The sequence below is a fragment of the Brevundimonas sp. genome (assembly GCF_046299535.1).
Classification (GTDB): Bacteria; Pseudomonadota; Alphaproteobacteria; order Caulobacterales; family Caulobacteraceae; genus Brevundimonas.
The window spans coordinates 113,385-167,582 of the sequence record NZ_JBKBIB010000004.1 but is presented as its reverse complement, the minus strand read 5'-3'; the positions used below and the strand labels follow the sequence as shown (position 1 = coordinate 167,582).

The window sequence follows — 54,198 nt, the reverse complement described above, 5'->3', positions numbered from 1 at the left end:
TTAGCTCGCGCCACCCGATCAAACCATATATGAAATCACTTTCATTGCGTAGGACTTTAGGATGGCGTAGCTCTTCGTTCAGCGGCCGAATTCAACGGCCCGTCGGGGGAGACATTCATGACGCTGGCGCCGATCGACCTGATTCTTCTGGCCCTCTACGGGGTCGGCATCTTCGCTTTGGCCCAGTGGGTCTCCCGCGACCGCCCGGGCGAACAGAAAAACACCACCGACTATTTTCTGGCCTCGAAAAGCCTGCCCTGGTGGGCCATCGGCGCCTCGCTGATCGCGGCCAATATCTCGGCCGAACAGATCATCGGCATGTCGGGCTCGGGCTATGTGATCGGGCTGGCCATCGCCTCCTACGAATGGATGGCGGCCCTGACCCTGCTGATCGTGGGCAAGTTCTTTCTGCCGATCTTCCTTAAGAACAACATCGTCACCATGCCCCAGTTTCTGGAGCAGCGGTACGGCGCGAAGATCCGCAGCGTCATGGCGGTGTTCTGGCTGGTGCTCTACGTCTTCGTGAACATCACCTCGATCCTGTGGCTTGGCTCGCTGGCCATCACCACGGTGACCGGCGTGGACCAGACCCTGGCCCTGTTCGGCCTGGCGGCGTTCGGTCTGGTCTATCAGCTGTGGGGCGGGCTCAAGGCCGTGGCCATGACCGACGCGGTGCAGGTGGCCCTGCTGGTGGCGGGCGGTCTGGTGATCGCCGTCATCACCCTGAACCAGATCGGCGGCGACGGCGGACTGCTCAACGGCTTCGCCCGCCTGACCACCGAGTTCCCCGAGAAGTTCGACATGATCCTGTCGCCGGACAGCCCGCACTATGCGGCCCTGCCGGGCCTGTCGGTCCTGATCGGCGGCATGTGGATCATGAATCTGAGCTACTGGGGCTTCAACCAGTACATCATCCAGCGGGCTCTGGCGGCGTCCAGCATCGACGAGGCCCAGAAGGGCATCGCCTTCGCCGCCTATCTGAAACTGCTGATGCCGCTGATCGTGGTGCTGCCGGGTCTGGCCGCCCTGGTGCTGGCGCCCGACCTGACCCGCCCCGATCAGGCCTATCCCACCATGATGGCCCTGTTGCCTGTAGGCCTGAAGGGGCTGGTGTTCGCCGCCCTCGTGGCCGCCATCATCGCCACCCTGGGCTCGCTGGTGAACTCCATCTCGACCATCTTCACCCTGGACCTGTACGCCAAGGCGCGCCCCAATCTGTCCCAGCATCATCTGGTCACTGTGGGCCGGCTGTCGGCGGCGGGGGCCATGCTCATCGGCGCCCTCGTCGCCCGGCCCCTGCTGGGCAATTTCGATCAGGCGTTCCAGTTCATCCAGGACTTCACCGGCTTCTTCACCCCGGCCATCGTGGTGATCTTCATCCTCGGCATGTTCTGGCGCCGCGCGTCCGAGGCGGGCGCCCTGGCCGCGGCCATCGGCGGGGTGGTCCTGTCCGGCGTCATGTGGTGGCTGAACAATGAGGGGCTGCTGGTCATGCCGTTCATGAACCGGGTGGGGATCGTGTTCCTGATCGCCCTGGCGCTGGCGGTGGTGGTGTCCCTGATCCGCCCCGCCCCCGCCTCGGCCCTGAAGGTCCAGCTGGACGGCATCAGCTTCCGCACCTCCGCCGCCTTCAATCTGGCGGGCGTGGGCGTCATCGCCTTCCTGATCCTGGTCTATTCGATCTGGTGGTGAGCCGGGTCAGCGCCTGATCCCGCCCCTAGTGGTTATCCCTCGGCGCCGGTGCGATGGTGTCGACGATGCGGTGGTATTTGACGCTGTTCTCGAGGGTTGCGCCGGTCTCCAGCTGGCCGGTGAGGCCGCGCTGGATCTCCTGCCAGGGGGTCTGTGAGGCGGGATAGGCATAGCCGCCTGCGGCCTCCAGCGCCGCCTTGCGGGCGGCGATCTCGTCGTCCGGGACCATCAGGGTCACGGTGGATGTGTTCAGGTCCACCCGGATGCGGTCGCCGGTCTTCAGCACCGCGATGGTCCCGCCCGCCGCGGCTTCCGGCGAGGCGTGCAGGATCGAGGGGCTGCCCGAGGTGCCCGACTGACGGCCGTCGCCGATGCAGGGCAGGGCGGTGACGCCCGCTTTGATCAGGTGGGCGGGGGGGCGCATGTTGACCACCTCCGCCGCGCCGGGATGGCCGATGGGCCCCGACCCGCGCATGACCAGCACCGAGCGCTCGGTGATGCCTTCGGCCGGATCGTCGATGCGGTGGTGATAGTCCTCGGGTCCATCGAACACCACGGCGGTGCCCTCGAAGGCCTCGGGATCCTTGGGGTCGGACAGATAGCGGTCGCGGAACTGCGCCGAGATCACGCTCGTCTTCATCACCGCCGAGTCGAACAGATTGCCCGACAGCACCACGAAGCCCGCATCGCGCATCAGCGGCTCCTCGAACGGCCGGATCACGTCGGGCAGGATGATCTCGGCCCCCCGGCAGTTCTCCCCGATGGAGCGGCCGTTCACCGTGGGCGCGTCCTCGCGGATCAGGCCCTGGCCCATCAGCTGATTGACCACCGCGGGCACCCCGCCGGCCTGGTGGAAGTCCTCGCCCAGATAGGTCCCCGCCGGCTGCAGATTGACCAGCAGGGGGATGTGGTGGCCGTGGTCCTGCCAGGCCTTCAGGGGCAGCTCGACCCCCGCATGCCGGGCCAGGGCGGTCAGGTGCACCGCCGCATTGGTGGAGCCGCCGATGGCCGAGTTGACGGCGATGGCGTTGAGGAACGCATCCTTCGTCAGGATGTCCGAGGGCTTCAGGTCCTCCTTGACCATGTCCACGATGCGCAGCCCGGTGCGGTAGGCCATCTGCCCCCGCTCGCGGTAGGGCGCCGGGATGGCGGCCGAGCCCGGCAGGCTCATGCCCAGCGCCTCGGCCAGGCTGTTCATGGTCGAGGCCGTGCCCATGGTGTTGCAGTAGCCCACCGACGGGGCCGAGGTGGCCACCAGTTCGATGAAGCCCTCATAGTCCAGCTCGCCCCGCGCCATCATCTCGCGGGCGGTCCAGATGATGGAGCCGGACCCCACCCGCTGGCCCTTGTTCCAGCCGTTCAGCATGGGCCCCACCGACAGGGCGATGGCCGGGATGTCCACCGTCGCCGCCGCCATCAGGCAGGCCGGGGTGGTCTTGTCGCAGCCGATGGTCAGCACCACCCCGTCCAGCGGATAGCCGTACAAAAGCTCCACCAGCCCCAGATAGGCCAGGTTGCGGTCCAGCCCGGCGGTGGGGCGCTTGCCGGTCTCCTGGATGGGATGGACCGGGAACTCGATCGCAATGCCGCCGGCCTCCCGGATCCCCTCGCGCACCCGCTTGGCCAGCTCGATGTGGTGGCGGTTGCACGGACTCAGGTCAGACCCCGTCTGGGCGATGCCGATGATCGGCTTGCCCGACCTCAGCTCCTCCAGCGTCAGCCCGTAGTTCAGATAACGCTCCAGATACAGCGCCGTCATGTCCGGGTTTGCAGGGTTGTCGAACCACAGACGGGAGCGAAGGGGCTTGGTCATTCGGGCCTGTCGGTCAGGGCCGCCGGCGAACCGGGGGCGAGGGGAAACGCGCCGGGCCGATGGCGACCGGTGGTCTCCGAACAGCGCCCGCATTAGTCGGACAAATAGACGTGTCTCAAAAGTCGGACAAGTGCCTAATGAACGGCGATCACGCGCGCGGCCGCTGCTGCAGGGCGCGGGCCGTGTCGTGCAGGGCCATCTCCACCAGTTCGGTCATGGCCGCGCGCGCCGCCTCCGGCCCGCCCGAGGCGATGGCGTCGAACACCTTCCAGTGGTCGGGCATGGGATCGCGCGGCAGCTCCTTTTTCCGCTCCTTGTAGACCGTGGTCCAGCGGACGCCCGCGCCGATGGTGCTGGCCAGGCTGAGCAGGGGCGGATTGTCGGTGGCCTCCAGGATGGTGGCGTGGAACTCCCGATCCGCGCCCTTGCCCTCCTCGGTGTTCAGGCCGTGGCGCTCCATGGCCATCAGGGCCTCGCGCATGCGGGTCACCTGTTCGGGGCTGCGTCGCTGGGCGGCCAGGGCGGCGGCGGCGGGCTCGATGATCAGCCGCAGTTCGAACAGTCCCTTCACCAGAGAGGGACTGGGCTCCGTTTCAAACGACCAGGCCAGCACGTCGGGGTCGAGCAGGTTCCAGCGCGCCTCGGGGTTCACCCGGGTGCCGGTCTTGGGCCGGCTTTCCACCAGCCCCTTGGCCGCCAGAATGCGGATGGCCTCGCGGTAGGCGCTGCGCGACACCTCCAGATGCTCCGAGAAGTCGATCTCGTTCTGGAGAATTTCGCCGGGCTTGTACTGCCCCGAGACGATGGCCACGCCCAGGTCGTGGGCGATGACGCCATGGATGCGGGCCGGGCTGCGCACGGGCTTGCCGATGCGCCGGTCCCCGCCGGTTCTGGGTTTCTTTTCGGGCGCCATGGGCGGCTGTTTCGCTCCGTGAGGCATTCGCGCGCCGGCTTTTCCAGGCCGGCATGTTTTGCAATGAATGGCTATGCGACGTTCCGCGGCGGCTTGCAATCGTCAGACCATTGGTTGACCAGCGCGGCCGGATGCCGTCTAAATGATGATAGCGCTACCAAGCCGGTCGCTGACGAACTGGCGGGAGCGAGGGAGGACGCACATGACCAAATGGGACCGGCCGGAGCGATTCCGGCGAGGACGGGCGATCACCGCCTTCGGGGCCGCCCTGGCCATCACGCTGGCGCCGATGCAGCCGGCCTTCGCTTATCAGGACCAGACGCCGGCCTATCGCGACGCCGCGCGTCCGGTGGCCGACCGGGTCGAGGACCTGCTCTCGCGCATGACGCTGGAGGAGAAAATCGGCCAGATGCAGGGCCTGTGGGAGAACAAGGGCGACGTGCAGACGCCGGAGGGCGACTTCTCGCCCGAGCGCGCCTCGGCCGCCTTCCCCCATGGTCTGGGTCAGATTTCGCGACCGTCCGACATGCGCGGGGTCGATCCCTCCACCAACGGGGCGGCCGGCGTCACCGAGGGCGCCGTCAACCGCGACGGCCGCCAGACGGTGGAGTACATCAACGCCGCCCAGCGCTGGGCCACGGAACAGACGCGTCTGGGCATCCCGCTGATCTTCCACGAGGAGTCGCTGCACGGCTACACCGCCCGCGGCGCCACCAGCTTTCCCCAGTCCATCGCCCTGGCCAGCACCTGGGATCCCGAGCTGCTCACCCGGGTGTTCAATGTGGCCTCCCGGGAGATGCGCGCCCGCGGCGTGCACCTGACCCTGGCGCCGGTGGTGGACGTGGCGCGCGACCCCCGCTGGGGCCGCATCGAGGAGACCTATGGCGAGGACCCCCACCTGGTGTCCGAAATGGGTCTGGCGGTCATCCGCGGCTATCAGGGCGACACCCTGCCGCTGGCGCAGGACCGCGTCTTCGTGACCCTCAAGCACATGACCGGCCACGGTGAGCCGGAAAACGGCATCAACGTCGGCCCGGCCCAGATCTCCGAGCGGGTTCTGCGCGAGGTTTTCTTCCCGCCCTTCGAACGGGCGGTGCGCGAGCTGCCGGTGCGCTCGATCATGGCCTCCTACAACGAGATCGACGGCCTGCCGTCCCACGCCAACCGCTGGCTTCTGAATGACGTGCTGCGCGAGGAGTGGGGCTATGACGGCCTGATCGTCTCCGACTATTTCGCCATCCGCGAGATGGTCACCCGTCACCAGATGTTCGCCAACATCCAGGACGCCACCGTGCGCGCCATGGACGCCGGGGTGGACATCGAACTGCCCGACGGCGAGGGCTTCGTGCATCTGCCCGAACTGGTCGCCCAGGGCCGCGTGTCCGAGGCGCAGATCGACGCCGCCGTGCGCCGCATCCTGACCATGAAGTTCGAGGCGGGCCTGTTCGAGAATCCCTATGCGGACCCGGAAACCGCCGACGCCCTGACCGCCACGCCGGACGCCATCGCCCTGGCCCGTCAGGTGGCCGGACGCGCGATCACCCTGCTGAAGAACGACAACCAGACCCTGCCGCTGCGCGCGCAAGGCCTCGGCCGTCTGGCCGTGCTGGGAGCCCACGCGGTGGACACTCCCATCGGCGGCTACAGCGACATCCCGCGCCATGTGGTCAGCGTGCTGGAAGGTCTCGAGGCCGAGGCCGAAAGCGGCGGCTTCGAGGTGGTCTATTCCGAGGGCGTGCGTCTGACCGAAAGCCGCGAATGGGCCGCCGACGAGGTCAATCTGGTCGACCCCGCCGTCAACGCCCGCCTGATCGAGGAAGCCGTCGCGGTCGCCCGCCAGTCGGACGTCATCGTCATGGTGCTGGGCGAGAACGAACAGCTCAGCCGCGAGGCCTGGGCCGAGAACCATCTGGGAGACCGCGCCGACCTGCAACTGGTGGGTCAGCAGATGGATCTGGCCCGCGCCATCTTCGCCCTGAACAAGCCGACCATCGTGCTGCTGCTCAACGGCCGCCCGCTGGCCGTGGGCGAACTGGTGGAGCATGCCGACGCCCTCATCCAGGGCTGGTACCTGGGTCAGGAAACGGGCAATGGCGTCGCCGACGTCCTGTTCGGCCGGGTCAATCCGGGCGGCAAGCTGCCGGTCACCATCCCCCGTTCGGTGGGCCAGTTGCCGGTGTTCTACAACCACAAGCCGACCGCGCGCCGGGGCTATCTGTTCGACGAGACCAGCCCCCTGTTCCCGTTCGGCTACGGCCTCAGCTACACCAGCTTCCAGATGTCGGCGCCGCGCCTGACCAACCCGACCATCCGCGTCGGCGAGGCGGCCCAGGTGCAGGTGGACGTCACCAACACCGGCCCCGTGGCCGGGGACGAGACGGTGCAGATCTATGTCCGCGACGACCACGCCTCGATCACCCGCCCGGTGCTGGAGCTCAAGGCGTTCGAGCGGGTCACCCTGCAACCCGGAGAAACCCGCACGGTGACGCTGGACCTGTCGCCCGAGGCCCTGTCCCTGTGGGATCTGAACATGCAGCGGGTGGTGGAGCCGGGCACCTTCACCATCCACGCGGGACCCAACTCGGTCGATCTGCAGTCCACCACCCTGACCGTACGCTGATCCTCCCCGACCGCCCGTCGTTCCTTCGGGAGCGGCGGGCGGCGCCTTTTTGCGACAGGAGGCGTGCATGCCGCGTTTCGTGACGGGCTTCCTTGCTCTTTGTCTTCTCTGGCTCGGCGCGGCCCTGCCCGCTTCCGCCTGCGAGGCGCCGGGCGCGGTCTGCCCCGGCGCCGCGTCCGGCGACGCCTTCGCCCTCGTCGCCTCGGGCCGCCCCACCGTGGTGCGCACCGATCCCGGCGATCACGCGGGCCTGCTGCGCGCCGCCGCCGACCTGCGCGGCGATCTGGAGCGGGTGTCCGGTTCACCGTCGCCGCTCAATCATGAGGCGGGGCAGGGGCTGGCGGTCATCGTCGGAACCCTGGGCCGCAACGCCGTCATCGACGCCCTCGTCGCCGACGGTCGGCTCGACGTCTCGGACGTCACCGGCCAGTGGGAAGCCTTTGTGCAGCAGGTGATCGACAACCCGGCCCCGGGCGTGGACCGGGCCCTGGTCATCGCCGGATCGGACATGCGCGGCGCCATCTACGGCGTCTATGACCTGTCAGAGCGCATGGGCGTCTCGCCCTGGTTCTGGTGGGCCGATGTCCCCGTGGCGCGTCAGGGCGACCTCCACGTCCTGCCCGGCCGCCGCGCCGACCGGCCCCGCGTGCGCTATCGCGGCATCTTCCTGAATGACGAGAATCCCGCCTTGTACGGCTGGGTCAACGAGACCTTCGGCGGCTTCAACCACCATTTCTACACCCGCGTGTTCGAACTGACCCTGCGGCTCAAGAGCAACTATCTGTGGCCCGCCATGTGGGGCAAGGCCTTCTCCGACGACGATCCGCTCAACGCCGTGATGGCCGACCAATGGGGCGTGGTCATCGGCACCTCCCACCACGAACCCATGATGCGCGCCCATGTGGAGTGGGAGCGCTACGGCGTCGGCGCCTGGGACTACGCCACCAACCCCGACGCCCTGCGCCGCTTCTGGCGCGAGGGCGTGACGCGCATGGGCGATCACGAAAGTCTGGTCACCGTGGGCATGCGCGGCGACGGCGACGAGGCCATGACCGAGGACACCGCCACGGCCCTGCTGGAGACCATCGTCGCCGACCAGCGCGCCATCATCGCCGAGGTCACCGGCCGCGACCCCGCCGAAACGCCCCAGGTCTGGGCTCTCTACAAGGAGGTGCAGGACTATTACGACGACGGCATGCGGGTCCCTGACGACGTCACCCTGCTGTTCGCCGACGATAACTGGGGCAACATCCGCCGCCTGCCCGCGCCGGGGTCCGAACGGCCGGGCGGTTACGGCGTCTATTTCCATTTCGACTATGTGGGCGGGCCCCGGAACTACAAATGGCTCAACACCACCCAGGTTGAGCGCACCTGGGAGCAGATGAACCTGGCCTGGGAATACGGTGCGGACCGGCTGTGGATCGTCAATGTGGGCGACCTCAAGCCCATGGAGCTGCCCATCAGCGCCTTCATGGCCCAGGCCTGGAACCCCGAGACCATGACGCTGGAGGCCATGACCGCCTTCACCCGCGACTGGGCCGCGCAGCAGTTCGGGGACGCCCACGCCGACGAGATCGCCGACCTGCTGCGGCTCTACACCCGCTACAATTCCCGGCGGAAGCCGGAGCTCATCGGGCCGGACACCTTCAGCCTGCTCCACCACAATGAGGCCGAGCGGGTGACGGCGGACTGGGCCGAACTGGCCGCCCGCGCCGATGCCGTGCGCGCGGCCCTGCCGCCCGAATACGACGACGCCTTCGTGCAGCTGGTCTGGTTCCCGATCCACGCCAGCGGCAATCTGACGGCCCTGCATGTGGAGACGGGGCGCAACCGCCTCTATGCCGCACAGGGCCGCGCGGCGGCTGCCGACGCAGCGGCCGGGCGGGTGCGCGCGCTGTTCGCGCGGGATGCGGAACTGACCCGCATCTATCATGAGGACGTGGCCGACGGACGCTGGAACCACATGATGTCCCAGACCCACATCAGCTACACGTACTGGCAGCAGCCGGACGAGGACGTCCTGCCCGATCTGGCCGAGGCGGCGCCGGTCGCCGGCGCGGCTCTGGGCCTGGCGGTGGAGGGCGATGCGCGGGCGTGGCCCGACACCAGCGGCGGCCCCGCTCTGCCGCCGCTGCATCGTCACGGGGTCGAGAGCCGCTGGATCGACCTGTTCGATCGGGGCGACCAGCCCGTCGCCTGGACGCTTGAGGCCGGCCAGCCGTGGATCCGGCTGTCAGCCGCAGAGGGCCGGGGGGACGCGCGCGTGCGGGTCTCGGTCGACTGGGCTGCGGCCCCCGAAGGTCAGGCCGAGGGCGCGGTGCGGGTGCGCGGCGCCGACGGGACCGAAATCACCGTTCTCGCGCCCATCGCCAACCCGGCCGCGCCGGTCGAGCCCGGCCGCTTCATCGAGGCGGACGGCCATGTGACCATGGAGGCCGAACACTACGCGCGGGCCGTCGCGGCCCACGGCGTGGACTGGCGCGTCATCCCCGGCCTGGGCCGCACCCTGTCGGGCGTGACCACCACGCCGTCCACAGCAGCGGCGTCGGAACCGGGCGAGGGGCCTTGGCTGGAGTACGACGTCCACCTGTTCGAACCGGGCGAGGTCCAGTTGCGGCTGGTGCTGTCGCCGACGCTGGACTTCACCGGCGGCGAGGGTCTGCGCTACGCCGTATCCATAGGCGACGGGCCGGTTCAGGTTGTGACCCTCAACGCCACCGACACCGCGGCGGCGTGGGAGGGCGATGTGGCCAACGCCGTGGCCGTTCACACGACTCGGCACGCGGTGGGGCAGGCGGGGTCGCACACGGTCAGGGTCTGGCGCATCGACCCGGGCGTGGTGATCCAGCGGGCGATGATCGTGCGCGACGGGGCGCCGGACAGCTATCTGGGACCGCTGGAAAGCCGCAGGGCGGAGTGACTAGTCGGCGGGGCGCAGGCGCGTGCTGATCTGGCCCGCCAGACGGCAGGCCTCGCCGCCGTCGGGACGGCCCTCGCGGCCGGACACGCGCACATCGGTGCGGCCGGGGCGGATGCGCAGAACCGCGTCGTGGCTGAAGCCGAACCAGAAGCTCTCGCGCCGGCCCTCGATGCGGAATGGAGAGGTGCCGACCACGGTGAATCCGGTCGCCTCCAGCGCCGCCTCGCCCGCCTGTGGCGCGACCTGGGTGGGGGCGAAGACCGCCTGCTCGCAGGTATCGGCGTGGCTGATGGCCAGAGGCGCGGCCCCGGCGCGGTCGCGCTGCCCCCGGATTACCCCGGAAAAGCTCAGGGGCTCGTCCCAGTCGCTGGCGGCTTCATGCACCGGCGGGTGGGCGGCCAGCGCCTGCCGGTGCGCCACATGCAGGTAAAGGGTGAGGCCCGCGGCCAGCACCGCCACAAGCGCGTACAGCCCGCGCCGCTTCACATCGCCCATGGCCAGCAACACCGTGGCCAGGGCCGCGCCCGCGCTGACCCAGGCCAGCCGCCAGCCCCAGACCAGGGTCAGTTGCTCATAGCCCAGCCGCCAGTCGATCAGCCCCACCCGGGTGCCGAATCCCGCCGCAAAACCCAGCACCGGCGCGGCCAGGGCGATCAGAAACGCCGCCGTCAGCCAGACGCCGCCTTGTCGTGATCCGCCCATGCCGAAGCCTCCCGCCGCTGTGGCCGCGACCCTGCCCCCAAATCCCGCTTTCTGAAAGCCCGGCGCCGCGATTTCAAAGGGGTCAGCGGTCCGGCGCCGGCTTTTTGCGCGCACGCCTTCGGGGGGGCCTTATCATCGGCGGGCCGACGGAGGGGCCGCTCGCGCCCGATTTCAGACAGTCCGAAATCGCCCGGGATCAGGGAGGGAAGAAAATATCGATGTAAAACAAAGACCGCCGCATCGGCCGACGCCCGATTTCGGACATTTCGGACATTTCGGACAGTCTTTTTTCTGAGCGAATCTGAAACCGGAATCCGGCCGCCTCGCGCCCTGGTCATCCCGGAAGCGCCGCAGGCGCTATCCGGGACGGGAAGGCGCGGTCGCTCCAGTCAGGCCGTCGGCAGGGTGTAGTCCTTGAACTGCTCGCGCAGGATCTTCTTGTCGATCTTGCCGGTGGCGCCCAGGGGGATGTCGTCCACGAACACCACGTCGTCGGGCATCCACCATTTGGCGATCTTGCCTTCGAGGAAGTCGAGGAACTCCTGCTTCTCGGCGGTCTGGCCGTCCTTCAGCTTGACCAGCAGCAGGGGCCGTTCGTCCCATTTGGGATGGGCGATTCCGACCACGGCCGCCAGCGACGCCTTGGGGTGCCCGACGGCCACGTTCTCGATGTCGATGGAGCTGATCCACTCGCCGCCGGACTTGATCACGTCCTTGGCCCGGTCGGTGATCTGCATGAAGCCGTTGGGATCGATATTGGCCACGTCGCCGGTGTCGAAATAGCCCTCGTCGTCGAGGATGTTCCCGCCCACGTCCTTGAAGTAGCTGGCCGACACGGTGGGGCCGCGCACCATCAGCCGGCCCACGGCCTTGCCGTCGTGGGGCAGTTTCTCGCCCTCGTCGCTGACCAGCTTCAACTCGATGCCCACGGGCGGACGGCCCTGCTTGAGGCGGAACGGCATCTGCTCGTCATAGGACAGGTGCGCGATCTCCGGCGTCGGGGTCGAGACGGTGCCCACCGGCGAGGTCTCGGTCATGCCCCAGCCCTGGCGTACGTCCACGCCCAGGTCGTTGAAGCCGCGCACCAGCGCCTCGGGCAGCGCCGAGCCGCCGATCAGCACGTTCTTGAGGGTGGAGAATTTCAGGTCGTTGGAGGCCACATGCTGCAACAGCATCTGCCACACGGTGGGCACGGCCGCCGAGAAGGTCACGCCCTCGGCCTCGATCAGCTCATAGATGGCCTCGCCATCCATGCGCGCGCCGGGCATCACCAGCTTGGCCCCGACCGCCGGGGCCGAGAACGCCACGCCCCAGGCGTTGGCGTGGAACATGGGCACGACGGGCAGGATCACGTCCGAGCCGGTCACGCCCATGATGTCCGAGCTCATGGTGATCAGGGTGTGCAGGAAGTTCGAGCGGTGCGAGTACAGCACCCCCTTGGGGTCGCCCGTGGTGCCCGAGGTGTAGCACAGCCCGCAGGCGGTCAGCTCGTCGAAGCCGCCCCAGGTGAAGTCCTCGGACTGCTCGGAGAGCACGTACTCATAGCACTCGGCGTTGGGCAGTCTGGTCTCGGGCATCGAGACCTCGTCGGTCATGATGACCACGCGCTCCACCGTCGGGCAGTGGGCGATGATGGCGTCGAGGATCGGCACGAAGGTCAGGTCGACGAAGATGACCTTGTCCTCGGCGTGATTGATGATGAAGGCGATCTGGCTGGGATGCAGGCGCGGGTTGAGGGTGTGGCACACCGCCCCCATGCCCATGATGCCGTACCAGGCCTCCATGTGGCGCGCCGTGTTCCAGCCCAGGGTGGCGACCCGGTCGCCCGTCTTGACGCCCCAGCCGGCCAGGGCGTTCGACACCCGTTTGGCCCGGCGGTGCACGTCCGCATAGGTGGTGCGCACAATGGGCCCTTCCACCGTGCGGGTGACGATCTCGCGGTGTCCGTGCCAGACGGCGGCGCGGTCGATGATCCGGTCGACCGTCAGCGGCCAGTCCTGCATTCGTCCCAGCATGCGTTCCTCCATATGCGCCTTGTTGAGAGCGGCGCTTTCAAATCGAAGCTACTTTGGTGACCGTTGATAAGCAACGTGACGCTAGGGCAGGCAAGGCTGGACCCGTCAAGCCGCCCGCAGGCGCAGGCTCATTTCGCGGGCCAGATAGTCCACGACCGCCTTCACGGCCGGCAGCTGACCGCGCCTGTGAGGGTACAGAATTGTCGTCGTCGCCCCCCTCGCGCTCCAGTCTGGCAGGACACGGAGCAGGTCGCCGCTTTGAATGCCGCTCGCGCAAACGCTGAGAGGCAGACAGGCGATCCCGAAGCCAGAGGCCGCCATCTGGATCAAGCCGACCGGGTCGTCGGAAAAGAAGCGCATGCGCGGGCGCACCTCTTGCTCGCCGCCGCTCATGTGGATCAGGCGCCATGGCGGGACTTGGGTGAGGGCGCCGTTCAGCAGTCCGTCGTGGCGTTCCAGATCTTCAGGCGTTGCCGGCATTCCCGCATGGGCGAGATAGGCCGGCGCCGCAATCAGGCAATCCGCCTCGGTCCCCACCCGGCGCTGGGTCAAAGCCGAGTCCGGCAACGGCGCGAGGTGATCCCGCACCGCCACGTCGAACCCCTCCGCGATCACATCGACCCAGCGGTCCGTGGCGTGCAGGATAAGCTGGACATCGGGATACGCGGCGGCCAGGCCGGGCAGGATAACGGCCAGATGCTGCTGGGCCGTGATGATCGAGGCCGTGATCCGAACAGGCCCCGCCGCCTTGGCCAGTCGCCCGTCAATCGCGGCCTGGGCCGCCTCCGCTTCGATCAGCATGGCGGCGACGTGCCGGTGAAACTCGACCCCGACGTCGGTCAGCACCATCCGCCGGGCGTCGCGCTGCAGCAACCGGGCCCCCAGGCCAGCTTCAAGCATGGCGACGCGCTTGCTGAGGGTGGACTTCGGACGGCCCAGCCGGCGGGCTGCGGCCGTGAATCCCCCATGTTCGACCACCTTGGCGAAGATGTAGGCGTCATTGAGATCAAGCATGGGATGTCGTCCATGGCTGTGGACATAGTGTTCGCATTCTGGAGAATTTTGTCCACTCGTCCACGCCACTATCCTTCTCCTCGTCAATCAAGGCAGTGTCCGGGAGCTTGCGATGAAGGGATCTGAAGGTGCGAGGGCGGTCGTCATCGGCGGCACCCACGGAATGGGCGCCGCAACGGTGCAGATGCTGATCGCCGACGGCGCCCATGTGATCGCGACCGGCTCCGACGCAGGCAATGTCGCGCGGGCCCAGGCCGAATTCGGCCCCGATGCTGTCGTTCTACGCTCCGACGTTGGCGACATCGGATGCATCCGGGATCTCGCTAAGGCCGTGGAGCGAAACCTGGAGGCCGTCGACGCCGTCTTCGTCTTCGCCGCCATAGCCGAATTCTCGCCCTTCCACGAGGTGACCGAAGCGGGGTTTGATCGCCAGTTCGCGATCAATACGCGCGGGGCCTTCTTCACCCTTCAGGCTTTGGCGCCCATGGTGAGGGACGGAGGATCGATTACGATCACCACCGTGACGCCGGCCACCGCGTCGCCGACCATGGGCGTCTACATGGCGACAAAGGCCGCCCTGCGCGCTTTAGCCCAGGTGATGGCGGCCGAACTGCTGGAGCGCCGGGTGCGGGTCAACACCATCGCTCCGGGTTTTGTGGACACACCGACCTTGGGCGTGGCGGGGCTCACTCCCGAGGCGCGCGCCGAACTTCACGCGATCGGCGACATGGTCACGCCGATGAAGCGGCATGGCCGCATGGAGGAAGTGGCCCGGGCGGCGCTTTTTATGGCCTTTGAAGCGACCTTCACCACGGGCGCCGAGATGGTGGTCGATGGAGGCCTCTCTACGGTGGACAATCCGGGCTAGGGTGCGGATACCGGCGGGCTGGCGCGGCCGCGTTTACACGGGCGAAGCTTCCGCATCCTGCTTTCCGGAGACCATGACTTGAGCCTTCTCATCGCCATCACCGGAGGATCCGGCTCGGGCAAGAGCACTCTCGCCCAGGCCCTGGCTCGCGCCCTGGGGCCGGATCAGGCGGTCGTGGTGCTGGAGGACTGGTACTATGTGGACGCGGCGGCCCTTCCTGATTTCGATCCGGCCGCCTTCGACTTCGACCATGTGGCCGCGCGGGATCACGACCTTCTGGCCGTACACCTGTCAGATTTGAAGGCCGGGCGGGCGGTGCAGGCGCCGATCTATTCCCTGATCCATCACGGCCGCGAGCCGGGCGGGACCCCGGTCCCTGCTGTGCCCGTGGTGATCGTCGAGGGCATTCACCTGCTGGCGACCCCCGCGGTGGCCGACCTGTTTGATTTGAAGGTGTTCGTCGACACGCCGGCCGACATCCGCTTCATCCGCCGCCTGCTGCGCGATCAGGCCGAGCGCGGCCGCACGTCCCGCTCGGTGATCGACCAGTATCTGAAGACCGTCCGCCCGGGCCACGAACGCTTCACCGAGCCGGGACGCGCCCTGGCCGACTTTGTGGTGGCGGACCAGACCGCGGCGGTGGTGCTGGAGGACATCCAGGCGGTGGATCGCCTCGCTGCGCCGGTGCTGGCCCACCCCCTTCTCAAGGCGTTTCGTCCCGCCTGAGGGGAAACCCTCGTTTCTGTCCCTTGCCTTGCCCGCTCTGGTCGCGGACCATCGGTATGGTAAAAACCAGTCAGTCGTGGGCAGGAGAAGACCGCTTTCATGACAGGGACCGTCAACGGGGGCGATGACGCAGGCCTCCGGCACAAGCGCAGGGATATTCTCACTGTCGCCCGGCGCCATTTCATGGCCGAGGGGTACGCCGCCGCCCGCATGGAGGCCATCGCGCGGGACGCCTCGGTCTCCACCGCCACCCTCTACGCCTTCTTTCCCTCCAAGACCGATCTCTTCACCCACGTCATCGACGACGCCTCGGACGATTTCGCTCGCCAGATCAAGGGCATTCGGGTGCGCGGCGACACGGTGCGCGAGCAGCTTGTCGCCTTTGCTGAAACCTACGCCGGCTTCATGGGCGACCCGTTCGTGCGGGCGGTGTTCCGGCTGGTGATGGCCGAGCGCAAGCGCTTCCAGCCCACGGCCAGCGGCTTCTTCGAGCGGGGCCGCGCAGAGATCGGCGGCGTGCTGATGCAGGTGATCCGCGAACACGCGGACAAGGGCGCCCTCAAGGTTGATCGTCCCTCATGGGCGGCCGGTCAGCTGATGGGCATGATTGAACACCCGGTCTTCTTCGTCCCCATGGTCACGGGCGACGACGTCCAGACCCGACGCGGGGCGGACAGCATCGCGACCGAGGCGGTGGACACCTTTCTGGCCCGCTACGGGACCGGTCAGGGATAGAGCCGGGTCCGGCGCCAGCCCTCGCCGGTCCGGTCGAACCGCAGCCGGTCGTGCAGGCGGAACGCGCGATCGCGCCAGAACTCGATCTGCTCAGGGATCACCCGCCACCCGGTCCAGTAGTCGGGACGGGGCGGCTCTGCGCCCTCGAACCGGGCCGCCGTTTCGCGCACGGCGGCCTCCAGGGTCTCCCGGCTGTCCAGCGGCCGGGACTGGGTCGAGGCCCAGGCGCCGATGCGGCTCTCGCGCGCCCGGCTGGCGAAGTAGGCGTCCGCTTCGGCCGCACTGACCGGCTCCACGGGGCCCCGGACCCGCACCTGACGGCGCAGGGATTTCCAGTGAAACAGCAGCGCCGCCTTCGGCTGGGCGGCGAGCTGGCCGCCCTTGGCGCTTTGTTCATTGGAGTAGAAGGTGAAACCCCGCTCATCCACGCCCTTCAACAGCACCATGCGGCAATCCGGCAGGCCGTCGCTGTCCGCCGTGGCCAGGGCCATGGCGTTGGAGTCATTGGGCTCGGAGCGCCGCGCGTCCGCCATCCATTCCAGGAACAGCGGCAGCGGCGTATCACGTTCGAACTGGGCCTCGTCGGCGTTGGCGGCCAACTGGGCGGCGTAGTCTTCGGCGGAGGGTGTCGGGGGAATGGGATGGTCGCTCATGGCCTGTTCCTTACGCCTTCAACGGCGTCTGGGGGAGGGCCAGCGTCACGGTTAACCCGGCCTTGACCATATTATCGGCCAATCAGGGTCATGACCGCCCAGACCCTGACCCTGCGCGACGCCTATGGCCTTCTGGGTCTCCACGGCCCGGTGGAGCCGCGCCGGCTGGCGGAGCTGTTTCGCGCGGCGGTCAAGGCCGCCCGCCCGGACCAGCCCGGCGGCGACGCCGACCGCTTTCGCCGGGTCATCGAGGCCTATCGCCTGATCCAGAAGCGCGGCGGCCTCGGCCCTGCGCTGGATGCGCCGAAGGTCCGTCCCGTGCCGCTGCCGGTGGTGGTGCTCAGCCCGCTTGAGGCCATCCACGGCGCCTGCGCCACTGTGGCCCTGCCGGGACGCGGCGCCCTGCGCATCATGGTCCCGGCGGGTCTGCGTACCGGCGAGCACGTACGCCTGAAGCGCGCGGCGACCGACGGCGGCGACCTCTATCTGCCCGTGCTCATTCGCGCCGCCGAGGGCCTGAAAGTGCTGGGCGACGACCTGTTCATGACCAGCCCGGTTGACCCGCGCCTGCTGGCGGACGGCGGACGGGTGGAGATCGATACCCACGCCGGACCTCGCCATGCATGGATCGTAGGCGGCATGGAGGGGACGGCGCGCCTGTGCCTGAAGGGGCTCGGCCTGCCCGCACGCGGGAGCCGGCCGGCCGGCCGGTTGTTTGTGACGCTGGAGGCTGTGGCCGGCGCCCCCTCGGCTGCGGAACATCTGCTGGCGCGGTTCAGTTCGGTGTGGACGTCCGAGCGCCTCGCGGCCTAAGCGTTTCAGGCCATGTCTCACAACACCTTCGGCCATCTGTTCCGCGTCACCACCTGGGGTGAAAGCCATGGCCCGTCCATCGGCTGCGTCATCGACGGCTGCCCGCCGGGCATCCCCCTGACCGAGGCGGACATCCAGCCGTGGCTGGATCGGCGCAAGCCCGGCGGCTCGCGCTTCGTCACCCAGCGGCGCGAGGCGGACGAATGCCGCATCGTCTCGGGCACCTTCGATGCCGGCGAGGGACCGGTCACCACCGGCGCCCCCATCGCCATCCTGATCGAGAACACCGACCAGCGATCCAAGGACTATGGCGAGATCGCCCGCGCCTTCCGGCCCGGTCACGCCGACTATGCCTATCAGGCCAAATACGGCGTACGGGACCACCGCGGCGGCGGCCGGTCCTCGGCCCGCGAGACCGCCTGCCGCGTCGCCGGCGGAGCGGTGGCGCGCAAGGTTCTGGGCGCGGCCGTCGGCATCCGCGCCGGCGTGATCCAGATCGGCCCGCACCGGATTGAGGACGACCGGATCGACTTCGCCGCCGTCGAGCACAACGCCCTGTTCGCAGCGAACGCCGACGTGGTCCCTGAATGGGAAGTCTATCTGGATGACATCCGCAAGGCCGGGTCCTCCATCGGCGCGGTGGTGGCGGTCGAGGCGACGGGCGTTCCCGCCGGCTGGGGCGCGCCGCTTTACGGCAAGCTGGACGGCGAATTGGCCAGCGCACTGATGTCCATCAACGCGGCCAAGGGTGTGGAGATCGGGGCGGGCTTCGGCTCCGCCGCCCTGACCGGCGAACAGAACGCTGACGAAATGCGGCTGGGCGACGACGGAAAGCCGGTGTTCCTGTCCAACAAGGCCGGCGGGGTTCTGGGCGGCATCTCCACCGGCCAGCCGGTGACGGCGCGCGTGGCGTTCAAGCCAACCTCGTCAATCCTCACGACGCGCCGCACGATCACCCGTGACGGAACCGAGACCGACCTGCGCACCAAAGGGCGGCACGATCCGTGCGTCGGCCTGCGCGGGGTTCCCGTGGTCGAGGCCATGACAGCCTGCGTTCTGGCGGACGCCATGCTGCGTCATCGCGGCCAGACCGGCTGGGCCCTGGCCCCTTCCCGTGAGATCCAGTCATGACCCGCTTTCTTCTCTGCGCAGGACTATTGTCCGCCGCCCTGATGCTCTCCGGTTGCCTGGTCGGCACGGCCGTCGGGGTTACCGGCGCGGTAGTGGGCACAGGCGTCAAGGCCACCGGCGCGGTCATCGGCGCAGGCGTGGACGCCGTCACCACCTCGGACGCCGAGACCATGCGCGCCGAGCGTCGCGCCTGCGAGCGTCGCGTGCGCGAGGGCTCCAACGAGGACTGCCGCCGCTACCGCTCGGACGACTAGAACCGGGCTCTAGAGCAGGGCGGAGATCGCCTCGCGGGCCGCGGCGCCCAGGTCCTCGCGCTTGAGGGCGAGGGCCACATTGGCGCGCAGAAGACCGATCTTGTCGCCGCAGTCGTGGGTCACGCCTTCATATTCGACGGCGGTGAACGCCTGATCCTTCATCAGTCGAGCCATAGCGTCGGTGAGCTGGATCTCGCCGCCCGCGCCCCGCTCCTGGGTCTCCAGCAGGTGGAAGATCTCCGGCTGCAGGATGTAGCGGCCCGAGATGGACAGGTTCGATGGAGCCGTCCCCTTCGCCGGCTTCTCCACCATGCCCTTCATGCCGATGCGGTTGCCGGTGCGCTCCTTCGGATCGACGATGCCGTATTTGTGGGTCATGTCCTCGGGCACCGCCTCGACGCCGATGACATTGCCGCCGACCTCCTCATAAACCTGGATGAGTTGCTTGAGGGCGCCGGGCGCCGCGTCGACGATCACGTCGGGCAGGATTACCGCGAACGGCTCGTCGGCGATGATATCCCGGGCGCACCACACCGCGTGGCCCAGGCCCAGCGGCTTCATCTGGCGCGTGAAGCTCATCTCCCCCGCGCGGGCCAGTTCACCGTTCATCATCTCGAGGATGTCGGTCTTGCCCTTGGCCTCCAGCTGCGCCTCCAGCTCGATCTGGTGGTCGAAATAGTCTTCGATGGCCTGTTTCGCCCGCCCGGTGACGAAGACGATGTGCTCGATGCCGGCCTCGCGCGCTTCCTCCACGATGTAGCTGAGGATCGGCCGGTCCACGACGTTCAGCAGTTCCTTGGGCGTGGTCTTGGTGCCGGGCAGGACGCGCGTCCCCAGGCCCGCCACGGGGAGAACGGCCTTGCGAACACGTCGAGGGGACTTGGCGTCGGTCATGAAGGCTCCAGTCTGGATCAGGTCGGCGAGGCCGTTGATAGGCGCTTCGGGCGCTGCTGCAAACGCCCGCAAGGCGATGCAGAGCGGAACCGCCGGACTGGCGGCCGGTTCCTTGATGTGGTGTCGTGGTCTCCTGACCGTTTCCAATTGAAAGGCCCTTGGCATGATCCGACCGATCGCCGTTCTCACGCTGTCGATGTCCGCCCTGGTTCTCGCCGCTTGCGGCGATCAGCAGCCTGATGCGCCGGTGGCGCCGCCGACCACGGCCGACACCTTCGAGGTCTCCGAGGATCTGGTCATGCCGCCGGAAGAGGCCGAGGCGCCCCCGGCGGTGGGTCAGGACGCCGCCGCCCTGCCGGAGACGCCGCCGGTCCTTCCCGAGACCGCGCCGACGTCCAGCCCGGCCGCCAGCCCTCCGCCTCCGGAAGGCTGAATCCACCTATTCGACGGTGACAGACTTGGCCAGGTTGCGTGGCTGATCCACGTCCGTGCCCTTCTGCACGGCGGTGTAGTAGGCCAGCAGTTGCACAGGGACCGCATAGACCAGAGGCGCGATGAAGGGATCGCAGGGTGGGATCTCGATCCGCCGCACTGTCGCGCCGTGAGGCGAGGGGGCGTCCCTGGCCGTGATCATCACCACCGGTCCGCCCCGCGCCGCCACTTCCTGCAGATTTGAGGCCGTCTTTTCAAAGACCTCGTCCAACGGAGCGAGCGCGATGATGGGCGTCTCCTCGTCCACCAGGGCGATTGGCCCGTGCTTGAGTTCGCCTGCGGCGTAGCCCTCGGCGTGGATGTAGCTGATCTCCTTCAGCTTCAGCGCCCCTTCCATGGCCAGCGGGAACATGGCGCCCCGGCCCAGGAACAGGACGTCCGACGCCTTGGACAGGTCGTGCGCCACGGCCCTGATGTCGTCGTCAGCTTGCAGGGTTTCGGCGATCAGGCGCGGGGCCTCGAACAGGGTCTTGACCAGACGCGCTTCCTCGTCAGGCGCCACCCGCCCCCGGGCCACGCCCGCAGCCAGGGCCAAAGACAGAAGCGCCGCCACCTGGGCGGTGAACGCCTTGGTGGAGGCGACGCCGATCTCGGGGCCCGCCCAGGTGGGCCACATGGCCGCCGCTTCCCGCGCCATGGACGAGGTGTGGACATTGACGACCGCGGCGGTGTCAAATCCCTGCGCCTTGCACCAGGTCAGGCTGGCCAGAGTGTCGGCGGTCTCGCCGGACTGGCTGACGGCCACCACCAGGGTGCCGGGGGTCAGGGCCGGGCTGCGGTAGCGGAACTCCGAGGCGATCTCCACGTCGCAGGGCACGCCCGCCAGGCGCTCGAAGGCGTAGCGGGCGATCTCGCCGGCGTAGAAGGCGGTGCCGCAGGCCACGATCTGGATGCGGCTGATCTTCGTCAGATCAATGGCGTCCTGCGGCTTCACCTTTTGGGCCACCAGATCCAGATAGGCCGAAAGGGTGTGCTGGACGCTGTCGGGCTGCTCGTGAATCTCCTTTTCCATGAAGTGGCGATATTCGCCCTTCTCGACCATGGCGGCCGAGGCGGAGACGACGACCACCGGGCGGTTCGCCTTGCGGCCCTGCTCGTCGCGGATGTCGGCGCCGCCCCGCGTCAGAGCCACGTAATCGCCTTCTTCCAGATAGCTGATTTTCTGGGTGAAGGGGCCCACGGCCAGGGCGTCGGAGCCCAGATACATCTCGCCCTCGCCCCAACCGACCACAAGTGGGCTGCCCTTGCGCGCGCCCAGGATCAGGTCGTCGCGCCCCTCGATCAGCACGCCCAGGGCATAGGCCCCCGTCAGCCGGTCCAGCACGGTCTTGAAAGCGGTCATGGGCTCGTCGCCCGCCTCCAGTCGGGCGTCGATCATGTGCGCGACGACCTCCGTGTCGGTCTGACTCTCGAACACCCGGCCCGCGGCCTCCAGTTCTGCCTTCAGTTCCGCGAAATTCTCGATGATGCCATTATGCACCACCGCGACACGCCCGGCCTTGTGCGGGTGGGCGTTGGGCTCGGTGGGCGGGCCATGGGTGGCCCAGCGGGTATGGCCGATGCCGACGACGGATTTCAGGGGTGCGCCGTTCAGCACGGCCTCCAGCTCCCGGATCTTGCCCTTGGCGCGGCGTCGCTCGATGCGGCCGTCGACCAGAGCCGCGACCCCCGCGGAATCATAGCCCCGGTATTCCAGCCGCTTGAGGCTGTCGATCAGCAGGGGGGCCACCTGGGCCGCGCCGGTCACGCCAATGATTCCGCACATGGTCTGACAGTTCTCCTGGGCCGGAAGATTTCAGGCTGCTTGGCACAGGCCGCGCCCGGCGTTAAGCCCGCACTCAAGCGCGAGCATCATCCGACCGGCTTTAACGGAAGCGTCGTGTTCGCCACACTAAAATGAAGTTTCGCCAGATTTCCCGGCGGACTCGGGAGGGATCGTGAGCAAGCGACGCTACTTCGGCACAGACGGCATCCGCGGCCGCGCCAATAATCACCCCATGACCGCGGAGGTGGCGCTGCGCGTCGGCCTGGCGGCGGGCAAGCTGTTCATGTCCGGCGACGACCGCCGTCACCTGGTGGTGATCGGCAAGGATACGCGCCTGTCCGGCTACATGATCGAACCCGCACTGGTGGCCGGTTTCGCCAGTGTCGGCATGGACGTCCGCACCTTCGGTCCCCTGCCGACCCCAGGCGTGGCCATGATGACCCGCTCCATGCGCGCCGACCTGGGGGTGATGATCTCGGCCTCGCACAACAGCTTCGCCGACAACGGCATCAAGCTGTTCGGCCCTGACGGCTACAAGCTGTCTGACGAGATGGAGCTGAAGATAGAGGCCCTCATGCATGAAGATCTGGGTCAGGGGCTGGCCGACGCGGATGCGCTGGGCAGGGTCAAACGCATCGACGACGCCCAGGCCCGGTACGTGGAGATCGCCAAGGCGACGTTTCCGCGAAAGTTGAACCTGAACGGCCTGCGCGTCGCCGTGGACTGCGCCAACGGCGCCGGCTACCGCGTGGCGCCCACCACGCTGTATGAACTGGGCGCAGATGTCTTCCCGGTTGGCGTGGAGCCGAACGGCCTGAACATCAACGCAGAATGCGGTTCGACCCATCCGCGCACCTTGTCCGAAGCAGTGAGGCGCTACGGCGCCGACATCGGCATCGCCCTGGACGGCGACGCGGACCGACTGGCCCTGTGCGACGAGAAGGGCCGGGTCATCGACGGTGATCAGATCATGGCCCTGATCGCCCGCGACTGGGCAAAGCGGGGCATTCTGACCGGGGGCGGCATCGTCGCCACGGTCATGTCCAATCTGGGCCTGGAGCGCGTCCTCAAGGCCGACGGTCTGACGCTGGACCGCACCCAGGTCGGCGACCGTTATGTCATGGAGCGCATGCGCGAGGGCGGCTTCAATGTGGGTGGCGAGCAATCCGGCCACCTGATCCTCAGCCGTCACGCCACCACCGGCGACGGCCTGATCGCCGCCCTTCAGGTGCTGGCGGTGATGGTGGAGTCCGGCAAGCCCATGAGCGAACTGGCCGCCCAGTTCGAGCCTGTGCCCCAGAAACTCAAGAACGTGCGCCATTCCGGCGGCGCCCCCCTTGCAGACAAGGGTGTGACCGACGCGATCGCCGCCGGGGAGACGCGCCTGAACGGCTCCGGCCGGGTGGTTGTACGCGCTTCAGGCACCGAGCCTCTGATCCGCATTATGGCCGAGGGCGACGACGCCAAACTGGTGGACGCGGTGGTCGATGACATCGCCGAGGCGGTCAAGGCGGCGGGCTGACGGCCCCCGCGCCATGACCTTTCAATCCTCCATGGACCGGATTTCCGCGCTCGCGCCCGGCGTTGCCCTCAGCCTCGCCGTCGCGGCCGTGGCCATGGGGCTGCAGACCTTCGAGACGCGGGTATTCGACCGCATCTGGCTGGAAGGTCTGGTGCTGGCGATCCTGATCGGTGCGAGCGTGCGGACCCTGTGGCCGCCGCCCGAAGCGTTCCGGGCGGGTGTTTCGTTCAGTGCGGGGTTCCTGCTGGAGGTGGCGGTGGTTCTGCTGGGCGCCTCGCTCAGCGCTCCGGCCCTCGCGGCCATGGGGCCGGCGCTGCTGCTGGGCATCGTGGTAGTGGTCGCTGTCGGGGTGACAGGAGGCTACTGGCTGGGCCGCTGGTGCGGCCTGACCCGCAACGCCGCCCTGCTGGTGGCCTGCGGCAACGGCATCTGCGGCAACTCCGCCATCGTCGCCGTGGCGCCCGTGATCGGCGCGAAAGGCGAGGAGGTCTCCGCGGCCATCGGCTTCACCGCCGTTCTGGGCGTCGGCATGGTGCTGTTTCTGCCGGTGCTCGCGGAGCTGATGGGTCTGTCGATCACCGATGCGGGCGTGCTGGCGGGGCTGACGGTCTATGCGGTGCCGCAGGTGCTTGCGGCTGTGGCGCCCATGGGTCTCGCGGCCGCGCAAGTGGGCACGCTGGTCAAGCTGACCCGCGTGCTGATGTTGGGGCCGGTGTGCATCGTGCTGGCCCTGACCTCGCGTGACCGGGCGGGTCCCAAGCCCGCTCTGGCCCGCCTGATCCCGTGGTTCATCCTCGGTTTTATCGCCATGGCGGCCCTGCGGTCCTTCGGCCTGATCCCCGAGGCGCTGATCGGGCCGATCACGGCCGTGGCGGGCGTTCTGACGGTGATCGCCATGGCGGCGCTGGGCCTGACCACGGACCTGCGGGCGGTGCTGAGATCCGGCCCTCGCGTGGCCCTTGCCGCCGTTTTGTCGCTGGCCTTGCTGGTCGTGCTGGCGCTGGGCCTGATCGGTTTGCTGACCCTGCTCTAGATTTCCTGGTTGTAAGCGCCGACAGCGGCATAGGCGGCCAGACGCGGTTTCACTTCCTTGTGGAACAGGTCGCGCATGTCGCTCTCTGACCGCAGACTTTCCACCGCCACCACCAGTTCCGGCTTGTTGGACGAGGCGCGCACCAGCATCCAGGAACCGTCCTCCAGATGCACCCGCGCGCCGTTGACGGTGAGGACGTCCACCACCTTGCGGCCAAGAATTTCGCCGCCCGCAGCAAGCAGGGCCAGATAGTCCTGGATCACGGCCTCCACCACCGCGTACTTGGCCTCGTCGGCGCAGTGCGGGCTCATGGTCAGGGAGGTGAAGGCGTCCGGCAGGGCGGTCTTCAGCTCTGACAACCGCTTGCCGGGATTGCGGTCCAACATCGCCAGCACCGCGCCCGCCGCCGCGATGCCGTCGTCATAGCCACGCCCGATGGGCGCATTGAAAAAGAAGTGCCCCGACTTCTCGAACCCGGCCAGGGCTTTGAGTTCGGAGATCCTGCGCTTGATGTGGCTGTGGCCAGTCCTCCAGTAGACTGTAGTCGCGCCGTTCTCCGCCAGGACGGGGTCGGTCTTGTAGAGCCCCGTGGACTTCACATCGACCACGAAGGTGGCGTTTTCACGAAGGGCTGACAGGTCGCGGGCCAGCATCAGGCCGATCTTGTCGGCGAAGACTTCCTGACCGGTGTCATCCACCACGCCGCAGCGGTCCCCGTCGCCGTCGAAGCCCACCGCCAGATCGGCGCCCGTTTCCTTCACCCGCCGGGACATCTCGGCCAGCATGGCGCGGTCCTCGGGGTTGGGGTTGTACCGGGGGAACGTCCAGTCGAGGTCGCAGTCCATCTCGATGACCTGGGCGCCCATGCGGCGCAGGGCTTCGGGCGCGAAGGCGCCGGCCGTGCCGTTGCCGCAGGCGACCACCACCTTGAGGGGGCGGGTCAGTTTCACTCCGGCGGCGACCTCCTCCAGATACCGCTCGCGGAAGTCCTCGACCCGTTCCAGTCGCCCGCCCGGGCGGGCGACGCCTTCGCCGTTCATCACGAGGGCCTTGAGCCTTCCCATCTCCTCGGGCCCGAAGGTCAGGGGCGGTTCGGCGCCCATTTTCACGCCGGTCCAGCCGTTCTCGTTGTGGCTGGCCGTGACCATGGCGACACAAGGGGCGTCCAGCGCGAACTGGGCGAAATAGGCCATGGGCGACAGGCCCAGACCGATGTCCAGCACCTCCATGCCGCCCTGCATAAGCCCCCGCGTCAGGGCCTGTTTGACCTCCTCCGAATACGAGCGGAAGTCGTGGCCCACCACGATGCGCGGCTGCACCCCGATCTCGTGGGCATAGGTCGCCAACCCCAGACCCAGCGTCCGTAAACCCGGGAGGTTGATCTCGGTCCCCAGAATCCAGCGGGCGTCGTATTCGCGGAACCCCGTAGGCTTCACCAGGGCTTGGGTCTCGTCGTCATTGGTGTCGGGAGCCAGGCCAGGACGGGGTGTCAGCATGCATCCCTCGTGCGTCGTCAGCTCGCAGGCGTCGCCCGCGGGTCGTCGGCGGGGACCGACGTCATACCCCGGCCCGCTTCGCCCTCGGGCCAGTTCAGCGCCAGGGCGACCATGGCGACTGCGATCAGCGCCATCAGGGGAAAGAACAGTCGGTTCCACATGGCTCCGCTATAGCAGGGCCGTTTCGCACGCCACAACCTCGCAGGGAACGGACGGCCCTGCGCCGCGCTTGCGGGTTGACCCCCGCCCGCGCCGGTCCTACCCGGTCAAATCCAACTGGAGACACCGATGCCCCGACTGATCCTGCTGCGACATGGCCAGAGCCAGTGGAACCTGGAGAACCGCTTCACCGGCTGGGTGGACGTGGACCTGACCGACCAGGGTGAGGCCGAGGCCACGCGCGGCGGCGAACTGATCGCCAGGGCCGGCTTCAGGCCGGATGTCATGTTCACCTCGGTGCTGAACCGGGCGAAGCGCACGGGCGCGATGGCGCTGGAGGCGGCGGGCCTGAAGGACGTCCCGGTGATCGAGGACTGGCGGCTGAACGAGCGCCACTACGGCGGCCTGACCGGTCTGAACAAGGCCGAGACCGCCGAAAAGCACGGCGAGGACCAGGTCAAGATCTGGCGTCGCAGCTACGACACGCCGCCGCCGCCGCTGGCGCCCGGCGGCGAGTTCGATTTCACCACAGACCCCCGCTACGCCGGGCAGGACATTCCCGACACCGAAAGCCTGAAGATCACGCTGGAGCGGGTTCTGCCATACTGGAACAGCGCCATCGCCCCGCGCCTGAAGGCGGGCGAGGACGTGCTGGTCGCCGCCCACGGCAACTCGCTGCGGGCCATCGTCAAACACCTGTTCGATGTGCCGGACGACCGCATCGTGGGGGTGGAAATTCCCACCGGCAATCCGCTGGACATCGAACTGGACGCGGAGCTCAAGCCGGTCTCGGCCCGCTATCTGGATGAGGACAGGGCCCAGCCCCTGCCGGCCCTGTCATGAGCGATCCGCGCGATCAGGAATTCATGCGCCGGGCCGTGGGCCTCGCGAAGGATCAGATGGGCAAGACCTGGCCCAATCCGGCCGTGGCCTGCGTCGTGGTCAGGGACGGCCAGGTTGTCGCCGAGGCCGCCACCGCGCCTGGCGGCCGTCCCCACGCGGAAGAGCAGGCCGTGCCCGCCGCCGGCGACAAGGCCAAAGGCGCCACAGCCTATGTGACCATGGAGCCGTGCGGGGCGCGTTCGTCCGGGCGGACGTCTTGCGCGCAATTCCTGATCGAGGCGGGGGTCGAACGAGTGGTCATCGCCTGCCTGGACCCGTCGCCCTTCGCTGCAGGCCGGGGCGTGGAACGGGTCAAGGCCAAAGGGCTCGAGGTTGAGACCGGCGTGCTCAGCGACGAGGCGGCGATCCTGTATGAAGGCTATCTGCACCGCCTGGAATCGGGCCGTCCCATGGTGCGCATCAGCGAGACCGGCGACGGCTTCGACGGCCAGTTCGCCGCCTCGGCGAGGGCCGATCTGGCCACCGAACTGAAGCGGTTGGGAGAGGCCGGTTACACGCGCCTTTGGACTGCCCCCGGACCGTTGGCCGACGCCCTTCGCGAACAGGGCCTGCTGACGGAATAGTCCCGGGTTTCCAACTCTTTCTTAAGCGCCGGTCAGGCATCGTCCCGCCATGTCGGCGCAATCCGCTCCCATCGATCCCGCCAACAGGCGGCGGCTGACCCAGGCCGAACTGGACGCCATCTGCGCCCGGCATGACCGGCTGTGGCAGGCCAAGCCCGGCGGCGCGCGGGCCGTATTCACCTGGATGAACCTGTCGGGCCTCAGTCTCAGGGGCCGAAACCTGACCGACGCTGACTTCTCGGCCGCCGACATGGGCGGCTGCGACCTCACCGGGACCCGCCTCGACAATGCGGTGCTGTTCGGCGCTGACCTTCAGGACGCTCTGTTGGTCGAGGCCAGCCTGCGGCGGGCCGATCTGCGCGGCGCCTGCCTGCGCGGCGCGGACCTCACCGGTGCGGACCTGTTCGAGGCTGACCTGCGCGAGGGCGCCATCGCTGCCGCCGATTCCAAGCTGGGCTTCCGCATGGTGGAGCATCTGGTGCGCGACCGGGCGCGGGCGTCCGGGGCCAATCTGTCCGGCGCCAATCTGGAGCGGTCCAAGCTGACCGGCATCATCGCCATCGCAGCTGATTTTTCCGGCGCGGTGATGAAAGACTGCAAGCTGATCCGGGCCAACCTGAAACAGGCGAACTTCAACGGCGCCGATCTGGCGGGGGCGGACCTGTCCGGGGCCGACCTTACGGGGGCGGATCTGCGAGACGCGGTGCTGGTCGGCACCAAGCGCGCCATGTGGCGGGCCGACGGGGCCGATATGACCGGGGCCCTCACCGATGAGAAATCCTCGGGTTCACCGGTGTCCAAACTGCCCGCCGCCGACATGCTGCGGGAACACGCCCTCTGGTGCGAAACCGGCGGCGCCAAGGGGCAGCCCTCGGTGTTCGATGACGTGGATCTGCGCAGCCTGAAAACCATCCGGGGCCTCACACTGACAGGCCTCTCGGCCAAACGGGCCGTGTTCTATGGTCTTGATATGGAGGGCGTGCAGCTGCAGGGCGCCCAGCTGGAGGGCGCGGACCTGCGGTCGGCCAGGCTGCGCGGCGCGGACATGCGCGGCGCGCGCCTCAAAGGCGCCCGCCTGACCGGGGCGGACCTGCGCGAGGTTCAGCTGGGACCCTTGATGATCGCCCAGGACAGGCTGCTGCCCGCCGACCTGACCGGAGCTTACCTGCGCGGCGCGGACCTGTCAGGCGCAGACCTGCGCCGGGCCGTTCTGGTCCAGGCCGATCTCAGCCGCGCGGTTCTGCACGGCGCCCAGACCCGCCACGCCGAGTTTCTCGCCGCCCAGATGCATGGGGTGCGGGGACTGGTGCTGGATCACGAATAAAAAAGGGCGGCCCGAAGACCGCCCTTTCCAAGGCTTTTTCGATCAGTCCGGCTTACGCCGCCTTCTTGCCCTTGCCCTCGATCAGGGCCGTGCCGGTGTTGATCTCGATCCGCCGGGGCTTGAGCGCCTCGGGCAATTCGCGCTTCAGCTCGATGGTCAGCAGGCCGTTGTTCAGGCCCGCTTCGGTCACCACCACATAGTCGGCCAGCTGGAAGCGGCGCTCGAAGTCGCGCTCGGCCAGGCCGCGATGCAGGAAGGTGCGTTCGCTCTCGTCATTGGCCGTCCGGCGGCCGGTGACGGTGAGCAGGTTCTCCTTGACCTCGATGTTCAGCTCGTCGGGCTTGAAGCCGGCCACGGCGATCTCGATCCGGTAGGCGTTCTCGCCCGTCGTCTCGATGTTGTAGGGCGGCCAGCCGCCCGGCTCGCCGGTGCGCGCGGCGCTTTCCAGCAAATTGGCCATGCGGTCGAAGCCCACGGCGGAACGGTAGAGGGGAGTGAAGTCGATGGTGCGCATTACAATCCTCCTGATGCACAGCAAGGTTGAACCGCCCCGTTTCCGGGGACGGACGGTGCCGGCCTCTGGCGGTCCCTGATGGGCCCCGCCGCGACCGTGAAAGCCCGGCGAACCGGCGCTCTCGGAGACTGAAATAGGAGGGGCGAAATCCGCCGCAAGAGGGTTGAATGCGAATTCATCAGACGCCGCTTGCCCGGGGGCGAGGGGCCTTTAGGGTGCGCGCCACGGAGACGCCGTCCATTCACCGGGAGACCGCCCATGCGCAGCCTGACCCTCGCCGCCGCCCTTCTCGCCCTGACCGCGCCCGTCGCCCTGGCCCAGACGCCGGATGCGCCGGCCCGCGGCTCCGCCGCCGCACCGGTTCACGCTGAAGACGCCGTGCTGGCCGAGATCATCGCCTCCGGCACACGGGCCCCCGCCAACAGCGCGCGGGATCAGCACCGGCGTCCCTACGAGGCCCTGACCTTCTGGGGCCTGCGGCCCGGGCTGACGGTGGTGGAGATAGAACCCGGCGGCGCGGGATGGTGGACGGAGATCCTGGCTCCCTACGCCCAGCGCACCGGCGGCGAATACGTCGCGGCCTGGATCGACCTGGAGGCGCCGACGGTGTCGGATCGCGCCCGCGAGGCCCGGGACGGGCTGGAGCAGGAACTGGCCGCTTTCGGCGGGTCAGCGCGCGCTGTGAATTTCGGCCCCGCCTCTGGGCTTGGCGTTGAGGACGGATCGGCGGATATGATCCTTGTGGCCCGCGCCTTCCACAACTGGGCCCGCGCCGACCTGACTGATCGCTACATGGCGGAGTTCTTCCGTGCGCTGAAGCCGGGCGGCGTGCTGGCCGTAGAGCAGCACCGGGCCGAGGAGGGCCTGAACGTCGCCGACACCGCCTCGACCGGCTATGTCCCGGAAAGCTACGTCATCCGCGCGGCCCAGGCGGCCGGCTTCGAGCTGGACGCTCGCAGCGAACTGAACGCCAACGCCGCCGATGACCGGGATCATCCCTTTGGCGTCTGGACACTGCCGCCCGTGCGGCGCGGCGAGCAGGACGGGCGCACCCTTACCCAGGCGGAACGGGCCGCCTTCGACGCCATCGGCGAGAGCGACCGCATGACCCTGCGTTTCCGCAAGCCGGAATGATCGGCGCGCATGCGTCACGGCGTGCTTTGACGGGTATGGTGAACCGCTTTAAGTCCGGAGCTATGGTCGTGTCGGGGCGGCCGGCGAACGCGAGTCTGGCGGCATATGGATTTTATGGCTGATCGGTCCTGGAATCGGGCGATGTCTCCCTCGCGCCGGCGGCTTCTGACCGGCGGTGCGGCGGTCGCCGGGCTTGTGCTGATTTCCGCTTGCGGGCGGAGAAGCGAGCCTGAACCCACGGCCGAGGAGGCGGAGGGGCCGCCCCCGGCTCCGGAAGGAAGCCTGGAATGGGCCGTGGCAGGGGCCTGGCGGGCTCAGGATCGGGGGCGCGATCAGTGGCGCCATCCCGTCGAGACCCTGACCTTCTTTGGCATCCGGCCCGACATGCACGTGGTCGAGATGTGGCCGGGGGTGGGATGGTACACGGAAATCCTCGCCCCCTATCTCAACCGCGGCGGCGGCAGGTTTTATGCCGCCGGGTTCGAGATCGGACCCGAAGCGGATCCGGCCCTGCGTCAGGTGATGGCCCGGTTCGAGGGCCGCTTTGCCAGCGACCGCCGCCTTTACGGTGATGTGCAGATCACCGCGTTCGGACCCACCAGCGGCCCGCTGGCGCCCGCGGGAACCATCGATATGGTCCTGTTCCTGCGCAGCCTGCACGCCTGGATGGCGGCGGGAATCGCGGAGAAGGCTTTCGCGGACGCCTATGCCGCGCTGAAACCGGGCGGTGTGCTGGGCATCGAACAACATCGTGGCGCCTCGGGCGGCGATCAGGACCCGGCTGCGGCTTCAGGCTATGTGCAGGAAGCTTTCGTCAAGCAACTGGCGGCCGAGGCGGGGTTCGTGTTCGTGGCCTCCAGCGAGGTCAACGCCAATCCCGAGGACACCAAGGACCATCCTTTCGGCGTCGACACCCTGCCGCCGAACAGCCGCACCGCGCCCCCGGGAGAGCCGGACGACCCCGAGTTCGATCGCAGCCGTTATGACGCCATCGGCGAAAGCGACCGCATGACCCTGAAGTTCAGGAAGCCTGAATGAGCGGACCCGCAGTCAATCGCGCAGCGGCCTTCGCCGCAAACGCACCCCTGATGGGGGTGCCGGGCGCGTCCTCGCCGCCCGGCGGCGTGGGAGAATGGTATCGGGGAGCAGGGGGCCTTCGTCTGCGGGCGGCCCTGTGGACCCCTTCCGCGTCCGTGGAAGACGCCCCGCGCGGCACGGTCATCCTCAGCCCCGGCCGGACGGAGCCCATCGAGAAGTATTTCGAACTGATCGGCAACCTGCTGGCCCGGGGCTTCTGCGTCCTGGCCCATGACTGGCGGGGTCAGGGGCTGTCCGCGCGCCTGTTGCCGGATCGTCTGCGGGGCCATGCGCGCGCCGTCGAGGAGTTTCTGGACGACTACGCCCGCCTTCTGGACACGTTCGAGGCGCGTCTGCCCAGGCCCTGGATCGCCATCGGGCACTCCATGGGCGGCGCTCTGAACCTCCTGACCCTTGAGGCCGGGGAGAGCCGCCTGGCGGGCGCGCTTCTGTCCAGCCCCATGCTGCGTATCCGCACCGGCAAGCGCTCCATGTGGTCGGCGAAGATGGCCGTGAAGTGGAACCTGCGTCACGGCAAGGCGGGTGACTATGTGCTGGATAATCCGGACGATCCGTTCGACCACACTTTCGAGACCGACGCCCTGACCTCTGACGAGAGCCGGTATGAACTCTGGCGGCAGCAGTTATACGCCTGCCCGCATCTGGCGTTGGGCGGGCCCACATGGGGCTGGCTGGCGGTCGCCTTCGACGTGGGCGAACGAGCCCTGAAGCCGAAGGCCCTGAAGCGGGTGTCCGTCCCTGTTTCCATCGTTCAGGCGGGCGAGGACGACGTGGTCTGGAAACAGACCAACCGCTGGGCCGCCAAGCGTCTGGGCCGGGGGCGCTATGTGGAGGTCGAGGGCGCCCTGCACGAGGTCATCATGGAGACCGACGACCGCCGCGCCGCCTTCCTGCGCGAGTTCGACGCCATGGCGGACTATCTGGCGCCGCGCGGCGCACAAGCGTCTGCGGGTGAAGCCCTGGCGCAGGCCTAGAGAGCGGCGCGTTTCAGCGTCACCAGCGCCTGATCGATCAGGGCCTCGTCGCCAACGGCCAGAATCTGACCCTTGTCATCCGGCGCATGACCGCGCCAGTTGACCACCTTGCCGCCCGCAGCCTCGATCACCGGAACCAGCGCGGACCAGTCCCACGGTTTCAGGCTGGTCTCGGCCACCAGATCGATCCGGCCCGCGGCGACCATGGCGTAGGCGTACGCGTCGCAGCCCAGCCGGGCGAGCCGCGCCGCGGCCCGCACCTGGGTCCAGGCGCCCAGTTCGGCGCCGCTGAAGATGTCAGGGTCGGTCGTGGCGATGACCGCATCGTTCAGGCTGGGACAGGGACGAACCCTTAGCGGCGCGGGCGCCTCTCCGGTCTTGATCAGCGCCGCGCCCGAGGGGCCGCCCAGGAAAATTTCGTCCATCACCGGCTGGGCGATGACGCCCATGACGGGCCGTCCTTCATGACGCAGGGCGATCAGGGTGGTCCACAGAGGCAGCCCGGCCACGAAGGCGCGGGTGCCGTCCACGGGGTCCAGCAGCCAGACATGATCCGCGTCGGGGCGATCCTCGCCGTACTCCTCCCCGATGACGCCGTGATCGGGAAAACGCTCGGCGATCAATCGCCTCATCGCGGCTTCGGCGTCCCGGTCCGCGCGGGTCACGGGGTCAAAGGCCCCGGGCCCGCCCTTGTCCTCCTCTTCGCAGTCCGTGCGGAACAGCGGCAGGGTCACAGCGGCGGCGGCGCGGGCCAGGTCGACGGCGAAAGCTTCGTACGGGGTCATGACGGGCGGGCATACAGCGCGCCCGCCGACGCGTCACGATCTTATGAGGATCAGGCTGGCTCCGGCGAGCCGTGAAGGGACTTGGCCAGGTCCAGCAGGCGACGTCGCGGACGCTCGCCAAGCTGGTAATAGGCCTGGATCAGGTCGATGGTCTCCTTGCGGGAGAACATCTCGCCGTTGCCTTTGACCGGCCCGCCTGCGTCCTTGCGTTCCAGGGCCTCGGACAGACCGTCGTAGAAATAGCTGACGGGCGTCTCAAGCGCTTCCGCCAGCTGCCACAAGCGGGCGGCGGAAATCCGGTTGGCGCCGCATTCGTATTTCTGGATCTGCTGGAAACGGATGCCGACCTGAACAGCAAGCTGTTGCTGGGTCAGACCCAGAAGACGACGACGACGACGCAGCCGACGCCCCAGATGAAGATCGATTTCGGTGGCCATCTTGAGCCCCTCCTCGTTTGGCGGCCGCTGTTCCACTACGGCACAGCTCGCCTCTTCTGGCGCAAGGGCCATGCCGGGTTCGCGTGGTGCGAGAAGGGATTCAATTTTCAGGGGTGCAATGTGGCGGCAATCAGGCAACCTTGGCCGCGTCGGCGCATTACGAGGCCGACCCTCGTTTTAACAACGGAAGGATACGAACATGGGTGGAATGGGTTGGATCGCCTGGATCATTATCGGCATCATCGCCGGTTGGCTGGCGGAACAGATCATGGGCCGCAATCACGGCCTGCTGACGAATCTGATTGTAGGCATCATCGGCGCCCTGATCGGCGGCTTTGTCGCCAACGCGCTTGGCTTCGCCTGGGGCGGCTGGATCGGCTCGACCATCGTCGCCACGATCGGCGCGATCATCCTGCTGTTCATTCTCGGCCTCGTGAAGCGCCGCTAGAACTGAGCTTCAGACAGCAAAAAGGGCGGCTCGAAAGAGCCGCCCTTCTTCATGACTTGAGCCGATGCTTACCAGTCGGATTCCGGCTCGCCTTCTTCAGGAAGAACCTCGGTCTCGGCGGGTTCGGCCGGGGTGGTCAGGTCCTGTTCCTCGCCCGCAACATTGGACGTGGCGTCCGTCACAGCGGGGGCCGCTTCAAACTCAGCGGCCGTCCAGGCCAGCACCACCGCGCCGCCGTCCAGACCGGCGCCGTCGATCGGCGCTTCACGCAGTTGGCCGTCTGCGGTGCGGATTTGCAGGGTTTGCTGGCCCGAGGCGTCCACGCCGGCGCCTTCAAGGATGCCAAGCGTAGCACCGTCAGCAGCGCGAACCTCGGCGCCGGGCGCCACGGAGCCGCTGGCTTCGGGTTCAGCCATGGGCTGCTCCACCGGAGCCTGGGCCATGGGATCGTCGGTGGGGATTTCCTGCGCCAGAGCAGGGGCGGCGAACATCAGGGCGCCGGCCACGCCGGTCAGAAGAGCGGTCTTGCGGATCATGATGAGATCTCCTGTTTCGCGAGCCGTCAGGCGCTCGCATAAAAGTGAACACAGAAGATTTCGTTTTGTTTCCGGCGCCCGGAAATGACCCCGAGTCCGCCCCATTCGACCGATTCATGATCGATATGGAGCGGCGGGACCGGATCAGTCGTCCTTGACGCGCTTCTTGCGGAAGGAGGGGTTCAGGACCTGCTTGCGCAGGCGGATGGACTTGGGCGTGACCTCGACCAGCTCGTCGCTCTCGATATAGGCGATGGCCTGTTCCAGCGACGGACGGCGCGGCGGGGTCAGGCGAACGGCCTCGTCCTTGCCCGAGGCGCGCACGTTGGTCAGCTGCTTGCCCTTGATGGGGTTCACGTCCAGATCGTCGGACCGGCTGTTCTCGCCGATGATCATGCCCTGATAGGTCTTTTCGCCCGCGCCCACGAACATGACGCCGCGATCCTCCAGGTTCCACAGGGCGAAGGCCGCCGTGTCCCCGTCGGAGTTGGAGACCAGCACGCCCTTCAGACGGCCCTCGATGGCGCCCTTGTAGGGTTCATAGTGGCTGAACACCCGGTTCAGCACGCCAGAGCCGCGGGTGTCAGTCAGGAACTCGCCCTGATAGCCGATCAGCGAGCGCGAGGGGCACATCAACTGGATACGGGTCTTGCCGGCGCCGGACGGACCCATGTCCTTCAGCTCGGCCTTGCGGGCCGACAGCTTCTCGATGACCACGCCGGAATATTCGTCGTCCACGTCGATGACCACGTCCTCGATGGGCTCCAGCCGTTCGCCGTTCTCGCCGGTCTGATAGACCACCCGGGGGCGGGAGATGGACAGCTCGAAGCCTTCACGGCGCATGTTCTCGATCAGAACGCCCAGCTGCAGTTCGCCGCGGCCGGCGACTTCATAGGCGTCGGCGCCCGGGGTCTGGGTGACGCGGATGGCCACATTGGACTCCGCTTCCTTGAGCAGACGGTCGCGGATGACCCGGCTCTGCACCTTGTCGCCTTCGCGGCCGGCCAGGGGACTGTCGTTGACGGCGACGGTCATGGAGATGGTGGGCGGATCGATGGGCTGGGCGGGCAGGGCCTCGGTGACTTCAAGCGCGCACAGGGTGTCAGCCACGGTGGCCTTGGACATGCCGGCGATGGCGACGATGTCGCCGGCCTGGGCGCCCTCTTCAACCGGCTGGCGCTTCAGGCCGCGGAAGGCCAGCACCTTGGTGATGCGGCCCTGTTCGATCTGCTTGCCGTCGCGGTCCAGGGCCTTGATGGCCATGCCGGGTACGGCCTTGCCGCTCTCGATGCGGCCTGTCAGCAGGCGGCCCAGGAACGGATCGGATTCGATCAGCACGTTCAGCATCTGGAAGGGCTTGTCGACGTTCAGGGCGACGGGCGGCTCGGGGATGTGGTCGACGATCAGGTCGAACAGAGGGGCCAGGGTGTCGGACTTCTGGTTCAGGTCCAGGGTCGCCCAGCCGTCGCGGCCCGAGGCGTAGATGTGGGGGAAGTCCAGCTGCTCCTCGCTGGCGCCGATGGCCGAGAACAGGTCGATGGTTTCCAGGTGCACCCGGTCAGGATCGGCGTGGGCGCGGTCGACCTTGTTGATGCAGAGGATCGGCTTCAGGCCCATTTTCAGGGCCTTGGTCAGCACGAATTTGGTCTGGGGCATGACCCCTTCCTCGGCGTCAACCAGCAGGACGCAGCCGTCCACCATGCCCAGGATGCGCTCCACCTCGCCGCCGAAGTCGGCGTGGCCGGGGGTGTCGATGATGTTGATGCGGGTCTCGCCCGCCTTGCCGTTCCACAGCACGCTCGTGGCCTTGGCCAGGATGGTGATGCCGCGCTCTTTCTCCTGATCGTTGGAGTCCATGGCGCGTTCGGTGGTCGCCTCATTGGCTCGGAACACGCCGGACTGGGCCAGCAGCTGATCCACAAGGGTGGTCTTGCCGTGGTCGACGTGGGCGATGATGGCGACGTTGCGAAGGTTCATGGCGGTCATTCAGACGTGTAAGGCGGGCGCGCGGACCGGCTCGGTCCGTTCGGCCCGCTCGATTTGCGGATCAGGGAGGCGGGGGCTCCATATAGGACGCGCGAGCAAAAGGCCAGCGGGCGCCGTCGGGGCCAGCGAAGGCGGGAAGAGAAAAGCCGCCGGTGGATTGCTCCACCGGCGGCTTCCTACACGTCGTCGATTCGACAGGGGGGCTGAAACTTAATCGACGACGCGATAGCGGCCGTTTCCATCGGGGCAGGCGCGGACGTAGCGGTTTTCCACGCGGCCGTCGGGAAGACGGATGTTGCTTTCGACCAGTCGGCACTGATCGGCGTTGTTGTAGTCACGGACCGGCTGGCCATAGCCGTAGCCCGGGTCGCGATCCTGGTAGCCGTAATCGCGGTCGTAGCGATCATCGTAGCGGCTGTTGTCGTAACCGTAGCCGGCCTGGGCGCCGTAGGGCTGCCCATAGGGCTGGGGGCGGCCGGGCTGGCAGGCGGCGGTGGAGCCGCCGACTCCGGCGCCGACGGCTGCGCCGAGCACCGCGCCCATGGCGCCGCCCTCGCTACGGACCCGGCGGCTGGCGACGCCGCGTCCGGCCAGAAGGCCGATGGCCGCGCCCGCCAGACCGCCGGCGACCTGACGCTGGCGCTGATCGCGGACGCACTGGTCGTAGTAGGGCTGGCTGGTCTCGTAACCCTGATTGTAGCCGTAGCCGTGCTGGGCCTGATAGCCGTAGCTCTGGCCGTAAGGCTGGCCGTAGTTCTGGGCCGAGGCGGGCAGGGCGGTCGCACAGGCGGCGACGGCGGCGACCGCGACGGCGGAATTCTTCAGGAAGGCGTTCATCTTTTCGGCTCCGTGCCCTGATCTTGTCTCTGTGGGTTGCGGCGCTGAAAGATCAGCACCCCCTTGTCGAGGTCCGTTATGGCGGAGCGAACCTGAACGGGTTTTGAGCGGGCCGTTCATCTTCGTTCATGTTTCGGTTTGGGCGCGGGACGGGCTATGGGGTCGCCATGTCCGAACAATTGACCATCGCCCGCGTGGGCCACCAGGGCGACGGGATCGCCGAAACCCCCGGCGGGGCTGTCTTCGTGCCGGGGACGCTGCCCGGCGAGGTGGTGCGCGCGGTGGTGAAGGACGGCAGGGCCGAGGCCGTCGAGATCCTCGAGGCCAGCGCCGACCGGGTTCCGATCCAGTCGCAGACCTATGCGGAATGCGGGGTGGCGCCGCTGCAGCACTGGGCCAGCGCGCCCTATCTGGCGTGGAAGCGGGATCTGGTGGTGGAGACGCTGGAGCGCGAGGGCGTCGAGACCGAGGTGGAGGCGACCGTCGCCACCCCGCCGGGGGTGCGCCGCCGCATCGCCCTGCATGCCCGGCGCGACGAGGACGGCAAGGTGGTGCTGGGCTTCAAGGGGCGCCGGTCGTGGCGGGTGGTGCCCCTGACGCACTGTCCCCTGTCGGACCCGCGCATCAATGCCGCCCTGCCGGGTCTTGCGGCGGTGGCGGCGCCGTTCCTGGGCGGAGCCAAGTCGGCGCCGACCCTGCATGTGACCGTGACCGACTCGGGCCTGGACGTGGACATCACCGGGGTGGAGCGCAGCGGCCGGTCCGCCGACGTGGCCCAGCAGGGCGTGCGCGCGGCGCGCACAGCGGACATCGCCCGGCTCAGCATGGACGGTGAGACCCTGGTGATGATGCGCCAGCCCACGGTGCGGTTCGGCCGGGCGACCGTGCCTCTTCCGGCCGCCTCGTTCCTGCAGGCCTCGCCTGTGGCCGAGGCGGCCATGGTGGAGCGGGCCGTGGCGGCGGTGCGCGGCGCCAAACGGATCGCGGACCTGTTCTGCGGCGCGGGCACCTTCACCTTTCCGCTGGCCGAGGTTGCGCCCGTGCTGGCGGCGGACTCCTCGGCCGGGGCCATCGCGGGCCTGAAGGCGGGCGCAGGCACGGCGCAGGGGCTCAAGGGCATCGACGCCCAGGCCCGCGACCTGTTCCGCCGCCCCCTGTCGCCCCATGACCTGAAGGGGATAGAGGCGATCGTCTTCGACCCGCCCCGGGCCGGGGCGCTGGAGCAGGTCCAGCAGTTCGCCGGAACGAAGTCGGCATCCGTGGTGGTCGGCGTGTCCTGCAACCCCACGACCTTCGCCCGGGACGCCCGGGTGCTGATCGACGCCGGCTTTGTACTGGAGCGGGTCACCCCCATCGACCAGTTCCTGTGGTCGACCCATGTGGAGCTGGTGGGCGTCTTCCGGCGCTGAGCGGGTGGATGGTTTCAGACTCAGGTCTGGAAAAAAACAGAGTCCGAATAGTACGAATTGTCCGAAATCTCCTTTGGGACGTAGAGGGGCTGGCGTGGGCAATTCTATTGATTTTATTGAAATAATCCCGTAATCGCCGGGCTTGTCCCGGCGATCCATACGCCCGCCCGACCCCTGGGACGCTCCGTGAATATGGGTTCCCTGCGCAGGGCCGGGAATGACGGTGGAGGGGGCGCGGAGCGGGTGTGAGACGCCCGACGCGAAAAAGAGTGCAAGAGTGCAAGAGTGCAATCGGAGTCCCATACCTCTCACCCGGCGCGCGCCATGCATCGCCGGGGTGAGCGTGGGAGGGGGAGGCGTTGGTCATGACGCCATCATAAGGCGGCGCGGGACAGCGGGATGAAACAGGATCATCGGCGTTCGAAAACGCGGGATCAAAGCGCGCGTCAGCCCTGATAGAGCATGATCAGATTGCCGCAGCCGTCGTCCAGGGTGCAGCCGCGGGTGGGCCCCATGTCGGCGGGCGGGCCGCGGAATTCGACATCCAGTCCCGACAGTCGCTCATACTCCGCGTCGATGTCGTCCACGGCGAAGGCGGTCCAGGGGATGCCCTGCTCGCGCATCCAGTCCTGGAATTTACGGAATTCGGGGCGCTGACCGCCCGGCTCGATGGACAGCTCAACGCCGTCGGGATCGGCGGGCGAGACCACGGTGAGCCAGCTGACCGGGCCCATGGGGATGTCGTGCTTCACCTGAAAGCCGAGCGTGTCCACATAGAAGGCGCGGCCCCTGGCCTGATCGTCCACCGCAATGCTGGTGAGCTTGATGCGGATCATGCGGCGCTTCCCTTGCGGCGATAGAGGGTGCGGCTGAAGTCGCGCCAGGCGCCGTCCGGGTCGCGGACGCGGCCCGCCGAGCGCCGCTCATCCGGCGAGATCATCTCGAAGACGTCGTCATACTCGGTGTCGCCGCCCTTGCCCTCCATGTCGGGCCCCCGGCTTCGCAGGTGCAGCTTGCCGTCATCCTCCACCGCGCCGTCGTAGGTCCACAGCAGCGGATGGGCCCAATGGACGAAGTCCCCGGACGCGCGGCCTGTTTCCGGGTCGAGGGTCAGCTGAAACCGGTAGTCTTCGCCTTCGATGATGAGCCAGGCGCCCCGGCGGGTGACGTGCTCGGTCCCGGTCTGAAGGTTGTCGGGGTGATCGGGGACGGAGCGGCCTTCGAAAGTCCACTCCCCGACCATCTGGTCCAGCCAGTCGCTCATGATGTCTTCTCCACTTCGGCGGCGTAGGCGTCGCGCAGGGCGGTCCAGCGGGGCCAGGACCAGGGGTGGGCCACGCCGCGCACGGCGTCGTCCAGACCCTCCATGTGGTGGTGCCAGCCGGACAGGGTGCGGGACAGGTCGCACTCCCAGCTTTGGGGCACGCGGTGGATCAGGGTCAGGCAAGTGCCGTCGCCATCGGGCTCAAGCCGCCAGCTGACCACGGAGTCCGGGTCGCCGAAAGTGTGCTCGAACCGGGTGTAGGGGCGCCAGACCAGCACCTCGTTGTAGTGGGCGCGGCAGTCCTCGGTGTCGGGGAAGTTTTCAGTAGCGGGCTGGGTGAAACGCAGATCCATGCGGCCGCCGTCCTTGCCCTCGATGGCGGCCTCGGCCAGCCAGCATTTCAGGCCCTCGGGCGTGGTCAGGGCGGCCCAGACGCGCTCGGGACTGTGGCGCAGGCGGCGCTCGAAGCGCAGCTCCCAGCCGCCCTCGATTTCGCGCCAGCGGCCCTGGTCGGCGCCGAGGCGCACAAGGGTGTCGGTCATTGCGGAAACTCCTTGTCCAGATAGGTCTCCAGCGCATCCAGACGGCTGGCCCAGAAGCGGCGATAGGGCTCCAGCCAGGCGTCGATTTCGGCCAGGGGCGCCGGGTTCAGGCTGTAGAGCCGCCGGTTGGCGTCCTTGCGCACGGTGACGAGGCCGGCCTCGCGCAGCACGGACAGGTGTTTCGACACCGTCGGCTGGCTGATGGGCAGGGCGTCCACGAAATCGCCGGCGGGACGTTCGCCGTTCGCCAGCATGGCCATGATGGCCAGTCGATTGGGTTCGCCGAGCGCCTGAAGAGCCTGATGCATGAATATAAGGAAACAGCTATATAGCTATATGTCAATGTGAAGGATGCTTGCCCCTATGCGCCGCTTGTCCCATGTGGCTGGCATGACGTTTCCTCCCCTCAATCCCTGGGTTTCGCTGCTGATCGCGGGCCTGCTCGAGGTCGCATGGGCCTCGGGCTTCAAATTCGTCGGGCCGTCACGGCCGGTGACCTCGCTGGTGGTGGGCGTGACCATGATCGCCAGCTTCTGGTTCCTGTGGCTGGCGACCCAGAAGCTGCCCATCGGCACCGCCTACGCCATCTGGACCGGAATCGGGGCGGTGGGCGCGGCGGGGATCGGCATCCTGGTCTATGGCGAGCCGTCCACGACGCTGCGGATCCTGTGCATCCTGATGATCGTCAGCGGTATCGTGGGGCTGAAGCTGTTCTCGGGGGTGCAGTGATGGGCGCTCAAGCAGCGAGCGACCGCGTCGCAAGCGATAGCGCCCGAAAGATGGGCCGCGTGCTCATCATCGCCGGCTCCGACTCCGGCGGCGGGGCGGGGGTGCAGGGCGACATCAAGGCGGTGACCATGATGGGCGGGTTCGCGGCCACGGCGATCACGGCCCTGACCATCCAGAACACCCTGGGCGTCCACGGGGTGCATCCTGTGCCGCTGGATGTGATCGCGGCCCAGGCGGACGCGGTGCTGGACGATATCGGGACCGATGCGATCAAGACCGGCATGCTGGGCTCGGTGGAGGTGGTGCGCTGCGTGGCGGAGATTCTTGACCGGGCGGGCGCTCCTGTGGTGGTGGACCCGGTGATGATCGCCAAGGGCGGCGCGTCCCTGCTGGACGAGGACGCGGTGGCGGCGGTGCGGGCGCTGATGGTTCCGCGCGCGGCCCTGCTGACCCCCAATGCGCCGGAGGCCGAAGCCCTGACCGGGATCGAGGTCGCCGATCTGGACGGCCAGCGGCGCGCGGGCGAGGCGCTGTTGCGGCTGGGCGCGGGAGGGGTGCTGATGAAGGGCGGCCATGTGCCGGGCCAGACGGTGGTGGACCTGCTGATGACCCCGCGCGGCGAGACCCTGCTGGAGGGCCCGCGCATCGAGACGCGGCACACCCACGGCACCGGCTGCACCCTGGCCAGCGCGTGCGCGGCGGGGATCGCGAAGGGCCTGCCGCTGGAGCAGGCGGTCGCCGAGGCCTGGGCCTATGTGGCCGAGGCCATCCGGCAGGCGCCGGGGCTGGGCGGCGGCCACGGCCCGCTGGACCACGGCTGGCCGCTGCGATGAACGATCTGGAGGACCGGCTGAAGGCCATCGTGCGGGCCGATCCAGGCTTGATGCAGGTCATGACCACGGTGCGGAATCTGGGCCTGAACGACTGGCGGGTCTTTTCCGGCGCGGTCTATCAGTGCGTCTGGAACGCGGTGACGGGACGTGATGCGGGGTATGGAATCCGCGACTACGACGTGGGCTATTTCGACCTCGACACCTCGTGGGGCGCCGAGGATGCGGTGATCCGCAAGGTTGCGGAGGCGTTCGAGCCACCGCTGCGGGACATGGTGGAGGTCCGCAATCAGGCGCGGGTGCATCTGTGGTTCGAGGGCAAGTTCGGCGAGCCCTACGAGGCCCTGACCGGCACGGACGAGGCGCCAGGGCGCTTTGTGGCGCCGGCCTTTGCGGTGGGGGTGCGGTTGGAGGATGATGGTGAGATCAGCGTAGCCGCTCCGTTCGGGCTGGAGGACGTGTTCGACATGGTGCTGCGGCCCAATCCGGACCGGCCGAAGGCCAGGGGATGGGACCGGGCGGTGGAGAACGCCCGCGCCCGCTGGCCGGAAATCCGCGTGATCGACGCCTGAAAGGCCAAAGGGCGCGGCCCTTTCGGACCGCGCCCTGCGACGGCGGGAGAGAGAGTCGGATCAGCGACGATAGCGCGCGCGCTGGACGTAGCGATCGATGGAGCGGTCGAGATCCTGATAGCGGCGCTCCAGGTCGTGACGCTCGCGCAGGGTCATGCGCGGGCCATACTGGCGCTCAAGCTGCACCAGACGAGCGATGCCGCGCCGGAAATCGCGGGCCTTGCCGGTGCTCATGACCCGGGCGCGGTGGGCGAACTCCACGTTGCGCTCCAGATGGCGGACCCGCACGGCCATGGGCGGGCCGGCGTGCTGCTGGCCATAGGCGGGACCGCCGCGGGGCGGGCCATAGTGCTGGGCGGCGGCCGGAACCGCGACGGAAATCGCCGCGACGGCCATGACGGGCAAAAGCAACTTCTTCATCATGATGTCTTCCTCGCTTCGGTTCGGCCGACCCGGTGATCGGGGCGGTGATGATGGAGCCAGAAAAGCATCCGGCGTCTGAGCCTGACCTGAACAGCGCGGTTCAGTCGGCATTCACCTTCCTGAACCGACCGGAAGCCTCTATGCTCATGAGGAAAGCGACCGATGGACGCGCCGGTCATGACCCGTTTCTCACGCCCCTGTTCAGACGCCGTTCAGAGGCGCAGCCGTAAACCGCTCAGCATGACCCGTATCCGCATCCTTCTTCTCGCCGGACTGATCGCCGCCGCTCCCATGGCGGAAACGTCAGCCCATGCGCTCGAGGTCCAGGCGCGCGACCCCATGATGGGTTCGCTTCGTCAGGACCGCGCCCGTGAGGAATCCCGTGAGGGCCGCCGGGTCAGCGCCAGCGAGGTGGCGCGCTCGGTCTCTCGTGGCCGCGACGGCCGCATGCTGGGAATTAATGAGCGCAACATGGGCGGCCGCGCCGTCTATGTGGTGCGCTGGGAATATCCGGGCGGACGCGTCGCCGACATCACGGTGGACGCCCGCACCGGGGCCGTGATCGGAGAACGCTGATGAGAGTGCTGCTTGTCGAGGACGACGCCGACCTGTCGCGTCAATTGAAGACCGCCCTGGGCGACGCCGGCTATGCGGTGGACCACGCCCCGGACGGCGAGGAAGCGCACTTTCTGGGCGATACCGAACCCTATGACGTGGTTGTGCTGGACCTGGGCCTGCCCAAGGTGGACGGGGTCTCGGTGCTGGAACGCTGGCGCCGGGACGGCAAGACCACGCCGGTCCTCATCCTGACCGCGCGCGGGGCCTGGTCCGACAAGGTCTCCGGCTTCGACGCGGGGGCCGACGACTATCTGACCAAGCCGTTCCACACCGAGGAATTGCTGGCCCGGCTGCGCGCCCTTCTGCGGCGGTCGGCGGGGCATGCGACCTCGACCCTGGAGTGCGGCGCCCTGCGTCTTGATCCTCGCGCCGCCCGGGCCACCGTGGACGGCGAGCCGCTGCGCCTGACCTCGCTGGAATACCGGCTGTTGCACTATCTGATGATGCATCAGGGCCGGGTCATCAGCCGCACCGAACTGGTCGAGCACCTGTACGATCAGGACTTCGACCGCGACTCCAACACCATCGAGGTGTTCATCGGGCGGCTGAGAAAGAAGATCGGGTCTGACCGGATCGAGACCGTGCGCGGCCTGGGCTATCGCCTGACGCCGCTGGCCGGGGAATCCGAGGCGGCGTGAAGCAGGATCTGGGGCGCTATCTGGGTCGTCCCGGCCGGTCCCTGACCCGCCGGCTGATCTGGCTGGCCTCCGCATGGATTTTGGCGGCCTTGCTGGTGACCGGGGTCGTGCTGACCTCCCAGTTCCAGGAATCTGGCCTGCGGCGCCTGGGCGGCGTGCTCAACAACACCATAGACCAGCTGGTACGAGCGACGTCCGTTCAGGGCGGCCGGGTGGTTGTCCCCCAGCTCAACAATCAGCAGACGCTGGACCTGCTGTCCGGCAACTACTGGGCCGTGGCCGAACGGGACGCGGACGGCCGGCTGATCGTGGTGGCGCGCTCCACATCCCTCTGGGACAGCGAGATGCCCATTCCCGCCAGTCTGGCCGAACGGGTGGCGACGGCCGCGGGCGCAACCATTTCCTACAACGCGGTGGGGCCCAACAACGAGGAGCCCCTGCGCGTTGCGGCCAGCCAGAAGCAGCTTCCCGGCCGCGCCGAACCGGTGGTGTTCATCGCGGCCATCAACCGGTCGAACATCGACGCGGACACGCGCCAGTTCGCCACCTTCACCTGGATCGCCCTGGCCCTGCTGGGCGCCGGCCTGGTGGGCGCGGTGTTCCTGCAGGTGCGCGTCGGCCTGCGCCCCCTTTACGAACTGGGTCAGGAGATCGGCGACGTGCGCAAGGGCCGCGCCACGCGCATCTCCCAGGACTATCCGGAGGAGATCGCGCCCCTGGCCGAACAACTGAACAAGCTGCTGGACCACAATCAGGAAGTGGTGGAGCGCCAGCGCACCCATGTGGGCAATCTTGCGCATGCCCTGAAGACGCCCCTGTCGGTGATGCTGGCCGAGACAGAGGGTCAGCCCGGGGATCTGCCCGCCATTGTGCGCCGCCAGTCCGAGATCATGCGCGGCCAGGTGGACCACCACCTGCGCCGGGCCCGCGCCGCCGCCAGGGCGCAGGGTTCGGGCGAGCGGACCGCCGTCGCCGAGGTGCTGGACGAGATGGCCGTGATGCTGGAGCGGGTGTTCCAGTCCAGGGGCGTGGTGATCGACTGGCGCGCCCCGGACGAACTGCTGTTTCGCGGGGAACGGCAGGATCTTCAGGAAATGGTGGGCAATCTGCTGGAGAACGCCTGCATCTGGTGCGAGCGGCGCGTGAAGGTGTCCGCAGGCGCCACGGGACTGGGGCGTCTGCTGCTGGTGATCGAAGACGACGGGCCGGGGCTGCCGGAGGATCGGCGGGACGAGGTCATGAAGCGGGGCGCCCGGCTGGACGAGGATGTTCCCGGCACCGGCCTCGGCCTGAGCATCGTCGACGAATTGACCAAGGCCTATGAGGGCCGCCTGACGCTGGGCGACAGCGACATGGGCGGGCTGAAGGCCATGCTGGAGCTGCCCGCGGCCGAATCCTGACGCGTCGAATCCTGACGCCATGTCCGGTTTATGCGTTTCATTAAGCGGGCGAGCGGATGATGGGCGGATGAATCGCCGGGGAGTACGGGGCATATGACGGAGCTCTCCGTCGCCAGCCGCAATGCAATCAGCGCCATGCTTGAGGCGGCGCCGGATTCGGCGCTGGGCAAGCTGTCCGTGGCCCTGCGTTCGACGCCCGGCGCCAAGGCGGACTGGATCCGGAAGCGCACGGTGGCGGAGATCAACGCCCGACGCATGCGCGCGATCGCCTTCGGTCCCCTGATCGCACTGTTCCGCAAGCGCGCCGACGGCGTGCGGGGGATGAACTTTCCCTCACCGATTCTGAACGGACTGTGGAGGGCCGTCAGCGCCCGCCAGCCCCTTCTGCTGGAACAGGCGGAGGACATGACCGTGGGGGGCGGCGAGATCAGCCCGCGTCTGCTGGATCAATTGTGCCTGAGCGCCGCAGCCGTGCTGCGGGACGAGCCCGGCGCGATCTGGCCCGGTCTGGATGCGCGCACGGCGCAAAATCTGGCCGCCTGTTTCGACCTTGCGCCCATGGCCCGCGCGGCCATGCCCATGCTCGACCTGTGGACGGGACGGCCCGATGCGGACAGCGCGGCCTCGCTGCGCCTGATGATGCGTGACACGACCCGTATCAGCGAAGACGCGGCGCCCCGGATGCTGGAGATCCTGTTCGCCAATATCCGCGAAGCGCCCCTGATCCTGCGGGTCATCAGCCGGGTTTCCGGCGTGAGCGGGGAGGAGCGGTTTCTGGCGGAATCCGAACTGGCGGACTTCGGCGAGCGCCTGTTCGAACAGGTGGAGGAGACTGCTGACGACCTGGACCAGTTCCACCCCGCGCGCAACGTGCCCGAGGAGGCGCGGGTGATCGCTGACCGGCTGACCAGGGCGTCCGACTTGATGGCCCAGATGGAGCTGTCCCTGGCCTTCACCCACGAGGGCGCCTGGGGCGCGCGTTTCCATGTGCTCAAACAGCGCATGGGTCGGGCCCTGGAGAACCTGATGGGGCTTTGCCCGCGCATGGTGGACAAGGCCCTGCCCATGGAACGGGTGCGCATCCACGGGGCCATGAGCCGCATGGCGCCGGTGATGGACGCGCGCACCGACGGGCCGCTGGTGCAGCAGGCGCGCGCCGCCATGACGGTTCTGGGCATGTCGAAGGCTGCAGCCAATGTGCTGGGCTGCGCGGGCCAGCGGACCCAGGTGTGCGAGACCCTGGAAAAGCGACTGAGTCAGTACGGCGACGAACTGATCGAGGCCCTGAACGCGGGCGAGGGGCCGGACGAGAGTCAGATGACGGCGCTGGCGGTGCTTTGCGCCGAATTTCTGGTCCAGGCCGATGCGGAGGTTCCGGCCCGGACCCTGCGTCGCCGGCTGGCGGCGGCCACGGGTGCGACAGCGGCGCCCTCGCCACAGATCGCCTGATCGCCTAAACCCCGTCGCATGTGGATGTTCTGGCTTGCTGCGGGCATGACGGCGACCCTTGCGGGGATCGTGGTGCTGTGGCGTGCGCGGGGTGCGGCCCTGGTTGTCGGTCCGGCGTCGCCGGACGCTCGCCAGATCGCCGAACTGGACGCCCTGCACGCGCGCGGGCTGCTGGATGATGACGCCTGGCGCGTGGCGCGGGCGGAGGCGGGGCGCAGGCTTCTGGCCAGCGCGGATGACGCCGGGGCGGCCCCGGCAGACCTGACGCAGGGGCGCTGGGTGCTGGCGGCCCTTCTGGCCACGGCCCTGGTGGCGCTGGGGGCCTACTGGATCACGGGGGCGCCGGGCATGGCGGATCAGCCGTTCGCCCAGAGGGTGGAAGGCTGGGCCGGGGATCTGGACAATCTGGATGCGCCGCGTCTGGCGGCGGTGGCCGAAAGGGTGGCGCGCGCCGACCCGACAGACCGTGACGCACAGGTCTTTCTTGGCCGCGCCCGCTTCGAGGCCGGCGACCCCATCGGGGCGGCGACCGCGTTCCGCCGCGCCCTGACGCTGGACGCCGAGGATCCGGTCAGTTGGGCCCGGCTGGGCGAAGCGCTGACCACGGCCCAGCAGGGCGTCGTGGGCGCCGACGCCGAAGCCGCCTTCCGTCAGGCGCTGGCGCGCAACCCGGACGCCCAGGCGCCGCGTTACTTTCTGGGTCGCGCCGCCCTGGCGCGCGGTGAGACCGACGAAGCGCGCGCGCTCTGGGCCCCGCTGCTGACCGAACTGCCGCCGGGCGATCCGCGCCGAGCCCAGTTGCAGGCGGATCTGGCGGCTGCGGGAGGCGGGCGATGAGCTGGCTGCCCCGATCGCCAAAGGCGCGCCGCCGCCTGTGGATCATCGCTGCGGTGACCCCGGTATTGCTGCTGGCCGTGGGTCTGTCGCTGTGGGCCATGCGCGACAGCGTGACCTTTTTCTACAGCCCGTCGGAGATCACCGAGGAGGCCGCGCCCGCGGGCCGCATGATCCGTCTGGGCGGGCTGGTGCTGCCGGGCAGCGTCGAACACGGGGCGGACGGCTCGGTGGCCTTTTCTGTAACCGACAACGCGGCCGACGCGCGTATCGTGTTCCAGGGCGATCTGCCCGACCTGTTCCGCGAGGGGCAGGGCATCGTGGCGCAAGGCGCGTTCGATGAGGCCCGGGTGTTTCACGCCACCCAGGTTCTGGCCAAGCACGACGAAACCTACATGCCGCGCGAAGTCGCTGACCGCCTCAAGGAGACCGGCGAGTGGCGGCTTGGGGGAGAGGCGCCCTCTGGCGTCGCCTATGTGACCGAATGATCGCGGAGTTCGGCGCTTTCGCCCTGGCCCTGGCCCTGGCCCTCGCTGTGTTGCAGGCCGCGGCGTCCGGCGCAGGCCGCCTGTTGCGCTCGCCGGTTCTGGCGGGCGCGGGGCAGGGGGCGGCGTTCGCCTCGGCGGGCGCGGTGACGGTGGCCTTCGGCGCCCTGATCTGGGCCTTCGTGGTGTCGGACTTCTCGGTCAGCAACGTGGCCCTGAACAGCCATACGGCCAAGCCGCTGTTCTATCGGGTGGCGGGGGCCTGGGGCAGCCACGAGGGATCACTGCTGCTGTGGTGTCTGGTCATGACGGCGTTCGGCGCCGTGCTGGGACTGGGCCGGGGCCTGCCGTTCGGTCTGAAGACCTCGGCGGTGGCGGTGCAGGGCGGGCTGAACGCCATGTTCCTGGCCTTCACGGTGTTCACCTCCAACGCTTTCACCCGGCTGGATCCGGCGCCGGTGCAGGGCGCCTCGCTCAACCCCTTGCTGCAGGACCCGGCCCTGGCGATCCACCCGCCCATGCTCTACCTGGGCTACGTCGGGTTTTCGGTGTGTTTCTCGCTGGCCGTGGCCGCCCTGATCGAGGGACGGGTTGATCCGGCGTGGGGCCGCTGGGTGCGGCCGTGGGCGCTGGCGTCCTGGGTGTTCCTGACCATCGGCATCGCCCTGGGGTCGTTCTGGGCCTATTACGAACTGGGCTGGGGCGGCTGGTGGTTCTGGGACCCGGTGGAGAACGCCTCGTTCCTGCCGTGGCTGGCGGGGGCGGCCCTGCTGCACTCGGCCATCGTGACGGAGAAACGCGGGGCGCTGGCCGGCTGGACCGTGTTCCTGGCCCTGATGGCGTTCAGCTTCTCCATGCTGGGGGCGTTTCTGGTGCGCTCGGGCGTGCTGACCTCGGTGCACGCCTTCGCTGTGGATCCGGACAGGGGGCTGCTGCTGCTGGCCATCCTCGGGGTGGCGGCGGGCGCGGCCTTCGCCCTGTTCGCCTGGCGCGCGCCGGGCCTGCCCCGGGGGGGCGTCTTCGCGCCGGTCAGCCGCGAGAGCAGTCTGGTTCTCAATAACCTGTTCCTGTCGGCGGCGGCGGCCACGGTGCTGCTGGGCACCCTTTATCCGCTGATCCTCGAGGCGGTGACCGGCGAGACCATCTCGGTGGGGCCGCCCTATTTCAACCTGACCTTCACGCCCCTGATGGCCGTGGCCCTGATCATCCTGCCGGCCGGGCCGCTGCTGGCGTGGAAGCGGGCCGACCTGAAGGGCGTGGTGCAGCGCCTGACCCTGGCCTTTGGCGTGGCGGTGGTCGCGGCCCTGACGGCGCTGTTCCTGTTCGATCCCATGAAGGCCATGGCGGCGGCGGGGATCGGGCTGGGCGTCTGGCTGATCGCGGGGGCGGTCGCCGAGCTGGCCGAACGCATCCGCCTGTTCCGGGCGCCCCGGACCGAGGTCTGGCGGCGGCTGACCGGCCTGCCCGTGGGCGCGTTCGGCATGACACTGGCCCACGCGGGGCTGGGCCTGTTCGTCATGGGGGCGGTGGCCGAGACGGCTTTCAAGGTCGAGGCGGTGGCGGTGACGGCGCCGGGCGGACCGGCCGCCGTGGCGGGCCCGTGGCATGTGACGCTGGACGAGGTGCGCATCGTCGAGGGGCCGAACTATCTGGCCGAACAGGGCCGGTTCACCGTGGTGCGCGAGGACGGCGCGGGCGCGCGGACCCTGACCGCCGAGCGGCGCTTCTTCCCGGCGGGCGGCCAGACCACCACAGAGGTGGGGCTGGATTTCCGGGGGCTGGACGACGTCTATGTGGTGCTGGGCGAGCGGCGCGCCACCGAGACCCTGGCCCAGGCCTGGACCGTGCGGGTGCACTGGAACCCGTGGGCGCGGCTGATCTTCCTCGGGCCGGCGCTGATGGCGCTGGGGGGCCTGGTGTCCCTGTCGGACCGGCGGCTCAGGTTCGGGGTGGCGGGGAGGCGCAAGGCATGAAGCGTCTGCTGCTGATCGCCGCGGTGGCCCTGATGGCTTTCGCGGAACCGGCGGCGGCGCCCGACCGGCCCTTGCCCGATCCGGCGCAGGAGGCGCGGGCGCGGGCGTTGTTTCAGGACATCCGCTGCGTGGTCTGCCAGCACGAATCCATCGCCGATTCCCCGGCCGGCATCGCGGCGGACATGCGCCGTCTGGTGCGCGACGAGGTGGCGGCGGGGCGCACTGATTCCGAGATCGAGGCCGGGCTGGTGCGGCGCTATGGCGACTATGTGCTGTTCCGACCGCCGTTCCGGGTCGGAACCCTGCTGCTGTGGCTGGGGCCGTTCCTTGTGGTGCTGGTCGCGGGGGGCGTTCTGCTGACGACCCTTCGGCGCCGCCCGTCGGAGGCCGCGCCCCTGACGCCGGCTGAGGAAGCCGCTCTGGAGAAACGGTTGGCGCATCGCCCGGATTTGGACGCATCCTCGCCCCATGATCATCCCTGATCTGTATGAACCGTAACTGGTTCGCCTTGGCGCGCCGCGTCATAGGGTTATATCAAGGGGCACGGGGCCGCCCTTCGGCCCCGACGAAACGACACAAGGACGACGATGCTGAAGCGTAAGGAATTCATTCTGGGCGCCGCGGTCGGACTGACCTTCGCCGCCGCGGCGACCGCCGGCGGGATCATCGACTGGCCCGCGGCCGGCGCCCAGGAGCAGCGGGCTGAACTGCGCGCGGGTCTGGTCCCCGCCTCCACGGCCGGCGCCGTTCTGTTCCAGCCGCCGCCCGGCGCGCCCAATTCCTTCGCCGACATCATCGAGCAGGTTTCGCCCGCCGTGGTGCAGATCGACGTGCGCACCCGGGTGCCGCGCCCGAGCATGCGCGGCTTCCCCAACATCCCCGGCCTGCCGTTCCCCTTCTCGGTGCCGCAACAGCCGCGGGGCGAGAACGAGGAAGAGCCGATGATGGAGGGCGCCGGCTCCGGCTCGGGCTTCTTCATCTCGGCGGACGGCTACATCGTCACCAACAATCACGTGGTTGAGAACGCCTCGGAGATCACGGTCAAGCTGACCGACGACCGCGAACTGACGGCCCGGATCGTGGGCCGTGACGAGCTGACCGATCTGGCGGTGCTGAAGGTGGACGGCGGGACCTTCCCGTTCGTGCAGTTCGAGACCCAGGCCCAGCCCCGCGTGGGCGACTGGGTCGTGGCGCTGGGCAATCCCTTCGGCCTCGGCGGTTCGGCCACGGCCGGGATCGTCTCGGCGCGCGGGCGGGACATCGGCGATCAGTATGTGGACTTCATCCAGATCGACGCCCCCATCAACCGGGGCAATTCCGGCGGTCCGACCTTCGACATCTATGGCCGCGTCATCGGCGTGAACACGGCGATCTTCTCGCCCACGGGCGTGTCGGTGGGCATCGGCTTCGCCATTCCGGCGGACGTGGCGCAACGCGTGACCCAGCAGTTGATGCAGGGCGGCAGCATCCAGCGCGGTTATCTGGGCGTCGAGATCGGAACGCTGACCAGCGACTATCGGGAAGCGCTGGGTCTGGCTGACGACGTTCAGGGGGCCTACGTCAACAGCACGACGCCGGGCGGCCCGGCGGATCAGGCGGGCGTCCAGGCCGGCGACATCGTGGTCGAATTGAACGGGCAGCCGGTCCGGAACAACACAGACCTGACCCGTCGCGTCGGTCAGGCTGCTCCTGGAGACACCCTGCGCCTCACGGTTCTTCGCGAAGGGCGTCGCGTCCAACTCAGTGTCCGCTCCGGCGTTAGACCTTCCGCAGCTGAACTGAACGCCCAGAGCGGCGACGACGAAGGCGCGCCGCGCCCCGGCCAGCCGGAAACCCCCGCCGGCACCGCCATCGAAGGGCTGACGGTGGCGCCGATGACGGGAGCCTTGCGCGAGCGTCACTCCATTCCTTCCGGCGTGAACGGTCTGGTGATCACGGGAGTCGCCTCCGGCAGCACGGCGGCCACCCGGGGTTTCGCGCCGGGCATGGTCATCGTCCAGGCGGATGGGCGCGCCGTTTCCACGGTCGCGGAGTTCCGTCAGGCGGTGCAACGCGTCCGTGAATCAGGGCGGCCCGGCGTCTTGCTGCTGGTCCGTACGCCTCAGGGCAATCGGCCGGTGGTTCTCGAACTGGGCGGCGACGAGGAGTAGGGTCGCCGGACGCCTGATCGGCGTTGGCGGAATCGCTGATTCCACCTACGCCGTGAATCAGGCTCTGGCGTTATGCTGGCGATACTGGAGACGGGGCTGATGCGCATACTGGTGGTCGAGGACGATGCGGAGGCCGCGGGCGCCATGGTGCGCGGCCTGTCGGAGGCCGGGCACGAGGTGACCCATGCCGTCGATGGCGCCTATGGGCTCGTGGAGGCCCAGAAGGGCGGCTACGACGTCTATGTGGTGGACCGCATGATGCCGCGGCTGGACGGGGTCGGCATGGTCGAGACCCTGCGCAAGGACGGAGACCAGACACCGGTCCTGTTCCTGTCGGCGCTGGGCGAGGTGGAGGATCGGGTTACGGGCCTGAAGGCCGGGGCCGACGACTATCTGGTCAAGCCCTACGCCTTCGCCGAGCTGATCGCCCGGGTCGAGGCCCTGTCGCGCCGCCGGGAGACCGGCGGGGTGCAGACCGTGCTGAAGGTCGGCGATCTGGAGATGAACCTGATCGCTCGAACGGTGCATCGGGGCGAGACCGAGATCGACCTGCAGCCGCGCGAGTTCCAGCTGCTGGAGTTCCTCATGCGCCACGCCGGGCAGTCGGTGACCCGCACCATGCTGCTGGAGAAGGTGTGGGAGTACCATTTCGACCCCCAGACCAACGTCATCGACGTCCACATCAGCCGCCTGCGCGCCAAGATCGACAAGGGCTTCGACAAGGCCATGCTGCAGACGGTGCGAGGCGCGGGTTACAGATTGGAAGCTTAAGTTTCGCAAGGCGTTCTCCCTCCCCGTTCGGGGAGGGCGGTCGTGTAGCGACCGGGTGGGGAGGACTCGGCGACATGGCCGTCATCGCCAAAGCAAGGGCTCTCAGGAAACGATTGACGCCAGCCGAAGCTCGCTTGTGGGTTGCTTTGCGCAGACTGCGGGCCGAAGGCCTGCACTTCCGCCGACAGGCGCCGCTGAGAGGCTACATTCTCGACTTCGTTTGCATGGACAGGCTGTTGATTGTCGAAGTGGACGGTGCATCGCACGATGGCGAAGACCGGCAGCGTAAGGACAGGGTGCGGGACGCGGTGTTGGCGAGAGTGGGATTTCTGACCTTGCGGT

General features: G+C 68.3%; 55 protein-coding genes (1 of these 55 cut by a window edge). 34 read left to right on the top strand and 21 right to left on the bottom strand.

The window, feature by feature from the left end:
* Positions 1-117: 117 nt before the first annotated feature.
* Positions 118-1,692 (top strand): sodium/sugar symporter, encoded by a 1,575-nt coding sequence (locus ACK4FB_RS04945; protein WP_409748520.1) that lies wholly within the window; start codon positions 118-120, stop codon positions 1,690-1,692.
* 25 nt (positions 1,693-1,717) lie between these two features.
* Here the strand turns inward: ACK4FB_RS04945 and ACK4FB_RS04940 are convergent, their stop codons facing one another.
* Positions 1,718-3,505, bottom strand: a complete 1,788-nt coding sequence (locus ACK4FB_RS04940; RefSeq protein ID WP_409748517.1) for an IlvD/Edd family dehydratase — start codon at positions 3,503-3,505, stop codon at positions 1,718-1,720.
* 148 nt (positions 3,506-3,653) lie between these two features.
* Positions 3,654-4,418 (bottom strand): FadR/GntR family transcriptional regulator, encoded by a 765-nt coding sequence (locus ACK4FB_RS04935; RefSeq protein ID WP_409748515.1) that lies wholly within the window; start codon positions 4,416-4,418, stop codon positions 3,654-3,656.
* 202 nt (positions 4,419-4,620) lie between these two features.
* Between ACK4FB_RS04935 and ACK4FB_RS04930 the strand changes: the two genes are divergently transcribed.
* Together ACK4FB_RS04930 and ACK4FB_RS04925 are read left to right on the top strand one after the other, a co-directional pair.
* Positions 4,621-7,038, top strand: a complete 2,418-nt coding sequence (locus tag ACK4FB_RS04930) for a glycoside hydrolase family 3 N-terminal domain-containing protein (protein WP_409748512.1) — start codon at positions 4,621-4,623, stop codon at positions 7,036-7,038.
* 67 nt (positions 7,039-7,105) lie between these two features.
* On the top strand, positions 7,106-9,958 hold the full coding sequence (locus ACK4FB_RS04925; protein ID WP_409748509.1) for a glycosyl hydrolase 115 family protein: 2,853 nt from the start codon (positions 7,106-7,108) through the stop codon (positions 9,956-9,958).
* Here the strand turns inward: ACK4FB_RS04925 and ACK4FB_RS04920 are convergent, their stop codons facing one another.
* The 3 genes from ACK4FB_RS04920 to ACK4FB_RS04910 form a co-directional block, all read right to left on the bottom strand.
* Positions 9,959-10,660 (bottom strand): DUF1499 domain-containing protein, encoded by a 702-nt coding sequence (locus tag ACK4FB_RS04920; RefSeq protein WP_409748506.1) that lies wholly within the window; start codon positions 10,658-10,660, stop codon positions 9,959-9,961. It abuts the gene before it with no gap.
* A gap of 389 nt (positions 10,661-11,049) precedes the next feature.
* Complete coding sequence (locus tag ACK4FB_RS04915; RefSeq protein ID WP_409748503.1) at positions 11,050-12,675, bottom strand: long-chain-fatty-acid--CoA ligase; 1,626 nt, start codon at positions 12,673-12,675, stop codon at positions 11,050-11,052.
* A gap of 105 nt (positions 12,676-12,780) precedes the next feature.
* Complete coding sequence (locus tag ACK4FB_RS04910) at positions 12,781-13,689, bottom strand: LysR substrate-binding domain-containing protein (RefSeq protein ID WP_409748500.1); 909 nt, start codon at positions 13,687-13,689, stop codon at positions 12,781-12,783.
* A gap of 112 nt (positions 13,690-13,801) precedes the next feature.
* Between ACK4FB_RS04910 and ACK4FB_RS04905 the strand changes: the two genes are divergently transcribed.
* The 3 genes from ACK4FB_RS04905 to ACK4FB_RS04895 all read left to right on the top strand — a co-directional run bounded on the left by ACK4FB_RS04905 (position 13,802) and on the right by ACK4FB_RS04895 (position 16,018).
* Entirely contained in the window at positions 13,802-14,557 is a 756-nt protein-coding gene (locus tag ACK4FB_RS04905) for an SDR family oxidoreductase (protein WP_409748497.1), read from the top strand.
* Between the two features lie 78 nt (positions 14,558-14,635).
* Positions 14,636-15,283, top strand: coding sequence for a uridine kinase (gene udk, locus ACK4FB_RS04900; protein ID WP_409748494.1), 648 nt, complete (start codon positions 14,636-14,638; stop codon positions 15,281-15,283).
* A 99-nt stretch (positions 15,284-15,382) separates the two neighbouring features.
* Positions 15,383-16,018 carry a TetR/AcrR family transcriptional regulator C-terminal domain-containing protein gene (locus ACK4FB_RS04895; protein ID WP_409748491.1) on the top strand — a complete coding sequence of 212 codons (636 nt, stop codon included), beginning with the start codon at positions 15,383-15,385 and terminating at the stop codon, positions 16,016-16,018.
* On the opposite strand, the gene pdxH is transcribed toward ACK4FB_RS04895, so the two are convergent.
* The gene (pdxH, locus tag ACK4FB_RS04890) at positions 16,009-16,671 is read right to left on the bottom strand and encodes a pyridoxamine 5'-phosphate oxidase (protein ID WP_409748488.1); all 663 of its coding nucleotides are present in this window, start codon (positions 16,669-16,671) and stop codon (positions 16,009-16,011) included. The genes ACK4FB_RS04895 and pdxH overlap by 10 nt on opposite strands.
* A gap of 90 nt (positions 16,672-16,761) precedes the next feature.
* Here pdxH and ACK4FB_RS04885 point away from each other — a divergent pair, with 90 nt between their 5' ends.
* The 3 genes from ACK4FB_RS04885 to ACK4FB_RS04875 are packed head-to-tail and all read left to right on the top strand — an operon-like array spanning position 16,762 to position 18,869.
* On the top strand, positions 16,762-17,484 hold the full coding sequence (locus ACK4FB_RS04885; protein ID WP_409748485.1) for a DnaJ C-terminal domain-containing protein: 723 nt from the start codon (positions 16,762-16,764) through the stop codon (positions 17,482-17,484).
* A gap of 12 nt (positions 17,485-17,496) precedes the next feature.
* Positions 17,497-18,615: a chorismate synthase gene (aroC, locus tag ACK4FB_RS04880; protein WP_409748482.1), complete on the top strand. Its 1,119-nt coding sequence runs from the start codon at positions 17,497-17,499 to the stop codon at positions 18,613-18,615.
* Positions 18,612-18,869 carry a hypothetical protein gene (locus ACK4FB_RS04875; RefSeq protein WP_409748479.1) on the top strand — a complete coding sequence of 86 codons (258 nt, stop codon included), beginning with the start codon at positions 18,612-18,614 and terminating at the stop codon, positions 18,867-18,869. The genes aroC and ACK4FB_RS04875 overlap by 4 nt, the downstream gene beginning before the upstream one ends.
* Positions 18,870-18,878: 9 nt before the next feature.
* Here ACK4FB_RS04875 and galU read toward each other — a convergent pair whose 3' ends face one another.
* Complete coding sequence (gene galU, locus ACK4FB_RS04870) at positions 18,879-19,763, bottom strand: UTP--glucose-1-phosphate uridylyltransferase GalU (RefSeq protein ID WP_409748476.1); 885 nt, start codon at positions 19,761-19,763, stop codon at positions 18,879-18,881.
* A 163-nt stretch (positions 19,764-19,926) separates the two neighbouring features.
* Between galU and ACK4FB_RS04865 the strand changes: the two genes are divergently transcribed.
* Positions 19,927-20,196 (top strand): hypothetical protein, encoded by a 270-nt coding sequence (locus ACK4FB_RS04865; protein ID WP_409748472.1) that lies wholly within the window; start codon positions 19,927-19,929, stop codon positions 20,194-20,196.
* Positions 20,197-20,202: 6 nt separating this feature from the next.
* On the opposite strand, the gene glmS is transcribed toward ACK4FB_RS04865, so the two are convergent.
* Entirely contained in the window at positions 20,203-22,020 is a 1,818-nt protein-coding gene (gene glmS / locus ACK4FB_RS04860) for a glutamine--fructose-6-phosphate transaminase (isomerizing) (RefSeq protein WP_409748469.1), read from the bottom strand.
* A gap of 172 nt (positions 22,021-22,192) precedes the next feature.
* Here glmS and glmM point away from each other — a divergent pair, with 172 nt between their 5' ends.
* Complete coding sequence (glmM, locus tag ACK4FB_RS04855) at positions 22,193-23,542, top strand: phosphoglucosamine mutase (protein WP_409748466.1); 1,350 nt, start codon at positions 22,193-22,195, stop codon at positions 23,540-23,542.
* 13 nt (positions 23,543-23,555) lie between these two features.
* On the top strand, positions 23,556-24,575 hold the full coding sequence (locus ACK4FB_RS04850; protein WP_409748463.1) for a YeiH family protein: 1,020 nt from the start codon (positions 23,556-23,558) through the stop codon (positions 24,573-24,575).
* Here ACK4FB_RS04850 and ACK4FB_RS04845 read toward each other — a convergent pair.
* Both ACK4FB_RS04845 and ACK4FB_RS04840 read right to left on the bottom strand, forming a co-directional pair.
* Positions 24,572-26,071, bottom strand: coding sequence for a phosphomannomutase/phosphoglucomutase (locus ACK4FB_RS04845; protein WP_409748460.1), 1,500 nt, complete (start codon positions 26,069-26,071; stop codon positions 24,572-24,574). The two genes, ACK4FB_RS04850 and ACK4FB_RS04845, sit on opposite strands and share 4 nt — an antisense overlap.
* Positions 26,072-26,088: 17 nt before the next feature.
* Positions 26,089-26,232 carry a hypothetical protein gene (locus ACK4FB_RS04840; protein ID WP_409748457.1) on the bottom strand — a complete coding sequence of 48 codons (144 nt, stop codon included), beginning with the start codon at positions 26,230-26,232 and terminating at the stop codon, positions 26,089-26,091.
* Positions 26,233-26,359: 127 nt separating this feature from the next.
* On the opposite strand from ACK4FB_RS04840, the gene gpmA reads away from it, so the two are divergent.
* From gpmA to ACK4FB_RS04825, 3 genes are read left to right on the top strand one after another with little or no spacing between them, the layout of a single operon-like run.
* Positions 26,360-27,073, top strand: coding sequence for a 2,3-diphosphoglycerate-dependent phosphoglycerate mutase (gene gpmA, locus ACK4FB_RS04835; RefSeq protein WP_409748455.1), 714 nt, complete (start codon positions 26,360-26,362; stop codon positions 27,071-27,073).
* A complete protein-coding gene (ribD, locus tag ACK4FB_RS04830) occupies positions 27,070-27,696 on the top strand; it encodes a bifunctional diaminohydroxyphosphoribosylaminopyrimidine deaminase/5-amino-6-(5-phosphoribosylamino)uracil reductase RibD (protein ID WP_409748452.1) in 627 nt (208 codons plus the stop codon). The genes gpmA and ribD overlap by 4 nt, the downstream gene beginning before the upstream one ends.
* 49 nt (positions 27,697-27,745) lie before the next feature.
* Complete coding sequence (locus tag ACK4FB_RS04825) at positions 27,746-29,020, top strand: pentapeptide repeat-containing protein (RefSeq protein ID WP_409748449.1); 1,275 nt, start codon at positions 27,746-27,748, stop codon at positions 29,018-29,020.
* A gap of 52 nt (positions 29,021-29,072) precedes the next feature.
* On the opposite strand, the gene ACK4FB_RS04820 is transcribed toward ACK4FB_RS04825, so the two are convergent.
* Positions 29,073-29,534, bottom strand: coding sequence for an Hsp20 family protein (locus ACK4FB_RS04820; protein WP_409748446.1), 462 nt, complete (start codon positions 29,532-29,534; stop codon positions 29,073-29,075).
* 258 nt (positions 29,535-29,792) lie between these two features.
* On the opposite strand from ACK4FB_RS04820, the gene ACK4FB_RS04815 reads away from it, so the two are divergent.
* From ACK4FB_RS04815 to ACK4FB_RS04805, 3 genes are all read left to right on the top strand, one after another.
* Positions 29,793-30,668, top strand: a complete 876-nt coding sequence (locus ACK4FB_RS04815) for a class I SAM-dependent methyltransferase (protein ID WP_409748443.1) — start codon at positions 29,793-29,795, stop codon at positions 30,666-30,668.
* A gap of 141 nt (positions 30,669-30,809) precedes the next feature.
* Positions 30,810-31,706, top strand: a complete 897-nt coding sequence (locus ACK4FB_RS04810) for a class I SAM-dependent methyltransferase (RefSeq protein ID WP_409748441.1) — start codon at positions 30,810-30,812, stop codon at positions 31,704-31,706.
* On the top strand, positions 31,703-32,740 hold the full coding sequence (locus ACK4FB_RS04805) for an alpha/beta fold hydrolase (protein WP_409748438.1): 1,038 nt from the start codon (positions 31,703-31,705) through the stop codon (positions 32,738-32,740). Before ACK4FB_RS04810 ends, ACK4FB_RS04805 begins: the two co-directional genes overlap by 4 nt.
* Here ACK4FB_RS04805 and hisN read toward each other — a convergent pair.
* Positions 32,737-33,525 carry a histidinol-phosphatase gene (gene hisN / locus ACK4FB_RS04800; RefSeq protein WP_409748435.1) on the bottom strand — a complete coding sequence of 263 codons (789 nt, stop codon included), beginning with the start codon at positions 33,523-33,525 and terminating at the stop codon, positions 32,737-32,739. The genes ACK4FB_RS04805 and hisN overlap by 4 nt on opposite strands.
* 50 nt (positions 33,526-33,575) lie before the next feature.
* Positions 33,576-33,962 (bottom strand): helix-turn-helix domain-containing protein, encoded by a 387-nt coding sequence (locus ACK4FB_RS04795; RefSeq protein WP_409748432.1) that lies wholly within the window; start codon positions 33,960-33,962, stop codon positions 33,576-33,578.
* Positions 33,963-34,161: 199 nt separating this feature from the next.
* Here ACK4FB_RS04795 and ACK4FB_RS04790 point away from each other — a divergent pair, with 199 nt between their 5' ends.
* The gene (locus ACK4FB_RS04790) at positions 34,162-34,410 is read left to right on the top strand and encodes a GlsB/YeaQ/YmgE family stress response membrane protein (RefSeq protein ID WP_409748429.1); all 249 of its coding nucleotides are present in this window, start codon (positions 34,162-34,164) and stop codon (positions 34,408-34,410) included.
* 68 nt (positions 34,411-34,478) lie between these two features.
* On the opposite strand, the gene ACK4FB_RS04785 is transcribed toward ACK4FB_RS04790, so the two are convergent.
* From ACK4FB_RS04785 to ACK4FB_RS04775, 3 genes are all read right to left on the bottom strand, one after another.
* On the bottom strand, positions 34,479-34,946 hold the full coding sequence (locus tag ACK4FB_RS04785) for a superoxide dismutase (RefSeq protein WP_409748426.1): 468 nt from the start codon (positions 34,944-34,946) through the stop codon (positions 34,479-34,481).
* Between the two features lie 144 nt (positions 34,947-35,090).
* A complete protein-coding gene (typA, locus tag ACK4FB_RS04780) occupies positions 35,091-36,923 on the bottom strand; it encodes a translational GTPase TypA (protein ID WP_409748422.1) in 1,833 nt (610 codons plus the stop codon).
* A 219-nt stretch (positions 36,924-37,142) separates the two neighbouring features.
* Positions 37,143-37,769, bottom strand: coding sequence for a hypothetical protein (locus tag ACK4FB_RS04775; RefSeq protein ID WP_409748419.1), 627 nt, complete (start codon positions 37,767-37,769; stop codon positions 37,143-37,145).
* 167 nt (positions 37,770-37,936) lie between these two features.
* Between ACK4FB_RS04775 and ACK4FB_RS04770 the strand changes: the two genes are divergently transcribed.
* Positions 37,937-39,178, top strand: coding sequence for a class I SAM-dependent RNA methyltransferase (locus ACK4FB_RS04770; RefSeq protein WP_409748416.1), 1,242 nt, complete (start codon positions 37,937-37,939; stop codon positions 39,176-39,178).
* A gap of 446 nt (positions 39,179-39,624) precedes the next feature.
* On the opposite strand, the gene ACK4FB_RS04765 is transcribed toward ACK4FB_RS04770, so the two are convergent.
* The 4 genes from ACK4FB_RS04765 to ACK4FB_RS04750 are packed head-to-tail and all read right to left on the bottom strand — an operon-like array spanning position 39,625 to position 41,292.
* Positions 39,625-40,014, bottom strand: coding sequence for a VOC family protein (locus ACK4FB_RS04765; protein ID WP_409748414.1), 390 nt, complete (start codon positions 40,012-40,014; stop codon positions 39,625-39,627).
* On the bottom strand, positions 40,011-40,442 hold the full coding sequence (locus ACK4FB_RS04760; protein WP_409748411.1) for a DUF1579 family protein: 432 nt from the start codon (positions 40,440-40,442) through the stop codon (positions 40,011-40,013). Before ACK4FB_RS04760 ends, ACK4FB_RS04765 begins: the two co-directional genes overlap by 4 nt.
* On the bottom strand, positions 40,439-40,984 hold the full coding sequence (locus tag ACK4FB_RS04755; protein WP_409748408.1) for an SRPBCC family protein: 546 nt from the start codon (positions 40,982-40,984) through the stop codon (positions 40,439-40,441). The genes ACK4FB_RS04760 and ACK4FB_RS04755 overlap by 4 nt, the downstream gene beginning before the upstream one ends.
* Positions 40,981-41,292 carry an ArsR/SmtB family transcription factor gene (locus tag ACK4FB_RS04750; protein ID WP_409748405.1) on the bottom strand — a complete coding sequence of 104 codons (312 nt, stop codon included), beginning with the start codon at positions 41,290-41,292 and terminating at the stop codon, positions 40,981-40,983. Before ACK4FB_RS04750 ends, ACK4FB_RS04755 begins: the two co-directional genes overlap by 4 nt.
* Positions 41,293-41,374: 82 nt before the next feature.
* On the opposite strand from ACK4FB_RS04750, the gene ACK4FB_RS04745 reads away from it, so the two are divergent.
* From ACK4FB_RS04745 to ACK4FB_RS04735, 3 genes are read left to right on the top strand one after another with little or no spacing between them, the layout of a single operon-like run.
* The gene (locus ACK4FB_RS04745) at positions 41,375-41,713 is read left to right on the top strand and encodes a DMT family transporter (RefSeq protein WP_409748403.1); all 339 of its coding nucleotides are present in this window, start codon (positions 41,375-41,377) and stop codon (positions 41,711-41,713) included.
* 50 nt (positions 41,714-41,763) lie between these two features.
* The gene (thiD, locus tag ACK4FB_RS04740; RefSeq protein WP_409748401.1) at positions 41,764-42,546 is read left to right on the top strand and encodes a bifunctional hydroxymethylpyrimidine kinase/phosphomethylpyrimidine kinase; all 783 of its coding nucleotides are present in this window, start codon (positions 41,764-41,766) and stop codon (positions 42,544-42,546) included.
* A complete protein-coding gene (locus ACK4FB_RS04735) occupies positions 42,543-43,115 on the top strand; it encodes a nucleotidyltransferase family protein (protein ID WP_409748399.1) in 573 nt (190 codons plus the stop codon). The genes thiD and ACK4FB_RS04735 overlap by 4 nt, the downstream gene beginning before the upstream one ends.
* A 60-nt stretch (positions 43,116-43,175) precedes the next feature.
* On the opposite strand, the gene ACK4FB_RS04730 is transcribed toward ACK4FB_RS04735, so the two are convergent.
* Complete coding sequence (locus tag ACK4FB_RS04730; protein WP_409748397.1) at positions 43,176-43,538, bottom strand: hypothetical protein; 363 nt, start codon at positions 43,536-43,538, stop codon at positions 43,176-43,178.
* A gap of 240 nt (positions 43,539-43,778) precedes the next feature.
* On the opposite strand from ACK4FB_RS04730, the gene ACK4FB_RS04725 reads away from it, so the two are divergent.
* The 11 genes from ACK4FB_RS04725 to ACK4FB_RS04675 all read left to right on the top strand — a co-directional run.
* Positions 43,779-44,114, top strand: coding sequence for a PepSY domain-containing protein (locus ACK4FB_RS04725; protein WP_409748394.1), 336 nt, complete (start codon positions 43,779-43,781; stop codon positions 44,112-44,114).
* A complete protein-coding gene (locus ACK4FB_RS04720; RefSeq protein ID WP_409748391.1) occupies positions 44,114-44,794 on the top strand; it encodes a response regulator transcription factor in 681 nt (226 codons plus the stop codon). The genes ACK4FB_RS04725 and ACK4FB_RS04720 overlap by 1 nt, the downstream gene beginning before the upstream one ends.
* Positions 44,791-46,194 carry an ATP-binding protein gene (locus tag ACK4FB_RS04715; RefSeq protein WP_409748388.1) on the top strand — a complete coding sequence of 468 codons (1,404 nt, stop codon included), beginning with the start codon at positions 44,791-44,793 and terminating at the stop codon, positions 46,192-46,194. Before ACK4FB_RS04720 ends, ACK4FB_RS04715 begins: the two co-directional genes overlap by 4 nt.
* Before the next feature lie 93 nt (positions 46,195-46,287).
* Positions 46,288-47,643 carry a hypothetical protein gene (locus ACK4FB_RS04710; RefSeq protein ID WP_409748385.1) on the top strand — a complete coding sequence of 452 codons (1,356 nt, stop codon included), beginning with the start codon at positions 46,288-46,290 and terminating at the stop codon, positions 47,641-47,643.
* 18 nt (positions 47,644-47,661) lie between these two features.
* A complete protein-coding gene (gene ccmI, locus ACK4FB_RS04705; protein WP_409748381.1) occupies positions 47,662-48,480 on the top strand; it encodes a c-type cytochrome biogenesis protein CcmI in 819 nt (272 codons plus the stop codon).
* Complete coding sequence (gene ccmE, locus ACK4FB_RS04700; RefSeq protein ID WP_409748378.1) at positions 48,477-48,965, top strand: cytochrome c maturation protein CcmE; 489 nt, start codon at positions 48,477-48,479, stop codon at positions 48,963-48,965. Before ccmI ends, ccmE begins: the two co-directional genes overlap by 4 nt.
* Complete coding sequence (locus ACK4FB_RS04695) at positions 48,962-50,935, top strand: heme lyase CcmF/NrfE family subunit (protein ID WP_409748376.1); 1,974 nt, start codon at positions 48,962-48,964, stop codon at positions 50,933-50,935. The genes ccmE and ACK4FB_RS04695 overlap by 4 nt, the downstream gene beginning before the upstream one ends.
* Positions 50,932-51,417, top strand: a complete 486-nt coding sequence (locus ACK4FB_RS04690; RefSeq protein ID WP_409748373.1) for a cytochrome c-type biogenesis protein CcmH — start codon at positions 50,932-50,934, stop codon at positions 51,415-51,417. Before ACK4FB_RS04695 ends, ACK4FB_RS04690 begins: the two co-directional genes overlap by 4 nt.
* 105 nt (positions 51,418-51,522) lie before the next feature.
* The gene (locus ACK4FB_RS04685; RefSeq protein WP_409748370.1) at positions 51,523-53,085 is read left to right on the top strand and encodes a Do family serine endopeptidase; all 1,563 of its coding nucleotides are present in this window, start codon (positions 51,523-51,525) and stop codon (positions 53,083-53,085) included.
* A gap of 99 nt (positions 53,086-53,184) precedes the next feature.
* Complete coding sequence (locus ACK4FB_RS04680; protein WP_409748573.1) at positions 53,185-53,856, top strand: response regulator transcription factor; 672 nt, start codon at positions 53,185-53,187, stop codon at positions 53,854-53,856.
* A 74-nt stretch (positions 53,857-53,930) separates the two neighbouring features.
* Positions 53,931-54,198: the 5' portion of an endonuclease domain-containing protein gene (locus tag ACK4FB_RS04675; protein WP_409748367.1), read on the top strand. It continues 134 nt past the right edge of the window; 268 of the gene's 402 nt are visible here — the first part of the coding sequence; its start codon is at positions 53,931-53,933; its stop codon lies off the right edge, out of view.

Bases quoted from the DNA above. Each gene is read 5' to 3' on its own strand.
- gpmA (WP_409748455.1), top strand. From the start codon at position 26,360: ATGCCCCGACTGATCCTGCTGCGACATGGCCAGAGCCAGTGGAACCTG.
- ACK4FB_RS04945 (WP_409748520.1), top strand. From the start codon at position 118: ATGACGCTGGCGCCGATCGACCTGATTCTTCTGGCCCTCTACGGGGTC.
- pdxH (WP_409748488.1), bottom strand. From the start codon at position 16,671: ATGAGCGACCATCCCATTCCCCCGACACCCTCCGCCGAAGACTACGCC.
- ACK4FB_RS04775 (WP_409748419.1), bottom strand. From the start codon at position 37,769: ATGAACGCCTTCCTGAAGAATTCCGCCGTCGCGGTCGCCGCCGTCGCC.
- ACK4FB_RS04875 (WP_409748479.1), top strand. From the start codon at position 18,612: ATGACCCGCTTTCTTCTCTGCGCAGGACTATTGTCCGCCGCCCTGATG.
- thiD (WP_409748401.1), top strand. From the start codon at position 41,764: ATGGGCCGCGTGCTCATCATCGCCGGCTCCGACTCCGGCGGCGGGGCG.
- ACK4FB_RS04935 (WP_409748515.1), bottom strand. From the start codon at position 4,418: ATGGCGCCCGAAAAGAAACCCAGAACCGGCGGGGACCGGCGCATCGGC.
- ACK4FB_RS04690 (WP_409748373.1), top strand. From the start codon at position 50,932: ATGAAGCGTCTGCTGCTGATCGCCGCGGTGGCCCTGATGGCTTTCGCG.
- ACK4FB_RS04840 (WP_409748457.1), bottom strand. From the start codon at position 26,232: ATGTGGAACCGACTGTTCTTTCCCCTGATGGCGCTGATCGCAGTCGCC.
- ribD (WP_409748452.1), top strand. From the start codon at position 27,070: ATGAGCGATCCGCGCGATCAGGAATTCATGCGCCGGGCCGTGGGCCTC.
- ACK4FB_RS04710 (WP_409748385.1), top strand. From the start codon at position 46,288: ATGACGGAGCTCTCCGTCGCCAGCCGCAATGCAATCAGCGCCATGCTT.
- ACK4FB_RS04720 (WP_409748391.1), top strand. From the start codon at position 44,114: ATGAGAGTGCTGCTTGTCGAGGACGACGCCGACCTGTCGCGTCAATTG.
- aroC (WP_409748482.1), top strand. From the start codon at position 17,497: ATGTCTCACAACACCTTCGGCCATCTGTTCCGCGTCACCACCTGGGGT.
- ACK4FB_RS04910 (WP_409748500.1), bottom strand. From the start codon at position 13,689: ATGCTTGATCTCAATGACGCCTACATCTTCGCCAAGGTGGTCGAACAT.
- ccmE (WP_409748378.1), top strand. From the start codon at position 48,477: ATGAGCTGGCTGCCCCGATCGCCAAAGGCGCGCCGCCGCCTGTGGATC.
- ACK4FB_RS04765 (WP_409748414.1), bottom strand. From the start codon at position 40,014: ATGATCCGCATCAAGCTCACCAGCATTGCGGTGGACGATCAGGCCAGG.
- ACK4FB_RS04825 (WP_409748449.1), top strand. From the start codon at position 27,746: ATGTCGGCGCAATCCGCTCCCATCGATCCCGCCAACAGGCGGCGGCTG.
- ccmI (WP_409748381.1), top strand. From the start codon at position 47,662: ATGTGGATGTTCTGGCTTGCTGCGGGCATGACGGCGACCCTTGCGGGG.
- ACK4FB_RS04930 (WP_409748512.1), top strand. From the start codon at position 4,621: ATGACCAAATGGGACCGGCCGGAGCGATTCCGGCGAGGACGGGCGATC.
- ACK4FB_RS04685 (WP_409748370.1), top strand. From the start codon at position 51,523: ATGCTGAAGCGTAAGGAATTCATTCTGGGCGCCGCGGTCGGACTGACC.
- ACK4FB_RS04680 (WP_409748573.1), top strand. From the start codon at position 53,185: ATGCGCATACTGGTGGTCGAGGACGATGCGGAGGCCGCGGGCGCCATG.
- ACK4FB_RS04760 (WP_409748411.1), bottom strand. From the start codon at position 40,442: ATGAGCGACTGGCTGGACCAGATGGTCGGGGAGTGGACTTTCGAAGGC.
- glmS (WP_409748469.1), bottom strand. From the start codon at position 22,020: ATGTGCGGAATCATTGGCGTGACCGGCGCGGCCCAGGTGGCCCCCCTG.
- ACK4FB_RS04940 (WP_409748517.1), bottom strand. From the start codon at position 3,505: ATGACCAAGCCCCTTCGCTCCCGTCTGTGGTTCGACAACCCTGCAAAC.
- ACK4FB_RS04820 (WP_409748446.1), bottom strand. From the start codon at position 29,534: ATGCGCACCATCGACTTCACTCCCCTCTACCGTTCCGCCGTGGGCTTC.
- ACK4FB_RS04750 (WP_409748405.1), bottom strand. From the start codon at position 41,292: ATGCATCAGGCTCTTCAGGCGCTCGGCGAACCCAATCGACTGGCCATC.
- ACK4FB_RS04810 (WP_409748441.1), top strand. From the start codon at position 30,810: ATGTCTCCCTCGCGCCGGCGGCTTCTGACCGGCGGTGCGGCGGTCGCC.
- ACK4FB_RS04920 (WP_409748506.1), bottom strand. From the start codon at position 10,660: ATGGGCGGATCACGACAAGGCGGCGTCTGGCTGACGGCGGCGTTTCTG.
- ACK4FB_RS04755 (WP_409748408.1), bottom strand. From the start codon at position 40,984: ATGACCGACACCCTTGTGCGCCTCGGCGCCGACCAGGGCCGCTGGCGC.
- ACK4FB_RS04730 (WP_409748397.1), bottom strand. From the start codon at position 43,538: ATGATGAAGAAGTTGCTTTTGCCCGTCATGGCCGTCGCGGCGATTTCC.
- ACK4FB_RS04895 (WP_409748491.1), top strand. From the start codon at position 15,383: ATGACAGGGACCGTCAACGGGGGCGATGACGCAGGCCTCCGGCACAAG.
- typA (WP_409748422.1), bottom strand. From the start codon at position 36,923: ATGAACCTTCGCAACGTCGCCATCATCGCCCACGTCGACCACGGCAAG.
- hisN (WP_409748435.1), bottom strand. From the start codon at position 33,525: ATGACCCCGTACGAAGCTTTCGCCGTCGACCTGGCCCGCGCCGCCGCC.
- ACK4FB_RS04795 (WP_409748432.1), bottom strand. From the start codon at position 33,962: ATGGCCACCGAAATCGATCTTCATCTGGGGCGTCGGCTGCGTCGTCGT.
- ACK4FB_RS04805 (WP_409748438.1), top strand. From the start codon at position 31,703: ATGAGCGGACCCGCAGTCAATCGCGCAGCGGCCTTCGCCGCAAACGCA.
- ACK4FB_RS04850 (WP_409748463.1), top strand. From the start codon at position 23,556: ATGACCTTTCAATCCTCCATGGACCGGATTTCCGCGCTCGCGCCCGGC.
- ACK4FB_RS04885 (WP_409748485.1), top strand. From the start codon at position 16,762: ATGACCGCCCAGACCCTGACCCTGCGCGACGCCTATGGCCTTCTGGGT.
- ACK4FB_RS04845 (WP_409748460.1), bottom strand. From the start codon at position 26,071: ATGCTGACACCCCGTCCTGGCCTGGCTCCCGACACCAATGACGACGAG.
- ACK4FB_RS04695 (WP_409748376.1), top strand. From the start codon at position 48,962: ATGATCGCGGAGTTCGGCGCTTTCGCCCTGGCCCTGGCCCTGGCCCTC.
- ACK4FB_RS04905 (WP_409748497.1), top strand. From the start codon at position 13,802: ATGAAGGGATCTGAAGGTGCGAGGGCGGTCGTCATCGGCGGCACCCAC.
- ACK4FB_RS04925 (WP_409748509.1), top strand. From the start codon at position 7,106: ATGCCGCGTTTCGTGACGGGCTTCCTTGCTCTTTGTCTTCTCTGGCTC.
- ACK4FB_RS04770 (WP_409748416.1), top strand. From the start codon at position 37,937: ATGTCCGAACAATTGACCATCGCCCGCGTGGGCCACCAGGGCGACGGG.
- ACK4FB_RS04745 (WP_409748403.1), top strand. From the start codon at position 41,375: ATGACGTTTCCTCCCCTCAATCCCTGGGTTTCGCTGCTGATCGCGGGC.
- ACK4FB_RS04790 (WP_409748429.1), top strand. From the start codon at position 34,162: ATGGGTGGAATGGGTTGGATCGCCTGGATCATTATCGGCATCATCGCC.
- ACK4FB_RS04785 (WP_409748426.1), bottom strand. From the start codon at position 34,946: ATGATCCGCAAGACCGCTCTTCTGACCGGCGTGGCCGGCGCCCTGATG.
- galU (WP_409748476.1), bottom strand. From the start codon at position 19,763: ATGACCGACGCCAAGTCCCCTCGACGTGTTCGCAAGGCCGTTCTCCCC.
- ACK4FB_RS04865 (WP_409748472.1), top strand. From the start codon at position 19,927: ATGATCCGACCGATCGCCGTTCTCACGCTGTCGATGTCCGCCCTGGTT.
- ACK4FB_RS04725 (WP_409748394.1), top strand. From the start codon at position 43,779: ATGACCCGTATCCGCATCCTTCTTCTCGCCGGACTGATCGCCGCCGCT.
- ACK4FB_RS04735 (WP_409748399.1), top strand. From the start codon at position 42,543: ATGAACGATCTGGAGGACCGGCTGAAGGCCATCGTGCGGGCCGATCCA.
- ACK4FB_RS04815 (WP_409748443.1), top strand. From the start codon at position 29,793: ATGCGCAGCCTGACCCTCGCCGCCGCCCTTCTCGCCCTGACCGCGCCC.
- ACK4FB_RS04915 (WP_409748503.1), bottom strand. From the start codon at position 12,675: ATGCTGGGACGAATGCAGGACTGGCCGCTGACGGTCGACCGGATCATC.